The following is a 57,671-nucleotide window of genomic DNA, read 5'->3' as shown; positions in this document are numbered from 1 at the left end:
GGAAGTTGATGCGATTGTTTCTACTATTGGCTTCCCTTTGGTTGGCGGGCCTGCTGGTTCGATGGAGGCTGGAAGGCAGGTGGAAGTTGCTAAGCGGATTTTAACTGCTAAAAATGTACCTTATTTTGTGTCCGCACCTCTGCTGATTCAGGATATCCATTCTTGGACTCGTCAGGGGATTGGAGGTTTGCAAAGTGTGGTATTGTATGCTTTGCCTGAGTTGGATGGTGCGATCGATCCTGTTCCCCTGGGCGGTTTGGTGGGTGAGGATATTTATCTGGTGCCCGATCGGGCCAAACGCCTGACAAGTAGAATTAACAATTGGGTGAAACTAGGTCGAACTCCGCCATCTGAAAGGAAAATTGCGATTATTCTCTACGGGTTTCCTCCCGGTTACGGGGCGGCGGGTACGGCGGCTTTATTAAATGTACCGAAATCGCTGCTAAATTTCCTGCACAAACTTCAAGCAGCAGGTTATACAGTTGGAGAAATTCCGGCTGACGGTGAGGAGTTAATTCGCAGGGTGAAAGAGGCGGATGATGCAACCGCAGATACAGGCGGATTAACGCGGATGAACGCAGATACGGAGGGAATTTACGGCAATACTGTTAATGTTAAAACTCTGGAGAAATGGCTGGGCTACTTGTCAACAAGCCGCATCGAAAAACAGTGGAAATCTTTAACGGGTACGGGTATTAAGACAGACGGCGACGAGTTCCAAATCGGTGGCATTCAACTGGGGAACGTTTGGATAGGTTTGCAGCCGCCGCTGGGAATTTCTGGCGATCCGATGCGCTTGATGTTCGATCGCGATTTGACGCCTCACCCTCAATACGCTGCTTTTTACAAGTGGCTGCAAAATGATTATCAAGCTGATGCTGTGGTTCACTTCGGAATGCACGGCACTGTGGAATGGTTGCCGGGTTCTCCTCTGGGAAATACTGGCTATTCTTGGTCGGATATTCTGTTGGGAAGTTTGCCGAATCTTTATATCTACGCCGCGAACAATCCCTCGGAATCGATGTTAGCTAAACGTCGCGGTTACGGCGTTTTAATTTCTCACAACGTGCCGCCCTACGGCCGCGCGGGCTTGTACAAGGAATTGATGGCTTTGCGGGATTTGATTGCGGAATATCGGGAAGATACGGCAAAGAATTATGTGCTGAAAGAAGCGATTTGCCAGAAGATTTTAGATAGCGGTTTGGAGGCGGACTGTCCGTTTGAGGATGCTCAAAAATTGGGGATTGCTTTTAGTTTTGAGAATGTGGGAATGTTCAGTGCTGATGCTTTTAACCGCTATTTGGTGAAGCTGTACGAGTATTTGCAGGTGGTGGAATGTCGCTTGTTTTCTTCGGGTTTGCACGTTCTCGGGGAACCCCCTAATTCTGAGGAAATGACCTCTTATCTTGAGGCTTACTTTGGGGAGAGGTTATCACAGGAACAGGTGCAAAAACTGGTTTTTGAAGAAAATGAACCGCAGAGGCGCAGAGGGCGCAGAGAGGAAGAGAAAGAGGGGTTTGGTGGGGTTTTTGAGGAGGGTTTGTTGGTGCGGAATTTGTTGTTGCAAACGACGGATGAGTTAACTAATCTTTTGCGGGGTTTGAATGGGGAATATATTCTGCCGGCACCGGGTGGGGATTTGTTGCGGGATGGGGCTGGAGTGTTGCCAACTGGCAGGAACATTCATGCTTTAGACCCTTATCGGATGCCTTCTCCTGCTGCTTATGAAAGGGGCCGCGAAATTGCTCGAAAAATTATTGATAAGCACCTTAAGGAACAGGGAAATTATCCTGAGACGGTGGCAGTGATGCTGTGGGGTTTGGATGCGATTAAAACGCGGGGCGAATCTATTGGAATTCTGCTAGAATTGGTGGGGGCTGAACCTCTAAAAGAAGGTACTGGCCGCATTGTTCGCTATGAATTAAAACCCTTAGCTGATGTCGGTCATCCCCGGATTGATGTGTTGGGAAATCTTTCGGGTATTTTCCGAGATAGCTTTGTCAATATTATTGAATTGTTGGATGATTTGTTCGTGCGGGCGGCGGATGCGGATGAACCGGAGTCGGAGAATTTTATTCGCAAACACGCTTTAATTTTGCAGGCAAAAGGTGTGCAGAATTATTCCGCAAGGTTGTTTTCTAATCCGGCTGGGGATTTTGGTTCTTTGGTTAACGATAGGGTTGTTGATGGTAGTTGGGAATCGGGGGATGAGTTGGGGAAAACTTGGGAAAGTCGCAATGTTTTTAGTTACGGGAGGAAGGATAAGGGGGAAGCGAGGCCGGAGGTTTTGACTCAGTTGTTGCAAGGGTGCGATCGCATAATTCAAGAAATTGATTCTGTTGAATACGGTTTGACTGATATTCAAGAGTATTATGCGAATACTGGCGGTTTGAAGAAAGCCGCAGAAAAGCAGCGCGGCAAAAAAGTCAATACCAGTTTTGTCGAAAGTTTTTCTAAGGATACAACTCCTCGCAATTTAGAAGATTTGCTGCGCTTGGAATATCGAACTAAGTTGCTAAATCCTAAGTGGGCTAACGCGATGGCAAATCAAGGTTCTGGCGGCGCTTATGAAATTTCGCAGCGGATGACGGCGTTAATTGGTTGGGGCGGAACGGCTGATTTTACTGATAGTTGGGTTTACGATCAGGCTGCTGATACTTATGCTTTGGATGAAGAGATGGCGAAAAAGTTGCGGGAGGCAAATCCTGAAGCTTTTCGCAATATTGTCGGCAGAATGTTGGAGGCTAACGGGCGGGGTTTTTGGCTGCCGGATGCGGATAAGTTGCAGCAGTTGCGCGAGTTGTATGAGTTAACAGATGAGAAGATTGAAGGGGTGACAGTGTAGTTTTTTTAGTCTAAATATTTAGGGGCAGGCTAGAAGCCCACCCCACAATAGTTTCAAAATTTGTCAGGTGCAAGCATTGGAATTAATATTACCCACAGCCAGGACACGGCAGTGCCGTGTCCCTACCATTAATCGCGGTAGGGACACGGCACTGCCGTGTCCTCTATATCATGTCTGAATGCAACCGGAAACGATATTAGAGGCGCGACTATTAAATACCCCGATCGCCCTGCGGTTTTGCTATAGGAACTGACGGTTTATTGTTTGGAGAATTAAAAGCTCGATCGACCATATCTCCAAAGGGAACAAACTGCGGTGCAGATGATTGAGTTCCTGTTCTGAACGTTGTAACTGGCCCGCCGCCGTCTTGGGCAAAATTAATCAATCTCGTTAAAGCATCACCGGGATTTTTAGCATTGCGCTTGTCTAGGGTGAACAGCAGATTTTGAGAGTTGCAGCGCCCCCGTCCGTTCACGTAACAAACTACGGGCAAGTTATTAACAATTCCTGTGGTTAACTGCAAGTTGGCCAATCTTCCGCCATTCTCGGCAACAGCTTTGGTCAATCTATTGGAAACAATTTGGCAGCGCTGCCAAGGTGTATATTCGCGGCCGAACTCGGTAGATTTCCAAAGAATCATCGGATCGGTCGTGACATTTCCCCGCCGCGCAATTGTGACAAAATTCCGACCGGAAGTAACGCACTGAAATGTTGTTTTAGTGTTATTCAAAGAGTTGCTGGCTGGAGCTGCTTGCACTTGGCTTGCAAAGGCGACAGTACCGGCGAAAACTAAAGCGGATGCTAATAAGGGTGCAGTGAATTTCATAATAACTCCTGCCGCTAAGGCAGCTAAATTTATGTAGGAAGTCATAGTTGTAGGGACAGGGCAGTGTCGTGTCCCTACCTATTTAAATTCTGCTGGTTGGCTGTTGCACCCGGATATTTTTCAAAGATTAAATTAGGTTATTGCACCTCATATCTGTAGGTACAGGCACTGCTGTGTCCTTGTTTCAAAACTTGGGAACGCGGCTGTAGAGACACGGCACTCTCCTTTCCTTGTTCCAAAACTTCCAGGCCACGGCGGCACAAGTTTCCTAGATAGTCTTTTTAGCTACATTCTGCAAAGCCAGGAGAGTCAACAATGGTAAGTAAAACTACAAGGACAGCTCCGAAATTGGCTGGCAAATAAATTTTTATGAAACCTCGAATCATTGTTTGCGGGTTGGGCCACACGGGACACAAGATTTTTTGTTTGTTGAGACAGCAAGGAGCAATTGTTGTTGGTATTAGCGATCGCCCAATTCGCGGCGAAACTTCTGATGTGGTTGTCGGTAATTTGCAAGCAGCTTCTACCTTGTTGGCGGCGGGCATTCAAAACGCTCACACTTTAGTAATTGCAGCAGACGATGATGCTGTCAATTTGGCAATTTTGATGCAAGCGAGGATTCTCAATCCTCAGATTCGCATCATCAACAGATTGTTCAATACTAGCTTGGGCGACAGGATTGACCACACTTTGCCCGATCACACTTCCATGAGCGTTTCATCATTGGCGGCTCCGGTTTTTGCGTTTGCGGCTCTCGGAAACCAGGCGATCGGGCAGTTGCGTTTGTTCGATCGCACTTGGCCGATTCACGAAGAATATATCGATGAAACACATCCTTGGAAAAATCGCAAACTCAGCGATTTGTGGGAGGATCGATCGCGAATGTTGATTTATTATCTCCCGGCTGCTAACAAAACTGATTTAGTATCGGCGGTGCTTGCCGATCGGCAGTGTCAGCAGGGCGATCGGCTAATTGTTGCCACTCAGCCGACTATCCACAGCCCCCAAAAAACTTTAACTCAAAAACTGCTCAAAACATTAACTAGCCTGCGCCGATTTCAGCAGCACAGCCAAGCAGCAGTAATTGTTGTACTGACACTCCTGTCAATGATCGCCGTTGCTACTGCTACCTATATTTGTGTTGACGATAATATCTCAATTGTTGATTCTCTCTATTTTTCCGTAGGGATGATTACCGGAGCCGGAGGCCATGAAAAAGTAGCCGAACAAGCTCCCGAAAGCATTAAACTATTTACAATTGTCATGATGTTAGTTGGAGCCGGCATCGTCGGCATCTGCTACGCACTGCTCAACGATTATGTATTGGGAACTCGCTTTACCGAATATTGGGATGTGGCGCGAGTGCCGCAGCGCAATCATTACATTATTTGCGGACTCGGAGGAATGGGTATCCAAATTGCTAAAGAACTGTACACTAACGGTTACGATATTGTGGCGATCGAGCAAGACCCTAACAGCCGATTTCTAAGCACGGCTCGCTCAATGAAAATTCCGGTCATTCAGGGAAGTGCTAGTTTGCCCGCAACTCTGGAAGCTGCTAATGTTAAAGAAGCAGCAGCACTTTTGGCGGTAACTAGCAGCGATATGTCTAATGTCGAAATTGCCTTGAGCGCTAAAGGATTGGCGCCAAAACTATCAGTTATTGTCCGCAATCAAGACCCACATTTTGCTTTGATGGTGCAGCAAGTTTTTGAGTTTGAAGGAGTTTTGAACCCGACGGAATTGGCTGCCCCTGCTTTCGCAGCGGCGGCGATTGGAGGCAGAATTTTAGGGAACGGAGTGACGGCTGACAGTCTATGGGTTTGCTTGGGCACATTAATTACCCCAAAACATCCTTTCTGCGGCCACCGCATTCAAGATGCCGCTAAGTCTGCTGATTTTGTGCCTCTGTATGTGGAAACTAATTGTCAAACTATTCACGGCTGGGATTTACTGAATTTTTGTTTGAGCACGGGGGATGTTTTGTATTTGACGATGCCGGCGAATCGGTTGGAGCAACTGTGGAGAACGACCTCGGAATTAATTAAAACTTAATGGTTTGACCCGGGGATTTATGTTGCCGATCGCTCAATTGCAACTACCAACCTGATAAAATTGAACCTGTAGAGTAAATTGGACTTACGGCTAATCCTCAGAAACCAGGTTTCTTCCTAGATTTCTCCCGGGTTGAGCGCAAGTTCTAGTATAAATAACCAACAGAGTCTCAATTAGTTGCGATATAGAATGAGAAAATTTTTAGGATTAGTTGTGTTTGGGATGATCGTGGCGATCGCCTCTGTAGCTGTCGCCGCTCAACCTTTGTTTCTCGCTTATCCTCCCGCCAACCACAAAACTACAGCCGATCGCATCTTTTTAATCGGTACAGCGCCCGCACCGGGACAAGTGTTAGTAAATGGCAACCAAATTTCGCGCACCGCATCCGGCCATTTCGCCCCGACTTTTCCGCTGCAACTCGGCGAAAATGTCTTTACCTTGCGTTACGAAAATCAGGAAGTCAAAATTAAGGTGACGCGCGAGTCGAATCAGCCGGAAGCCCCTGTAGGATTGGCTTTTGCTAAAGATTCCCTGACGCCGAAAGTTGATGTGGCGAGTTTGCCGGGGGAATATATTTGCTTTGGGGCGATCGCACCTGCGAATGCTCAAGTTTCGGTAAAATTGGCGGGCATTACTATTCCTTTAAAAGCGCGATCGCAAGTCGAACTACCCGACAACGCATCTGTACTTTTAGACGCAAATTCCCCGATCAAAAAAGGCGGCAGCCAACAGTATCAAGGCTGTGCTAAAACCCCTGAGAACGCCCTCTCATCTAAGGGAAAAACAGTTGATTTAGGCGTGCCATCGTTTGAGCTAACAATGAACGATCGAACTATCAGCCAACAGGGTACTGGCAAGATTTCTATTCTTTCTCCGGCTGACTTAGAAATAGCCGAAGTAACAGCAGATCCTGGTGTCGCCAGAACTGGAGCGAGTACAGATTTTTCTCGGATGACACCGCTGCCGAAGGGAACGCGAGCAATAATTATCGGGCGCGAGGGAGAATGGCTCAGACTCGATTACGGTGCTTGGATTAAAGCCTCGGAAGTGCGAATTGTCCAGGATTCAGTGCCTCCGCGATCGATTATTCGCAGCGCCAGTTCGCGTCAAGTTTCCGGCTGGACAGAGGTGTTATTTCCCTTAGAAACACCCGTCCCAGTCACCGTGCAGGAAGGAGAACGCACCTTCACTTTAACCCTGTACAATACCACCGCTCAAACTGACATTATTCGCGTCACTGATGACCCGGTAATTTCGCGTTTGGAATGGCAACAAATCTCGCCACTGCAAGTACAATACACTTTTAATCTCAAATCTACCCAGCAGTGGGGTTACAAGTTGAGATACGATGGCACAACTTTAGTGCTCTCTTTAAAACACCCGCCGGCAAATACAAGCATGATGCCGATTTCGACACAAAAACCGCTGTCTGGAATTAAGATTCTCATCGATCCGGGACACGGCGGGCCGGAGGATGGAGGTGCTGTGAGTCCAGTGGGGATTAGAGAAAAAACAGTAGCTTTAACTGTGTCGAAATTGGTGCGAGAGGAATTGGTAAATCGGGGCGCGAACGTGCTAATGACGCGGGTAGAAGATGTCGATTTGGATTTGCCGCCGAGGGTGGAAATGATTCAAAAAGAAGAACCTGCGATCGCAATTTCAATTCACTACAATGCTTTGCCGGATAACGGCGATGCCATTAAGACTAAAGGCGTCGGCGCTTTCTGGTTTCACCCGCAAGCGCACAGTTTGGCAATGTTTTTGCACAATTATTTAGTTGCCAAGTTGAACCGTCCGAGCTATGGTGTATTCTGGAACAACCTAGCTATGACTCGTCCTGCGGTTACTCCATCTGTTTTAATGGAAGTGGGATTTCTGATCAATCCCGAAGAGTTTGAATGGATTGGGAATCCGACAGAACAAAAGAAATTAGCCGAGGCGATCGCTCAAGGTGTTACCGAATGGTTTGCCTCTGTCAAATAACAGTTAGTAGTAACGACTGAAGTCCTTTTCAAAAAATTCATAGTCAGGACTTCAGTTCGGTCAATCCAAGGAAATGAAATAATGCTAATTTTTACTCAATCAAAAGCCTTTTTTATTGCAGCCGTCGTTGCAAGTTTTAGCTTCTCACTTTACAGCTTTCCTGTTTTCGGCAAGCAGCAAAGTCTTGCTCCCGCAAAAGCAGAAGCTTTAAAAAAGCAAACTCATTGCTCGTTTATTACAGGTGAAGGCGGCGCGGTTAATATTCGCAAAGGCCCAGGCAATAAGTACCCGGTTGTTGCTAAATTGAAAAGGGGAGACGGAGTTAGGGCTGTCAGCAGACAAGGTAATTGGGTGAAAATTGCGGCCAGATTTTCGGGTAATCCTCCTAATGAAACTTTTACAATCCTTGACGGTTGGGTGAGCAATCAATTTATTAATGGCTGTTCCGAAGACCAATTTGACAGGTGGCGGCAATAGAAAATTTGGTTGGTAGTAAGGACTTCATTCCTGAGTTTTGATAATGGCTAAAGTCCTCACTACAAAGCCAAGCGGGAGATTTTTCAAATTGGTACAAAAAAGACGATCGCCCTGATTCATTGTTGCATTCTCAACCAGCTAAACACCTGTTCGGCGGTGATATTCATGGGAATCATTTCGGGCACGGGAAGGACATCGCTACCTTCGCAGAATTGCGGTTGTTGGTTGGGCAAGAACGCTAAAATCGATCGATCGTCTGGATCGATTAGCCACCCCAACTGACAATTATGTTGAAGACAGTGAATAATTTTTCTAGTTACGCGATTTGAGCTTTGCTCTGGCGACAGGATTTCGATCGCCCAATACGGTGCAATTAGCACATCATCTACTGGTTCGCCACTGTCATCAAATTGAATCTGTTCCCACAATAGTACCGCAATATCTGGAACAATCGATCGACCGCCAAACGTACACCGCAACTCTGGAAAAGCGTAAGCTATCTTGGGTTCCTCTACCACTTCATTAATGACACGCAGGAATTGCCCCTGGAGACGAGAATGTTTAGTTTTCGGCATAGGTTTTTGGAGAATTTCCCCCTCAATGTATTCGCTAGCAGGTTTAGTTTCTGGCAGTTTCAAAAATTCTTCCAGGGTGAAGCGCCTAGTTGCGACTGTCATAAATAAATTCCTCAATTCTACCTATCTTCAGTGTAATTCAAAAATTATTTATTTTGCATAACAATGGTGTTACCTAGCCTAATTTTCCGGAACAATCTGCTGTTTGAATTCAAACAAATTAGGATTGGTAGGGTCATAAAAAGCCCGCAACCAATGCACGTTTGGAGAACCAAAAGTTTCAACTCTAGTAAAATTTTTCATTCTCGGTAGTTGAGTCTCATCGGTAAAATAGGGTAAAGGTTTATCGATGCGGAAATAGTGAGTATCGCCGTGGACGAATACAACCTGCCCTGGGAAATTGCCTGTTTCTGTTTCCAGAGTTGCTATAAAATCGTTGTAGCCACTTCTTCTTTTGTCCGTCGAATCGAGTTCAAATCCCGGATTGGCCTGTGCAACTAACACAATTCCTTTGCTGTTGCTGCGTTTGGCTAAAGCAAAACATTCTTTGATCCAGGCTAAGTTAGCTGAATTGCGATCGGCATATTCTGCATCTCCTTCGGGAGTGCGGCCAAAATTGTTGTTGCTTCCCGGCATATTAATCGCCAAAAACACAACTCCATGATAAATCCAGCGAACATTTTCGCGGAATTTAGCAAACTGCGGGTTTTCGCTTTGACGGGTGAGAGTTAAGGTGCGCTTTCCCAAACTTTGATTACCCTGGTTGAAGATTTCCCGCAGTTTAGCGAGTCTTTCTACTGGATCGTAACTGCCGTTATTTGAACGGTGGCAATCCGTCCATTCATTGTCACCATAGGCAAGAATAAACGGTATCTCAAAATTGTCAAATAAGTGCTTGCGACTGACAAAAGTTGCATCATCGCAGACACTAGAACCGTTTTTAATGTCGCCGTCGTGGACTACAAACCCTGCGGGCGATCGATTGATATCTGCAATCAAACTCGGAAATTTTGCTTCCTGTTCGGCACTGTAGGGCAAATCGCCAATTAAGGCAAATTCAAAAGGTCTATCGCCCGAAGTTTGAGCGTAAGTCAAAACACCCAAACCCGTAATTGATACAAAAACAATAAAGGCAATAATTAGATATTTATTAGTCATTTATTTAGTTCCAACTAATTTAGTTATCAGGACTTACGTAGAACCATAAAAAATAGATGCTGCGATTGCTTCACTACCGTTCGCAATGACAGACTTATGTTATTTCCTTAAGTCCTGGTCATGATAACATATAAGCCGACAAATCACTCTCAGAAATCATGAATTTTCGTCGGTTGCTCTCGCTAATTGCCATGCTTTCGATCGCAGGCTGCAATATCCAAACGCCACAAACTAACACACAGCCTAAAGAAAGTCGATCGCAAATTGCAGCCCCTGTTCCCGCCCAACCCAAGTCTGAGATCAAAGAAGCAAAACTAATTGCTGTCGGCGACATCATGATGCACAGTACCCAAACGCGATCGGGCTACGACGCAAAAAAGAAAACATACAATTTTGACAGTTTCTTCGCACCAGTTAAAAGTATCCTATCAACAGGCGATTGGGTGATCGGAAATCTCGAAACACCTTTAGCGGGGGAAGATGCGGGCGGATATACGGGATATCCGCTATTTAACGCACCGGCTCAATTAGCGGATGCGACTAAAAAAGCCGGGTTTAATATCTTGACAACCGCGAACAATCATGCTTTAGACCGTGGAGAAAAAGGAGTAATTAGGACGATCGCCAATCTGCGCGATCGCAAAATTGCCTCAACAGGAACAGCCACATCAGCCGCCGAGGCTTCACGCACTTTAATCACCACCAAAAACAACATTTCACTAGCCCTTCTAGCCTACACCTACGGCACAAACGGCATTCCCATACCCAAAGGCAAAGATTATTTAGTTTCCCTAATTGACGAAAAAAAGATAGTCAAAGACATTGCCAAAGCCCGAACCAAAGGAGCCGATGTCATCGCAATTTCCCTGCACTTCGGCGATGAATATCAGCGACAGCCAAACACCCAACAAAAACAATTAGTTGAAAACCTATTAAAAGCTGGTGCAGACATCATTCTCGGCAGCCATCCCCACGTCGTCCAACCTTACAAAATATTTAAATTCCCCGGAAAAAATGGGAAAACCCGCAAAGCAGTAGCAATTTATTCAATGGGAAACTTCATTTCCGGTCAAACCAAAAATTATACAGACTTAGGCGTGATTTTTCAAGTAAATATTCGCAAAAAAATTAATGAAAAAACTACTGAAATTACTGGAATAATACCTATTCCTACTTGGGTACATCGCTATCCTCTAAACAATCAAATGAAATATCGAATTTTGGCTTTAGAACAAACAGTAACTAAGAAAAAAGACTCACTCTTAGCAAATTCACAGTATCCAGTTTTAAAAACATACTTGCAAAAGATGAACAATCATCTTAACTCTTTGAAGAGTCAGAAAAACTCAAAGTAATTGGGCATGGGAAATTGGGCTTTGGCGATCGTAATTGGAGGTAGAGCCGAGCGTCGATTTTTATTCCCAGGCAGTGCCCGTTGGTAAGGTAACAACTTAAGCTGGGGAAACAATCATGTATCCAACGGAAGAGGGTGTAGTGGAGTAGAGCGACTTTTCTTTTTATGATTATATTCTTCCCATACGCCAAGATAATCTGATGGTTGATATCTGCCGAATATCTCAGCGAAAATGTTAGGCAATTTTCGATAAGGAGAAACACCCAGATCTTTAAGCATGATGTCAATATATTGTTGAAAGCGAGTGTTGACTGCACAGGATCGCGAAGGTTTAAAGTGCATATTTGCGCGTTTCCACTGGCGGATATATTCAATACTTTTTTCCATATTTTCGCTGGAAGGTAACTCAAGTTCACCGCGCAAGTAAGCACACAGCCATTGTGCAGCGATCTCGACTGCTGGCACGTGCAGAAATCCATGATTGAACCCGGCAAAGGCAATGCCAGGAATGCGAGGATGAAGCAAGTGGCGATATAACTGCACGCCATCGGGTTCGGTTTCCAACATTTTTCGATATTTATCAGGCAAAAATGGAAAAATCGGCGTTTGCGAACCCAAAGATAGAACGACTAAATCGCATGGAATCTCGCCACCATTTTTCAACTTTACTGCTTCTGGCGAAAAACCAGATAATTCTGCACGGTGGGGCGAGATTTTTCCTTCTGCAATAAACGGATAGTAATCCTCAGGCGCAAGCCCTGTGGCTGAACCTAAATCAGCCAATAGTTTGTGGTCTGGTTGTACAGCTTTGATGCGACCCTGGGCAGCTTGGCTTTTTCCAGAAACATTTCGCTGAACTTGAAAGCGGAAGATGGATGCAACCAAATCCCAAAAACCGGAAACAATGAAGCCAAGGCGATTGTGCAGGAAACGTTCAATGGCGGTTGGATATGCCCAACTTGGGAGCATCACTGTTCCAAAACGGCTGAATAATGCGTAGGTACAATGTACGCCCAAAATCCATTCTGGCACATGCCAGCGCGGTGTACGAAATACATGATTTACTTGCGCGCCTTGTTTTGCTGCCAAAGTCGCCATGTCTAAGGCGCTCTTTCCGAAGCCAACGATTACAACTCGTTGATTATCGAATATATCAAGCGTGTGGACATCCCGTTCAGTGATGATTTTCCCGCCGAAATCTTCGATACCTGGTAATGCAGGTTGATACTTTCTTTCTGTAAAGAGTCCAACTGAGATAACAACGTATCCAAATAATTCTTCGTGAACCCCCTCCTGGTTTTTATATCTTAATAGCCAGCCCTCTTCTGTTTCTTTTAGTTCGATAACTTCATGATTTAACCGCACATCAAGCTTTAGATGGTTGACCGCTTGCCCCCAATAATTCAGGATTTGTTCTCCGGTGGGATGTAAATCAGGCGTGAATGGCCAAGGAAAATCTGATAAATGATACTGTTCCCTGATATTTTGCAGGTGTATGTTTGCGTATGTAACTGCCCATACTCCGCCTATCTTTTCGGATTTCTCAAAAACAACTGCTTGGAAGCCATTTTTCTTGAGAATTTGGGCTGTCGTAATTCCTGATATTCCCGCGCCAATAATGGCAATTGGCATACCGTTTTTGTATTGCATATATTTGAGTCTCCTGATTGGGTAGGGTTATTAGAGTAATTCTCCTGACGGAGTGACAAAAAACTGGAAAGCCTTGCACTCAGAAGGGTTTAAATTGATTGCTCTCAAAAAGACAGAGGCGTTGTCACCCCGTCAGATCCGCGACCTTAACCCCAACTGCTGATAGTAGCTTAGTTGGTTATAGACGCTTGGGGGAGAGGAATCTTTGCAGTCTGGCTGCTACAACCTCAGTTGAGGCGAGCTGGCACAGTCCGATCGCCCCAAGGGTGTAACTAATAACTGCTTAATTAACCAAGCGATCGCTCGTTCAACATCAGCAACCTGCTCGACATCGGGAATCGGCTGCCGCTGCACCATCACCACCGGAATTCCGAGTTCCCTAGCCGCAACAACTTTAGCATAAGTAGCACCGCCGCCGCTGTTTTTACTAACAATTGTATCAATCTGATATTCTAACAGCAATTTCCGCTCGTCTTCCAATGTAAAAGGCCCCCTTGCTAATAACAATTTACCGTTAGGAACAGGAGTATTTAGTGCCGGAGGATCGATCGCCCGCATCAAAAACCAAATAGCATCCAAACCCGCAAACGCAGCCAATTCCTGCCTGCCAATGGTGAGAAACACCCGCTGAGACTGCCCTAATAAAGCCCTTGCAGCCTCCGAGTGGCTGGCAACTTCAATCCAGCGATCGCCCTCCACCATCTCCCAAGCTGGACGCACCAGCATCAAATAGGGCACATTGCATTCAGCAGCAGCAACAGCAGCATTGGCAGAAATCTGAGCCGCAAACGGATGAGTAGCATCAATTAACAAGTCGATCGGGCGATCGTGCAAAAACTCGGCCAGCCCAGCCGCCCCACCAAACCCTCCAATTCGCACCGTACCGGTTTTTGGGGTAAAAGGTTGCTGAGTGCGTCCTGCTAGCGAAGATACGACCTCGATTTCAGCGATTTGAGACGCTCTTGCCGCCAGTTCAGCAGCATCCCCCGTCCCGCCCAAAATTAGCAACCGTTTTTTCACCAAATTACCCCTAACTTATACCATTTTAGATTTTAGATTTTAGATTAAAGAATTGTAAATGACTGATGTAATAAGGGTTTGCAGGTTGCCTACAGTCACATCCTTTTTTCAAACGGGTACTATCCAAGCAACGCCCGCAATTTCGGTTAATAATATGTTTAGTAAAGTTTAAACTGCTAACCACAATGATTCGCTCATTTTTGACTTTTTTTACAGTATTAATTGTAACCGGGTTAGTTTGGTTGGGAAATATCGCGCCCGTTGCTGCACAAGTACAACCAACAGATATCGCCGATCCTCAACAGGAATTGGGAGAACTCGTTCAAAAAGCTTTTGAAGCTACAAATGAAGGCAAATTTCCCGCCGCTGAAAGTTTTTGGACTCAAATCATTGACAAATTTCCCTCACAAGCTGCCGCTTGGAGCAACCGAGGGAATTCTAGAGTCAGCCAAAACAAGCTGCAAGCAGCTATTTCCGACTACGAAAAAGCGATCGAACTAGCTCCCGATGCCCCCGATCCCTACCTAAACCGCGGCACCGCCTTAGAAGGTTTAGGACGCTGGGAAGAAGCGATCGCCGATTACAATCATGTGTTAGAATTAGACCCCAAAGATCCAGCAGCCTACAACAACCGAGGCAACGCCAAAGCCGGTTTAGGAAAATGGGAACCAGCAATTGCCGACTACAGCAAAGCCTTTGAATTAGCCCCCGAATACGCCTTTGCCCGCGCCAATCATGCCCTCGCACTTTATCAAAACGGGCAAACGAAGGAAGCAATTCGCAACATGAAAAACATTGTCCGCAGATACCCCCAATTTGCCGACATGAGAGCCGCCCTCACCGCCTGTCTTTGGGAAGCCGGAAAGCGCGGCGAAGCTGAGAGCAATTGGGTAGCCGCAGTCGGCCTCGATCCCCGCTACAAAGACCTCGATTGGGTTGCCCATACCCGCCGCTGGCCGCCAGTTGCAGTCAGCGCCTTAGACAAGTTCTTGCACTTGAAATAATCTTAAAACGCCAATCATAAATTGCGAGCATCCCGATGATTGTAGAGTATATTTCCTCAAAGGGATGCTCCCAAGAAGTGCGCAATTTCATCCGAAGTAGTAAAGAAATTGTTGACTAACTACAGATTGTATTTAGGTGGCAAAAGTACGTTTGTTTGTCAATAGGATAAGGTGCGGAATGCTATAGCAAAAGTACATTTGTTTGTCAATAGGATAAGGTGCGGAATGCGCACCCTACAGACTGACTTGCCTACTTAACTAATTCGAAAATCCGCGCCGCCGTCAACTCCTCGACATTCCTGAAAACCGCTGCTGCACCGGCAGTTTTCAGCGCCGCAGCATAAGCATCGCACCGCACAGAATCATCCAAAACGTGAGGTGGCAAAATTCCCGTCCCCAGCCAAATCCGGTTTGGTTGCACTTCCCGCGCCTTCACAACCGTGTAAATATCGGCAACAGTATCTCCCGCGTAAATTACGGGCAAATTTTTTTCTAAACCGTGCAGGTTTTCCAACTGTTCAATTGCCGCGAAAAGTCCAGCCGGATCGGGTTTTCCCGGTGCATCTTCCATTGCCACCAATACAGGATTCTGTAAGCCGAGTTTCCCTGACAAAACATAAGCAGCTTCATCCCGCATCGCCCCGCTGAAAAAGCCCCAAACAATGTCCCCAACTGTTAAATTTTCCAGGTAAGCCGGACTTAACAGCAGCGGTTCGTCACAAATGTAACCAGTCCAATTTTTCTCATCGGGCCCGCGATAGCGACTTTGGAAGAAAGCCACTAATTCGTCATAGTTGAGAGCGAGCTCGCTGCGGTTCCGCCCCATCCCCTCAAAATAACGGCAAACTAACTCGAAAGACGTTTGCCAGTCATTATTCCACACTCCCTCAGACTTCAGAGAGTCGATATCGAGAGAATTCGGGCGAAAAGCACCCGCCGTGAAATGTTCCACCGCATCCGCGATCGCCCGCCGGTAGGAACCGGACACATCCCGCACCACACCGTCAATGTCGAAGACTAAAATAACTTTGTTCACAACTTAACTATCCTTGTACCTAGGGCGAGTGAGAACCCAAATTTTATCTGTTCCCAGCCCCTGAGCGGTGCTAAAACCAGCCGCGCCACAAAACTTTTAATGGCCGATGACCCATTATCGAACAGAGTGTGCTACGCTTAGCGATTGTAGAAATTTTTAACAAGTTCGATCGGAACCCTGGAGGTTTGCTTGTCCAAGTTCATCTTAAAAGTTCTCTGGCTAGAAGAGAATGTTGCCCTCGCCGTTGACCAAGTTGTCGGCAAAGGAACTAGCCCGCTGACATCCTACTTTTTCTGGCCTCGCAAAGATGCGTGGGAAGACCTCAAAAACGAACTCGAAGCCAAACACTGGATTGCTGATAACGATCGCGTCGAAATCCTCAACCAAGCCACAGAAGTAATTAACTACTGGCAAGAGGAAGGCAGACGGCGCCCGATGACTGAAGCTCAGTCAAGGTTCCCGCAAGTGACTTTTACCGGCAGCAACTAAGCCCAGCTTTAATTTGCTACCCATATAAATTGCCTGTTATGGCTGACGAGGGGAAGGAGAGAGGGGAGAAGGCGAGAGGATTTGACGCTTTTTCCACCTCGCCGTGAAACATACAATTTAAATGCGCTACAGCTTATCTTGATACTAACTCCGATTTTCAGAGCTACTCGGGTTTTGGGCTTGGTCAATTTGAGATTTTAGATTTGAGATTTATCCAAAATCAAGCTTTCAAATCGGATTTTCTACAATCTAAAAAGACTAAGCAACCAAACCAAATAAATCTAAAATCGGCTTTTTTATACTTTTAAATTGTACAGTTAGCTCTCAAAAGACTTCCCTATGACTAATGACTAATGACTAATGACTAATGACTAATAACTAATAACTAATGACTTCTTCGCGGAATTTATGGGCGCCGAAAGTACGATCGACCAAACCGAACAGCTACCGCTGGTAGTAAATCCCGACATTCTCCAGCAAGCTATCCTCTACAAAATTAATACTCGCATAAACGCTCGCGGAGAATTAGTTTTCCCCTGCATACCGGGAATGCTAAACCACTATCTCAAGTCGATAGAAAAGCTATTTAGCACTCTCGACAGACCCCTGCCCGAAGACCGCAAAGACGAACTCAGCAAGCTGTTAGCCACCAAGTTAGAACAAGGCTACCGCACCTCCACAGCATCAATGCTGATCCTGCAATACGAATCAGTACAGCCGCCGCAAACCGGTTTAGCCTGCAAAGTGATTGTTACTACCTCAACAGTTGGAGAACAGTACAAAAGCTGGGTAGACACCAGAGAACCTCCGCTTTTCGGTTCTCATCCAGACGCAAAATTGATGGCAACGGCTGCTAAATTGGGTACACCCGATCGAGTACGGATTTTGGACGTGGGGGCTGGTACCGGCCGCAATACCTTGCCGCTGGCGAGATTGGGCTATTCTGTGGATGCGATCGAACTAACTCCCGCTTTTGCAGAACAATTGAAAGCGGCAGTAACAGCCGAAAACCTTCCCGTGACAGTGACTGAAGGCGATGTTCTCGACCCCTTAATGCGGATGAAACCGGCCCGCTATCAGCTTGCAGTTGCCGCCGAAGTCATCTCACATTTTCGAGACAGCGATCAAGTACGGCTTTTCCTAGCTAAAATGTGCGATTCCCTGTGTCCCGGAGGTCTGTTGCTGTTCAGCACGTTTTTAACAGTCGGCGACTACCAGCCGGATGCCCTGGTGCGACAAGTTGCCCAACTCTCCTGGTCTACTTTATTTACCCCCCAAGAACTCGCCACCGCAATGGAAGGGTTGCCCTTAGTCCAAATATCCGACGAATTGGTGTTTGAGTACGAACGCCACCACCTGCCGGAAGGAGCCTGGCCGCCGACGCCCTGGTTTCCCACTTGGGCCACCGGTCGAGATGTCTTCCCGATGGCAAACGGACGCCCGCCAATGGAATTGCGCTGGATTTTGTGTCGCCGAAGTTAAAAAAAATCAGTCATTTCTAGACGGACACAGCAATCACAACCTTAGAACGGCGGTAACAGTTGCATCAGCTCTTTTTTTTCCAAGTCATAAAGCCGGCTCGCTGTCAAATGTTACGACGCCGTCACACAAAAATTTACAAAAATATATATTAAAATGTAAAGATAGCGAAGTTCGATCGCCCCTGGGTGAGAAACCCCGTGTCTGATTAGATCCAACGCTTGCAAACCTTTTATTTCTTGCGAAAAATAGGGTTGCTCACGGCAATCGGGTTTGAATAAAAGTCGATCGCCCTCTCAATCGGTGCAACTAGAGTTAAGATGAATCAAGAAAACCTACTCCCCCAGATAGATGACATTTTAGGGGAAAAGAACTAACTAATAGATTAGCTCGCTAGTCAGCGATGCTCCTGAGAAACAAATATGCTTTTAACACGTCCACTACAAGCGTTTGGAGCAATCTTCGAGCACAAACCTTCAACAAATAGATCATTGATCGAACAAAAAAGCAGTAATAATTCTTGGGACCAGAATATTGATCCCGCTGTAAACGAACAAATTGACTGGTATATCCAAATGGAAATGCTAATGAGTAACGCTAAATCTTCCTGCACCGATGAAGAGATTACTGCTTGGCTGCGCGGATTGCTGACAATTGCTTGGGCAGACGGCAACTTTGACGAAGACGAGCAAAAAATGATTGCGAATCTAACTCAGGATGAACTACATCCGGTATCTTTTGAAGCAAGTTTTGAACCTATTGCCCCAGAGGAACTAGCTGCTGTTTTAGGGAAAAGCACAGCCAACGGCGAGAATTTTTTGAGGACAGCAGTAATGGTAGCCTTGGCAGACGGTACATACTCACTCAGCGAAGACGAGGTAATCCACAACTTTTGCACAGCTTTGGGTCACAAGGTCGAGGCGATAGAAGCTCTCCGACAAACGATACAACAGAGCAAGTCCGATCCGCAGGGGCCCAGCAGCCAAATAGTCTTTGATGCGAATGTCGCCCCAGTCGCCGGAACACCGCTTTCATCTCGACTACCTCAACCTCACCAAAAAAATGTTCTGCAACCCGTCAAAGACTGGCTTGACGCCTGGGAAGTTCACGATCCGAGAGTTGCACACTTTGTCTGCAAAATGATTCCGCCGCAGTGTCCGTTTGAGCGAGATGTCGTGTTATTCGGACGCAAAATCGTGCACATTCCGGCGATGTGCAAGATAAACCCGCTTTACGAACAGTTGGTGGGGATGCGCTTTCGAGCTCTCTGCTATTTGGCAGATGAATGTAAGGAAGATGTCTCGATATATTGTTAGTAGTCAGTGGTCAGTAGTCAGTAGTCATTAGTCATTAGTCATTAGTCATTAGCCATTCTTGTGAAATCTTGGATTAATGACTGTAACTATTAACCAATGACTACTAATTAGTCCAAGACGCAAAAACCTGGTTTTTCTACAAAAAAACATCGTTACAGCGATCCGCCCCAGTAGAAAAACCAGGTTTATTCAGTTTTTGTGGGTAAGTCCTGCTAATATTAAATCCGCTTTGATAATACCAATTCAAAAAAAGTTTTGCTACAATCCTCAATCTTATACAAATTATTAAAAGTCGCAGACCCAAGAGCCGGACACGGCAGTGCCGTTTCCCTACAGATACTCGGGTAAAATCTCTCGGTATGCACTACTTTTCAGAATTGGTATAACTATATTTTTCCTGCGACTATAAGTCGCGACTACACTTGCTTGGAGTCCGCCTCTGCACACTCAAGGAAAAGAGGAATATTGTACTTGGATCTGGTATCATAGCTAATGACTACTGACTACTGACTACTGACTGCTGACTATTGACTACTGACTAAATTATGCAATTTATCGATCGAGCAGATATTCAAGTCGCAGCCGGCAAAGGCGGCGACGGTATGGTAGCTTTTCGCAGAGAAAAGTATGTACCGGCGGGCGGGCCGAGCGGCGGCACCGGCGGGAGGGGCGGTTCTGTGTTTATGGTGGCGGTGGAAAGCCTGCAAACGCTGCTGGATTTTCAGTACAACCGGATTTTTAAAGCCGAAGACGGGAAGCGCGGCGCGCCGAAGAATATGACGGGGGCTTCTGGGGACGATCGCACGATCGAAGTTCCCTGCGGTACAGTTGTTTACGACGCGGAAACTCAGGCAATCTTGGCAGATTTAGTGACGCCCGGACAGACATTTTGCGTTGCCAAAGGTGGCAAAGGCGGTTTGGGAAACAAGTGTTTTCTGACCAATTCTAACCGCGCTCCCGATTATGCGATGCCGGGTAAAGAAGGAGAACACAAGTTTTTGCGTTTGGAATTGAAGCTATTAGCTGAAGTGGGAATTCTGGGGATGCCGAATGCTGGCAAATCCACCTTAATTTCAGCTTTGTCTGCCGCTCGCCCCAAAATAGCAGATTATCCGTTTACAACTTTAGTCCCGAATTTGGGTGTAGTCAGAAAACCCACCGGCGACGGTACTGTTTTTGCTGATATCCCGGGATTAATTGAGGGGGCTCACGAGGGCGCGGGTTTGGGTTACGAGTTTTTGCGGCACATTGAGCGGACTCGGTTGTTGCTGCACTTGATTGATGTTACGGATGAAGATCCGATCGCCAATTACGTCACAATTCAGGAAGAATTAAAGGCTTACAGGCGTGGTTTAGCCGATAAACCGCAGATTTTGGCTTTTAATAAGGTAGATGCGATCGACCTTGAAAGCGAAGAAATCGGTAATTTAATCAGCCGACTTAAAGAAATTAGCGGCGCTCCTGTTTTGTTGATTTCCGCCGTTAGTAGAGTTGGATTGGATGAATTGATGCAGCAAGTTTGGCAGAAACTCGACGAGATGAACGAGAAAGAGGCTGCGGAAGAGTTAGCAGTCGCGAGTGTTTAATCGCTTTCCCGTTTCTGGAATTTCCGTGAATGGGTAGGTGTTTTTTTGAGTGGGTCAAATCTTTCGGCTGTATGGCTTGTGCGGCAAGGGTTTGAGGTTCTCATGTAGGGCCAGCGTTACAGCGAGTTAATCTGCTTCCCCTTGCTCGGCACAGTTGAGAGTGCTGATGTTTTCAGCAACGCTAACTCCTGCTTGATTATGAGTTATTCTAGAAAAAACAACCAGCTTGCTCAATAAGATGAAAGCTCAAGAAGTGCTTAATCGTTACGCAGAGGGCAGGAGAGACTTCCGTGGTGCAGACCTACGAGGCTTGTCTTTTAAAGGTAAAGACTTATCAGGTGCAGATTTTTCTACAACTGATACCAGGGTAACTGATATTAGGGGAACTAATTTTAGTCAAGCTAATCTCACTGGGGCTAAGTTTGTAAGAGCTAAAGCTGGATTGCAAACACATCAAGCAATTTTTCTGTTAGGATTCGCATTCCTAACAACATCCCTACTAGGATTTGCTTCTGGACTAGGAGGTTTTTTCGTATCAGTCCTCTTGAATCGTGAAAATATAAAACAATATGTTGTTCCAGGTACGTTAGCCATCATATTGCTGGCAGTGATATTTATTGCGATCGTTCGCCAACGATATGCAGTAGCTAAAACAACTGCGGGATATAGAAATCTATCTAAAGAGACTAAGGAGGCTGATGATAGAACCGTTTCTTTATCTTTAGCTTCAGGTTTTTTGTCTACCGTTCTTCTTGCCTTTGCAGTAGCGATAGTTCCTTCTGTTAATCCGGCTGTAGTTGTAGCTTTAATAATATTTGGAGGTTTTCTTCTGGTCATAGCTATCTTCTTAGCTATAGCTATGGCTGGTGCTCTTTCTGTTGCAGGGCCTTCAGCAGTAGTCATAGTTTTCATGGGGGCAATAGGTGTATCTGGTGCTGTAGCCAGGGTTTTAGTGATAAATGGAATTCTCAATGCCAATGAAGCTATTTATATAGTCATAGTCGGTGCTATTATTGTAGGATTAACTGCTCTTTATATTGGATGGAACGCTATAGAAGGAGCTATGGCGTTTTTCTGGATCAGACTAATTGCCCTTAACTTTGCTGCTATAGGAGGCACTAGCTTTCGCGGAGCTAATTTAACTAATGCTAATTTAACTTACGCTATACTGAAAAACACAGATTTTAGAGAAGCTAATTTAACTCATACCTGCTTTCTTTATTCAAAAAAACTTGACCAAGCTCGACAAGAGAACCCTCTTCATGCAATATTATCTAACCCACCAATTCGAGATCTACTTGTTAGCGGAAAAGGTCAAAGTAAGTCCTATATTGGTGCAAATTTAAGCGGAGCTTATCTAATAAAAGCAGACTTGACAGACGCAAATTTGACAGACGCAAATATAATTGGTGCTAATTTACAAGATGCTAAACTAGCACACTCTACTTTGACGAGAGCAAATCTCAGTAATACTAACTTACAGAAGGCTGATTTAACGAGAGCAAATTTGACAGAAGCAAATATAATTGGTGCTAATTTACAAGATGCTAAACTATCATACTCTACTTTGACAAGAGCAAATCTCAGTAATACTAACTTACAGAAGGCTGATTTAACGAGAGCAACATTAGTACAAACCCAGTTAGACAAAACAGATTTTACAGGTGCTATTCTTACCGGAGCCTGCATCGAAGATTGGGGTATGACAAGGAATACTAAGTTAGATTATGTAAAGTGCGATTTTGTCTACATGAGGCTGCCCACAGATGAAAAACTCGAGGCAGTTCGGAAACCAGATAATAGTAAAGAAATGTTTGCAGATGGTGACTTTGGTGATTTTATAAAGCCAATTGTTGATACTCTTGACCTATACCATACTGAAGATGTTGACCCGCGTGCGATCGCAATTGCATTAAGAAACCTGGCAGAAAATGCTCCCGATGCTCAAATGGAGATGAGAGCAATGGAGAAGCGAGGAAATAATTTTCTGATTCGTCTTGCGACATCCCCAGAAGCTAACCGTTCTCAATTAAATGAAAAATATTTTAAGTATTACAATGAAACTAAACAATTAAGCGAAATAGAAAAAGCCACCTTATCGGGAAAAAATGAGGACACAAAAATAATTGAAAATAGTATATATGTTGTCTACAATAAAAACACATTGAATGTAGAAACTTATATCAATCAAGGAGATACTATGTCAGACAAAAGCGGCGGTTTACATATCGGCAGTATTGGCGGTGATGCGGCTGGTCTAGCTGGTGGCGACATTAATGGCGTAGCTGGAAAAGAGATGAGCGGGGTAGCTGGTGGCAATATCAGCGGTACTGTAACAGCCAGTATTGGTCAACTTGTCAAGTCAGAAGTCCCAGAAGCTGCTAAGCTTGCTGACTTGTTGCAGCAATTACAATCGGCGATCGAATCTGATACTAATTTATCAGAACAGGACAAAGCTAAAGCGTTAAGACAGGTAAAATCCCTAGCAGAAGCTGGTCAAAATCCCAAGGATGAGGACAAGAAAGGCTTGGCCGATGATGCCATCACCGTTCTGAAAAGTATCCTAACCGGAGTCCCTGCTGTTGCGGGTTGCGTAGCTGCTTTTCAACAGTTGCTGCCACTAATTACATCAGTGTTTGGCTTGCCCTAGCCCGAATAGTCTTGATGTAGCATGAAACTTTTGATGTTTCGCTAACAGTTCGATCGCCCAATCGCCTCAAATCATTCTAAGATTGGCGATCGCAACTGTCCCAAGCATTGCTAAATTCGGTTTGAGTTGCGAATTCGCCCATTGTAATCGACTGTCACCCTCCCATCTTGGGAAACCGTAACCACCGTTTCTACAGTATAGACAGAGGTACCGGGTTTGTACCCTTGAAAAGTAAAAGTCCAAGTTCCATCGCCATTGTCAACAAACGGCGATTCCTCAGAAGTACCGTGCATAGAAGCTTCAGCTCGATAGTTGCCTAAACCCCCATTAGCAATTTCTGCTGCTTGACGGGCTAAGTTTTTTGCCCGATTGAGTTCGATATTATTGTTAATCACTGTCACGCCGTCGGTTTCAGATTCAGGAACAGGATTAGCATTACTCAAAGTGGGGGAGACTCCAACGGCTAAAGTTGAGAGCGCTACCAAACAAGCAAGGCGGATGTTTAGTTTCATAATACAAACTGATTTATAGTTTGATAAAGTCTACAACACTTGCCCGAAAAAACCCGGTTGAATTTTCAATTTTTAATTTTCACTTGTGAATCGGCGGGCGTTTCCTCACCGTTCAAATAGCGGTAACTCATCCGAGAAATATCCCGAATCAATGTTTGAGCTGGCTTCTCCGTTTCCGGTGAATGCTTCACCATCACCGCCACCAAATAACGCTTACCGTTCGGCAAATCCACCATCCCCGCATCTGCAAGCATTGTTTCAATGTTGCCGGTTTTGTGAGCAATAATTGAACCTTCGCCTAAACCTTTCGGCAGCAAAGAAGCATTTTGAGTTTGGCGCATGATTTGCAAAATGCGATCGCGCGATTTCACCGATACCAAATTCCCCCGATCGATCTGGGCTATAATATTAATCAAATCCTGCGGACTGGTAGTATTAGTTCCCTCCAAATCCGGCAAATTATTGCGGAGAACCGTCGCCCTCAAACCCCAACTTGCAAAATGCTGATTCAAAACATCAGCACCTCCCAACAACTCAATCATCATATTTGTCGCCGTATTGTCGCTGACAACAATCATCTTTTGGGCAACTTCCAAAGCCGAATACTTCTTGCCTGGAGTGTCGTCTTGCATCTCCCCAGAACCGCCCACAATGTTTTCGGGCTTCAGCGTCAGCACCTGATCTAACTTCACTTTCCCCTCATCTACTGCTTGGAAAAAAGCTACTAAAATTGGTACTTTAATCGTGCTAGCTGAAGCAAAAGCAGTATCGCCGTTAAAATTTAGGTAGCTTCCAGTATCTAAATCGACTAGAAATACTCCGGCTGTCAAACTAGGATTTTCTGTTGCTAAAACCTGAACTTGCGTTTTCAAAGCGGCTAATTCTTGATTGAGTTGCAGCACTTCTCCGGTCACCGGTGCAGCAGATGCGCTGTCGCCTGCATCTGGGTTTTTTTGCCCTGTGGTGGTTTGTTCTTCTGCTGCTACAGACGATCGGCTCACAGCATTCACCACAGACAGCAGCGTCCCGCAAATCACCGCAATCCCAACTCCCAAAATCAGCAAGCGAGTAGCGTACACCAACGGTGGCACGCTCCGAGGTGCAGAGCGTTTGCCCGGTCTCTGGCTCGCTTGCGGACGCGGTTTCGACACAGGGGCTTTTTTGGTATTTGGCCGCGATCGCGTGTCTGGAATGCGAGCAGGAGGCTCCAGGGGCCGGCTTTCACGCGACTCCGGGGGAGTTGCAGTCCAAAGCTCCCTGTTGGGATTGCTGGCGATCGAACTGACAGTTTCCAGATTCGGGTCCGGAAAATCGAACATATCGACAGCAGCGAGGCCTTTTTTGCGTGGTTGGCGAGTCTTCGACTGCGGGATTTTGCTGGTTCTGGGTTTTCTCGGGTTAATGGCAGATCTGGGATCGGATAAAAAGTCTTGTGCAGTCAATTCTTCCGAAGGTGCCGGAGAATTGGCTCTAATTCTGCTGCCGCGGCTTGGTTGCGGTGGCAAAGTCGAAGGTTCTGGCGATCGTTCTCGAATTTCGGAATTGCCGTTTTGCGGTTGCGGAGGGCGGCGGCGACCCGAGTTGCCAGACTGACTTGCTTTGCCGGACTTAGGCTGCTTTGAGCCGGAGTTGGGAGAGGATATCGAGGATATCACCGATAATATCGATCCTTTGGAAAACCGCTCTGCCACGTCTTACTCCTTCATCACTACTGTAAAGTTCAAGTTTAAGATTTTTCAGCTTGCCAGCCAATCGATTTGGGATTTTAGATTTTAGATTTTAGATTTACCCCAAACGCTGCATGGTCTCAGAAACAGGGTTTATTACCCAGAAATTACCCCACAGCTTAGGTTTTTAGTCAAGAAACCCTGTTATGAAGGTGACAAGTAGGTGCAGGACTGTTCTCTGTGAAAAAAATCCTCAATCTCACATCCCCAATTATCAGCATTTCCCCTAGCGATCCGTTGGATTTTTTGGCAACGCCCCATCCAGAGTATCAGAAACTGTCTCTCGCGGGTAAGTTTTGATTGCCCATTCTGTTTGGCGGAGGACGCCCCGCAGCATGGCGACTTCATCAACTGTCGGATACGCCCTGTTGTACAAACGCCGAAATTTTTCCATCCGACTTGCTGCTGTGTGCTGCTGCAAATATCCAATTTCGAGTAACAGCGTTTCTAGTTGCTGGTAATATCCCTCTAAATTTTCCAAGGGAGCACTGGTGAGGGGAGGAGAGGAATTTTCTGTCTGGCTGGTTGCAAGTTGTTCTTGGTAACAAGTTGATAAATTATCTGTTGCATCGGGTATTGAAGAGGCAGAGCCTCTGGATATGCGTTCCCCGGCTGAGCCTGGGAACGAGGCATTTTCTTCTTCCTCCTTCTCTCTTCCTCCTTTTCTCTTCTTTCTTCCGACTGCCATCGGACTTCTTCCGACTTCCCGATACAGTTCGTAGCAGCAGATAGCGACTGCTTGGGCGAGATTTAGGGAAGTGTAGGCGTCACTGGAGGGAATGCGGATCAGGCGCTGAGCGCGGTTTAATTCGGCATTGGTCAAGCCGCAGTCTTCTCGGCCAAAAATTAGGGCGCTGGGGGCTTCTAGGAGCCAAGGCAAGGCGTCTGCGGGCTGTTCTAGCTGTGTTGGCAACGATCGACTATCGTCTCCTGTAGTCGCGATCGCTCTGACACACCCAACCAAAGCAGCCGGCAAACTATCAACTACTTTGGCAGTTTCCAATATATCGGCGGCGCGAACTGCCATCAGTCGGGCCTCTTCCCCTAAATAATCGCACTGGGGATTTACCAAAATTAATTGGTGCAAACCCATATTTTTCATGACGCGGGCCACAGAACCGACATTCAATGGGCCTGCGGGTTCTACTAAGACTATTCGGATTTTGGCGTCGGCCGTTTCGAGCATTTTTATTTGGGGAGGTGTTAGGCAGAAATTGGTTGTTTTGTTTGTTTTGATTAAAATTTAATCATTAATGTAATGTCCAAATTAGCATGGCAAAGCAGCGATCGAAATCTGATTTACCGACAAAAATGTGCCCTGTGTGCGATCGACCTTTTACTTGGCGCAAAAAATGGGCGGACTGCTGGGATGATGTCAAATACTGCTCCGAACGTTGTCGTCGCCGCCGTTTGGCCGCTCAAGATTAAGAATTTAGGGTAATTTGCTCGATCGAGGCTAAGATTGCAAAGGAAAAATTTTAGGTTAAAAAATATGGCATCGCAACAAGTGCAACCAAAGCTAGTTATTCACGGCGGTGCCGGCAGTTCTCTACACAGTAAAGGCGGAATTGAGGCGGTGCGGAAATCGCTTTACGATGTTTTGGAGGAAGTTTATCCGCTGCTGAAAGACGGTGCAAGTGCCGTAGATGCAGTGGTGCGGGGCTGCCAATTGTTGGAAGATGACCCGCGATTCAATGCCGGTACTGGTTCTGTGGTGCAGTCTGACGGTCAAATTCGGATGAGTGCTTCGCTGATGGACGGTTTGATGCAGCGTTTCAGCGGGGCGATTAATGTTTCTCGCGTTCAACATCCGATCGAACTTGCTCAATTTTTGCAGCATTCGGACGATCGAGTTCTCTCTGATTTTGGTTCGGCGGAATTGCTGCGAGAACTTCAATTGCCGATTTACGATCCGATGACGGATTTGCGCTTGCACGAGTGGATGCAGGAACGCCAAGGCAATTTTAGCAAAGCAATGGCTGACGTGGTGGCGGAACCGGCGGGTATGGGTACGATCGGAGTTGTAGCTTTGGATGTTCACGGACGCTTGGCTGCTGGGACTTCGACTGGTGGCAAGGGTTTTGAGCGCATCGGGCGGGTTAGCGACTCGGCGATGCCGGCGGGAAATTACGCGACTGGAAATGCGGCGGTAAGCTGTACGGGGATTGGCGAGCACATTATGGATGAGTGTTTGGCCCCGCGGATTGTGATTCGGGTAACGGATGGTTTGAGTTTGAAAGCTGCTTTTGAGCGTTCTTTTGCTGAAGCTGACGATCGTCAACGGGATTTTGGCGCAATTGGAATTGATGCTAGCGGTGCGATCGCTTTTGGCAAAACTAGCGAGGTGATTTTGGGTGCTTTTCACAACGGTATGGAAATGGGCGATACTTTGGAAATGAGCAAGGGAACGCTGATTTTTATTGCTTAAAAAGGGTTCTGGATCGGAATCACCGATCCCCGACTTTTCCAAAAAGTCGGGGATGTCGATCGGCGTTAGTTTTACTCATTCCTTTCTCACTTCTAGCAATATGGCGACATTTTCTGCAATCAGTGCTGAAAATGCGATCGTCCTATCCTTCATCCTAATCTGAAAAAAGAGATTCCAAGTCGCGGTATCCATTCACTAGGCGAACTACATCAATTCCCTCTTCTCTTGGGTAATTACAAACGATGTAATCATCGACAATAAATCCTCGCAAGCTGGGAGATAGCTGGCTATAATTTTACCCATATTAGGAAAATCCGCCGTGACTTTACATCGTTCTCGCATCCTATCAAAAAGCTTACTGGCAGCACTGTAATTATTGCCAGAAATATACTCGCAAATCTCATCTAAATCTTGAACTGCATCATCTGAGAAAGAATAGCTGCTCATAATCCAGACTCAGAAATTGAGCGAATTTTTTCCTGCAATCTGGCAAAAAATACTTCACCATCAGTCACTTTTCCTTGAGCAATTTGCTCAGTGCCGCTAGCAATTTTTTGTCTGAGTTCTGCCAGACGCAGGTGTTTCAGTGCACGATTTCTTTCTTCTAGCAGTTGCAATGCTTCGCTAATTAGTTCCTGAACGCTGTCATAGTTGCCACCTTGTAATTGCCAGAGCACGTAATTTTCCTGTTCTGGTGTTAGGGTAACATTCATTGTTTGGGCCCCTCTAAAAAACTTTAAATCAATTATACTGCAATAATTAATAGTGACCTTTTGTAAAGGATAAAGAAAAATCCGCGTCAGTGAATGTATAAGGCGGTAAGTAAATCATCAAACCCTATTTGTTGTGTCCCACCTGTGGGTGAGACGAGATTGTGAAAAACGGCACAACCCGATGGGGCAAGCAGAATTACAAATGTCGTGAACGTGGTCGTCAGTTTGTCGAATATCACCAATGAAAACCGAAGTCGAAGTGACAACAAAGCCATGATTGACCGTTTGTTGTTGGAGAAGAACCCTTTGGCTGGGATTGCCGGTTTGATGCAAGTTTCTGAAGCTTGGTTGCAACGCTACGTCAATGCTTTCGATCGACCCGTCCTTCAGCAAGTCGAAGTGACGAAACCTCAACCACGACTGAGGGTACAAATCGATGTCTGCGGTATATCGACAATGGGCGGTCTGTGACACGGATTTCTGGTCGCCCGATCTAGTTGCTTTACCTAGCAAGCGTCCGAAAAGCAGTGGGCAAGGAGACTGGAAAGACCAGCTATATTGAACGGTTTAACAACACACGTGGAGACAACGAGTGTCGCCCTTGGCGAGCAAAATATTGTCATTTTCTCGCTCGTTGGAAAACCACATTGGTGGGATTGGGGATTTTATCGATCGTCACAACGCATCGTTACGGGCTGCTGCTGCTGCCTAAAAACCTCGACTTTTCTTCATCCTTTACGAAATACCATTACCCAGAAATTAAAGTTGGGCCACTATCCTACAAACATTATTGTTGCGCGTCTTGTACAGCTTTTTTATTAATGCTTGAAGATTCATATCAAGTCCGTAGGCGATCGCTGTCCTCTTTACATTGACCCTAAAAAATGACAGTTGATTTGGTTAAGTGTTGTTTTTTGAAAGTGTTATATCTGAGTGCGATCGCAACTCTTCTTCTAGCTGACTTTGAGTAGAGCGTTTCTCATGACGATTAGTCCGTTGCGCTACATTAATGGCGTGTCTTCGCATCTCTATTACCTGAGCAATTTCACGCGATAAGGTAGGTTGTCGTTCGATCAGGGAATTGACTGCATCTGCGTCGATCGCCATCACCTCCATATCCTCCACCGCCGTAATCGATACCGGGCTTGGTTCCCGACTGAACAGCGCCATTACTCCAAAGAACTCGCCCCGCGACAGCTTGACAATCTCCAGTTCTTCACCTGCATCATTCAAGACTGTCATTACCGCCTCCCCCGCAATAATGATGTACATAGAGAAAACGCGGTTGCCTTGCCGGATAGCGGTTTCTCCTGTGCCAAAATGCTCTACTATTGTTCCCTTCGTCAGTTCATCTAAACTACTTGGCTCCTTAGTAATTGGGATCAAAGCAGGAATGGAGGAAAATCCTTGACTCAACTTGCTTGCGGTACTCTCTGTCTTGCTAGCGGCAGACTCCACGGCACGTTCGTATTGGTAGTGATGGAGTGTGAGATTGTTGCGCCGTGCTGCATACCAAATGCGTGTCATAAATTCGTTTTGCGCTGACCCAAGCTGTTGATAATCTTTGACGAAGAATCCTACTTTATAGGTAATCACAAAGTCATCGTAAGATATCGTTTGAGCATCGGGCTCGGGTTCTGCTAAGATTCCCGGAACAGATAAGGCGGTATTGAAAAGGACTTGCCTCACGACATTGGGAGGATTGTCGTAGGAGAAGCCAACTGTAATGCTTCCAACATAAATCCGATCGGGTGCGGTGTAATTACAAATCACTTCCTTTCCCAATATCTGATGCGGAACGATGAATACTTGGCGATCCTCCGTCAGCAAGCGAACTGCCCGCCAGTTCATGTCAATCACCTGACCTTCAGCGTCCCCCACCTTGAGCCAATCCCCGATATTAAACGGACGCTCAAATAACAGCATAATTCCCGTCAAGATGCTGCCCAACGGGTCTTGCAGTGCTAAACCCAGAACGATCGAAGTAACACCCAATGCAGTGGCAAGCCCTGCCAAGTCAGCCCCCCAAACTTGTGACAGGACGATCGCCCCGCCGATCAGAATGGACACAACCCGGCAAAGGTCAACCAGTAGTTTGGGCATCCGTCCCCGCCAAGTGTCCGCTTCTGCCTGCTCGAACAACAATGCGTTAATCAGAGAGAGAGCCGCGTTGATCACACATATCCAAAACAGCGTTTGGATAACTTTAACCAGCGTTGCTTGCGGATCTAACCTGAAGACTTCTCGAACAAAAATCATTAACGCAAAAGATGGCAAGACGAGGTTTTTCACCGTCCGCAGGGTGGATGCCAGGGGATTTTTCTGCCGTTTTAATCGCTGAATCACCTCTCCAAAGAGAATCACGAGCAGTGGAAACCCAATGCCTAAAACGATTACCCAGATCAACCAAGGTTCTTGCCAGTTCAAGTTACCCATCTGAAAACATCTCCAAGTACACACGGTTTACTCGATTCCTTCACTCTCGTTTTGTGGTTTGACGAGGGCTTCATCTCGCAATTTTGTTGCCTCATCGTCAGAGGAGTTCAAAGTAGCGATCGCTCCCTCACCCGATCGATCTGGCAATTTCGCCAACACAGCACCGTTGCCCCCAACAGTTGTCGCAGTTTGAGCCGCGTAAGAATTATTTGATTGTTCCGAGCGATCGTCAGTGGCTAGGCGGTTGTATCGCAGTTCCCAAGCGATCAGCGGTGGCTTGTCTATTTCCGCGACGATTTCAACTTGCTCGAACTCGTAGAGGTCAGACAAGCGCTCGCGGACATATTCGGAAACCAAAATGCTTCCGGGCGGACAAGCAGCCTTTAGCCGGTGGGCAATGTTGACCGTCTCGCCCCAAACGTCATAGACGTAACGGCTCTTGCCCACAATACCTGAAATCAAATCCCCCATATTGATCCCAATTCGCAGATCCAAGTTCAAGCCGCGTTCGTAGTTGAAGCGACGCACGTGGGCCAGCATTTCCAAGGCACAATCGATCGCCCGCTTGTCGCTATCGAGGCGAGAAACAGATAGTCCGCAGACTGCCATGTATCCATCGCCCATTGTTTTAATTTTCTCTAGACCGTGTTTGTCTGCCAGGTCATCGAAGGCATCGACCAACTCATCCAGCAGCAAAACTACCTGTTCAGGACTTAATGATTCAAACAGCTTGCTAAAGCGGTGCAGATCCGTAAACAAAATGCTGACACCGGAAAAGGGGTCAGCGATGACACCCTCTCCCTGTTTGATCCGCTTGGCAATCTTAGCAGGCAGCAGCAGGTCAATCAGACCTTGGTTCTCAGCGTTTTGCTGTTCGACCTGTCGGATGTGGCTTCGCAGCGCGTAAACCCTCTCGTTGAACGACCTTTCCAAATCGCCAAATTCATCCCGCGTTCCCGATTCCACCATCGAATTTCCGTCGCCAGCCTCGATCTTTTTCGTGCTGGCGATCATGCGATCGATCGGCGAGACAAACAGCCTTGCCAACCACATCGCCACTAGGGTGACAATAACCACGATCACAGCGGCTGCAACTATTACCTCTCGTTGAAATGTGCCGATCGGAGCGAAGGCTTCACTGATATCTATTTCTGCGGCGATCGCCCATCGCAACCCATCGACTTCTACCGGTGCATAGGCACCCAGCACGTCGCTGCCCCGATAATCCTTGTTGCGCAGCAGCACGGATTTGCCAAACAATGCCTGGTTCACACCCTCAACATTGGCAGGCAAAAACAGAATCGTCGTGTCAATGTCGCGGATTTTTTTGACGCTTGATTCAGGCAACCCGCTCTCGGAGAGCGATTTTATAAACTTCTCTCGATCTTCTATCAAGAATCGCGATTTCGATCGCATCAGTTTATCTTGCCCCACCAGATAAGTTTCCCCGGTGTCGCCCAATCCATTCTCCTTCCATTTGCCGTAGCCATTAACCACGTCGCTGAGCCGATCTGCTGGAAGCTGGAACGCCAACACGCCAATCATCTGGGCTCCATCAAAAATGGGGGAGGCGATAAAAGCCGATGGCACATTGTAAGAATAGATGTAAGGTTGGAAATCAACGATTTTGACGAAAGCCGTGCTATTAGAGCTGCGAGAATCTTTAAACGCCTGGACAAAGTTACTATCAGCAACCGGCCCTTTAAGCAGGTTAGAGCCGAAGTCACCCTCGTTAGAAAGCAGGTAAACGACATTCCCACTCAAATCAAGCAGGTACATATCGTAGTAACCGAAGCGTTCGGCGATGTTGGCGAACTTGGGGTTGTAGCGAAGGTTAACGCGGGTGTAGCTACTGCCATCTTTTGGGTCATCTAGCTTGCTCTTCTCACCAATTGGATAGGGGTTATTGGCAAGGTAGTGATACTGGAGGTAACGGGCGGCAGGGCTTTTAGGTAGGAAGGTTTCGGGAACCGGCGGAGCCTCCATCGTCTTTTTGAGCCGTGGAACATACTCATTGCGGTAGAACTGATCGATCTTGTCATCATACGCCTTGGGTACGTTCACCGTAGCGAGTTCATCAAAAGCCTGCTTGTACTCCTTCATGGCATTGATGAACATATCATCATCACTGAGCGTCTGGGTGTGCTGAACCAGAAATTTAAAATATCGCTCGACTTCCTGACCTCTGATACCCCGGAGACTCGTTAACTGGTTAAATACCCGCTGTTCGAGGAGCTTTTGCCCAGCACTGGAGCAAATAAAGGTACTTGCCAACATCGAGCAAAGGCTGACTACCAGCAGCATGATGATGAGCTTGGTACGGACACTGAATCGATTGAGCTGATTTAGCGATTTCATAAAAATACTTTTGCTAGTTCCAGTATCAGAGACTGAAAACAACTTGTATTCCAGTTGCTTTTTGGGTCTTGTAAGTGATCCCCTAGTATACCTTTTCTTGAATCATAAGACTAAATGGCACGATCGCTTAAAGTTTATCTTGTGGCGATTGCTGTCCGATCTTTCAACTATCGCATTTAATTTTTCGGCTAAATATGCCTGACACGCTTCTTAAGTTTCTGGGATAAATTAATCGCCGTCTAACAATCCCAAAAATAGACGCTATGTATCCAGCTCAAGTAAGTTGGGTTGCACTTACGCTGGGTAGTAAAATTTTGTAAAGGATATACAAAAATCAGCGTCAGTGAAGGTACAAGGCGGTAAGTAAATCATCAAACCCTATTTGTCATGTTTCAACTGTGGGTCAGACGAGATTGTGAAAAACGGCACAACCCGACGGGGCAAGCACAATTACAAATGTCGTGAACGTGGTCGTCAGTTTGTCGAAGATCCGCAATGGAAACCGAAGTTGAAATGACAACAAAGCCATGATTGACCGTTTGTTGTTGGAGAAGAGGCCCTGGGCTGCGATTGCCAGTTTGATGCAAGTTTCTCAAGCTTAGTTGCAACGCTACGTCAATGCTTTCGAGCGACCTGTCCTTCAGCAAGTCAAAGTGATGACGAAACCTCAACAACGACTGAGGGTACAAATCGATGAATTATGGTCGTTTGTGGACGATCGAGGCAATCTACAGTGGGTGTGGTTAGCGATCGATCTCCGAACTCTCGAAATCGTGGGTTGCCACATCGGGAAGCGCGCTGGGGACTCGGCGAAAGCGTTCTGGGATTCCTGGTCTGCGGTAGAGCGACCATGGGCGGTCTGTGACACGGATTTCTGGTCGCCCGATGTAGTTCCTTTACCTAGCAAGCGTCCGAAAAGCTGTGGGCAAGGAGACTGGAAAGACCAGCTATATTGAACGGTTTAACAACACACGTGGAGACAACGAGTGTCACCCTTGGCGAGCAAAATATTGTCATTTTTTCGCTCGTGGGAAAGCTACATTGGTGGGATTGGGGATTTTATCGATCGTCACAACGCATCGTTACGGGCTGCTGCTACTGCTTCCTAAAAACCTCGACTTTTATCCATCCTTTACGAAATACCACTACCAAATGTACCTCTTTGATAAGACTTGTGGCAAAATGACCATTAAACGATGGGGTTTGTCGCTTAATGATGTTACCGAATGCTCAACTCGCGAGATTCGTGCGGTAGAATTAGACGAAATAGCAGATAGCGAGGGAAATCGTAGCTAATATGTTGATTTGTGGATGTTGGGGGGCGATCGCATATGTTTAAGAAGCCATTCACTAACAGAACAATACAAAATGGCTGACTTGATTCGCAGCTATATCTCTACCCGCGATCGTCGCACGCTTAGCAATATATTTGCCGTGCAAGTCCGTGAACTGTAGCTATCCCGTAGGGAATCGCCCAAATCAATAACTAACGATAATTAGGTAGGCACAAATAAATTTTACAATGTAACAGAATGTAAACCTGGTTTCACCTTTGCGATTACTTTCCTTCGGCTCGCGAAAGCTAATGTTTGACTCGCAATAACATAATTAATAACTTTTTAAGATTCATCTACTTTAAATCACGGAAAGCTATCTCAAACCCAGCCGCAAGTAAACTCGCGACATTTGTTGTTCCCGAGATATTTTAGTGCTAATCTATTAGCAAAATAAAAGGGGTCACGGCAAAGGACGACTTCAAATAATATATAAGTTAACAATTCGGCGGCTCGGGGTCAGGAAGTCGATCTGTAGCATCATTTTTGGAATCAAAAGGTGAGATAAATGAAAATAATTAAGCAAACAGCAACTGAATTAAGAATTCAGACTCAAAGCATATTTGATTTTTGGCTCCCTAGTTGTTTATTAATGACATTGGGACTGATATCGCTGACTTTTGACTATCATGCAGCAACCCTGAGCTGCCAGCGATTGCAGGCCAAACAAGGAAATTGCCAGATTGTGCGATCGAATTTACTGGGGTCGAACATCAAAGAAATTCAGGTTACTTCTTTGCGGGGAGCTAAAGTTCAAAGATGCGGCTATAAAAGCAGAGTTGTACTTTTGACCTCTGTTGGCAATGTTCCTTTCACTGCTAACTCCACTAACTGGGGGAACCAAGACGCTGTTGCTTCTGACATCAATTTTTTTGTTAAAAATGCAAAGCATCCATTGCTGCGCTTAAGCCAAGACGAGCGCTGGTTGGGATGGACAGGAGGCATATTTTTGCTGGCAGCACTCGCAGCGATAGTCTTGAGAAATAATGAAACCTACAGTTTCGATGGAACTTTTAAAACCTTGACTGTTAAACAGCGGGGTTTGTTGGCACGTAAAGTAATTCAATACTCTCTGTGCGAGATTTATGGCGTGGAAGTCGATCGAACAAAAGATCGGGATAATGACACTTGGTACGAAGTCAGACTTTTAGTTTGTGGAGGAGCGCGCATATCCCTGCCCCACACTATGAGTCCCTACGAGCAAGAAAAAATCGCTAAAGCGATTAACAACTATCTGCACCAGCAAAAATAACAAAACATAGCCGAAGGCGAGAAACCGGATTTCTCAAGCTTGCGGACTTACACATAAACCGGGTTTTTTACCAAAATCTTTGGTATAGCGCCATCGCTCGTGTTATAAAAACCCGGTTTCTTTGGTATCGACTGCGCAAGTCCCGATGCGGGTGGAAACTCATCATCAAAAAAGTGAACGATTGTTCACTTTTTAGGTTCTTTTAACTTCCAACCTGGTTTGACAACTTGCCGGGAACGGGCAATTACTAAACAGTCATTCGACACATCTTCCGTCACCACAGAACCCGCCGCTACAGTAACATCTTCGCCCAAAGTTATCGGTGCAACCAGCACGCTGTTAGAACCGATTTTAGTTCGATCGCCTATTTGAGTTTTGTGCTTGTTTTTTCCATCGTAATTTGCCGTAATTGTCCCAGCACCGATGTTGACTTTTTCTCCCAAAGTCGCGTCGCCTAAATAAGACAAGTGAGCGACATTACTTCGATCGCCGATTTGAGTATTTTTCAATTCTACAAAATTGCCGACGCGGCAGTTGGCCCCAATTTCTGCGTGTCCCCGCAAGTGTGCGTAAGGGCCAATTCGCGAATTTTTCGCCACAATACTGTCAGAAACCACCGAATAAAGCACAGTCACATTTTCCCCAATTTGACTGTTTTCGATCAAACTGCCGGGGCCGATGCGACTCCCAGAGGCGATGGAAGTGTTTCCCCGCAAGTGAGTTTGCGGTTCAATTACCACATCCGGCTGCAACTCTACAGTATCGTCGATCGTAATGCTGTTGGGATCGAGCAGCGTCACTCCCGCCGTCATCCACTTGTCCTTTACCCGCGTTTGCAAAATATCGCAAGCTGTGGCTAAATGTTTGCGATCGTTAATTCCCAATATTTCTTGATAATCTTCGACATCCACCGCCATCACCGGAGCGAGGAAATTTACCGTATCAGTTAGGTAATATTCTTTTTGGTCATTGTCTGCCTTCAACTCTGGCAAAATTTTCTCTAGATCCGGCCAGTGAAAGCAGTAAACACCTGCATTAATTCGGTGGTTTTGCTTTTGAGCTTGTGTGCAGTCGCGGTCTTCGACAATTTGCTGGACTAAATTTTGATTGTCGGTAAATACTCGCCCGTACCCTTGAGGATTCGGCAAATTAGCTGTCAATAAAGTAGCAGAGTTTTGGTGCTGTTTGTGAATTGCCATCAATTGTTTGATAGTTTCTGCCCTCAGCAAAGGTACATCCCCATTTAAGACCAGCAAATCTCCTTTAAAGCCCTCTAAGTGAGGTAGCAATTGTTGGATGGCGTGACCTGTTCCCAATTGTTCGGTTTGTTCGACAAATTCTAGGGGAGGAGATTGAGGATTGTCCGGTATTTCTTTACCACCCATCAAAGCTTCTTTCACGAGTTCGCCTCGATAACCGACGATGACAATTCGCCGGGAAATTTGAATTTCTTGACAACTTTGGAGGACTCGCTCAACTAGCGTTCGACCGCCCAATTCGTGTAGAACTTTGGGCAAGTCTGATTTCATGCGCGTGCCGCGTCCAGCAGCTAAAATTGCTATTGCTACCATTGTGCGATCGACTTTTTTGCTATAAAAACTTGAATATTGACTAACTGATGATATCACTCGCTGTCCGTCGAGGGCACTGCGATCGCACAATTTTTTAATCTCAAATCTCGAATCCGGGCGATCGAGGTTTTTTCTAGCCGGATGTCGGTTTGAGGGGCGATGCTTGCGGTTCGGCTTAACGCCGTTGCGGTATCTGGACTTGCGCGGCCGGTATCAATTACCAGGTTAAAGCAGCGGTATTGGGCGGCCGGGCGGGAGGACTGAAGTGCTTACTAGAAACCTGAGTTCGTTTCCTAGTAAGGAATGCAAGTCTTTTCCCAAGGGATGGGAGGGGGAGCGAAAGTGATAATTTCCATCTTTGGGCTTGGATTTGCCGCGATACATTATACTATTTGTTGAATTTCAGTTAGGGTGTTTTCAACTTTAAAAAAACTATTTCTGACTTTTTCATTCCTTCTGCCTTCTACCTTCTGCACTATCAGGTGTCCAGCTATGACAGAGCTTAATTTTCAGGAACTTGCCAAGCAGGGAAATCTCGCCACTGCGATCGCATCTTGGCTCAACAGCCAGTTGCAATCTGAAGGCATAACAGCCTCCGCGAATCTCGACGGCGACTGTTTGGATGTAATTCTTGAGGCCGAGCAGGTACCGATAGAAGATACGTTAGTTGATTTTGTCCGCACCGAGCTGACGAATTTGCAGCCGGATTCGATTCGCAAAGTGAAGGTTGAGGGCCGAGAAAGAGGTCAGATAGCTGCTGCTTGGAGTCAAGAGTTTAGTTTGGAGAACAGCAACTTTGAAGGACACAGCTTTGGGGAAGAATCGGCGCCAAATACTGGGGTTGCTAATATAGAGGATCGCATAGAAATGGAGAGTAATATTGAAGAGGAGAAACAGCCGGAACTTGCTGCATTTGAGAACCGGCTGCGATCGACTTTCATTGTAGTTGGGCTGGTGACGGGTATGTTGGCGATCGCCGTGGTGGCGTTTGTCGGTAAGATTTTGAACCAGCCTGCTGCAACTGCGGGGAATAATCCCGATGAAACAGCAGATTTAGCAACTGCACCAGATACTTTTCGAGAAGCCGTTAACAGCGCACTCAAAGCAGCAGAATTGGGGCGATCGGCAAAAACCAAGGAAGATTGGACGACAGTGACCGATCGCTGGCAAGAAGCGGTCTCATTAATGAGAAGAGTACCGGTGTCTAGCCCCAACCATCAACTAGCTCAAGCAAAAGTGATCGAGTATCAGAAATATCTGCTTTACGCTCAAGAAGCAGCAGTAAATCCCCCTCCGCCAACTCCAACTCCGACACCAGCCGAAAAAGTACCTTTGGATAAAGCAACTCCTAAAAAATCCAATTCGCAAAAAGAAACTTCGGATAAAGCAACTCCTAAAAAATCCAATTCAGAAAAAAGAGCTTCGGAGAAAGCAACTTCTAAGAAATCTCCTCCCGACCAAGCAGAACCAGAGAAAAAATCTCCTTCCCGATAGATGTTAAAACAGAGATTTGAAAAACTATGACTGACAACACTTTAATCGTTTCTCCTGAATGGTTAGCCACCAATACCGACAATCCGCAAGTTGTAATTATTGACTGTCGGTTTGCCCTCGCCGACCCTGAATTGGGACAAAAACAATATCAAGAAAGTCACATTCCCGGAGCTTTCTATTTAGATTTAAACCGCGACCTCGCGAGTTCAGTTGGCAAACACGGCGGCAGACATCCGCTGCCAAATATTGAAGAATTAGCTGATAAATTGAGCGCGATCGGCATTAATTCAGCAGAAACTTTAGTCGTCGCTTATGACGATTCGCGGCTGGCTTTTGCGGCTCGTTTGTGGTGGCTGCTGCGATATATGGGACACAGCAAAGTCGCTTTGTTAGACGGCGGTTTCAGCGCCTGGAAAGCGGCGGGATATCCGGTAACAAATACTTTGCCAGAACCCCGCGAGGGTAACTTTGTTGCCCAATTGCAGCAGGATTTGGCGGTAAATATTGACGCCGTGAAAGAGCGCAAAGACTTGCCGGGAAAGGTTTTGGTTGATTCGCGAGAAAGCGAGAGATATGAAGGTTTGCGGGAGCCGATCGACCCAATTGCAGGTCACATTCCGGGTGCGGTTAACTATCCTTGGCAAGGGGTGACGGATGAAACTGGAAAAGTGCGATCGACCTCCGAACAAAAACAGCGGTGGGTGGAAGTAGAAAAAGCGGACGAAGTTATTGTTTACTGCGGTTCTGGGGTGACAGCTTGCGTCAATTTACTGTCTTTAGAAATCGCCGAAATTCCCGATGCTAAACTTTATGTCGGTAGCTGGAGCGACTGGTGTTCTTATACCAATTCTGAAAATTAGCATCTGTAGGGACACGGCAATGCCGTGTCCCTACTTTTAATAATTGGTATAAGATTGATGATTGTAGGAAATCAAAGAATACCCTAAAAATCAAAATAAATATAAGGCAAACCGCCTTCGGGAGCCAACACCCAAACCGCATACAAACAAAGCGGTACTAACACCAATTTCATCGGCCAATTTAACTCCAATTTCAAACCCCGACTCAACGCATAATTCCCCAGCATTGCCGCAGCTAAAGCCGCCAACATCCAAGTTAAATGCACTCTTTCCAAACCCAAAGCTTCCACATAAACTTTCTCTGCAAACTGCACGTCAGCAGTGTGTCCCCACAAATGCGAAATCGCCCATCCAGAATCCTTTAAATCCGGAAGGCGGAAAAATATCCAACTACCAAAAACCATCGCCTGAGTCAACAGCCAACCGATCGCAATCCCGATCGGATTTTCCCACAAAAACTCAATCCGCAACCGCTTAAACACCACATCAGTCAGCCGGTGAACCGCCAAAGCCAAACCGTGCAAACCTCCCCACACAATAAATCCCCAAGCCGCCCCGTGCCAAATTCCCGCAATTAACATGACGATCGACAAATTCAGACAAGTTCGCCACAAACCGACTCGCGAACCCCCCAAAGGAAAATACAAATAATTGCGCAACCAATCGCCTAAAGTCATGTGCCAGCGCCGCCAAAAATCGGCTATGCTGGCACTAAAATAAGGGAAATCAAAATTGGGTGGCAAATACCAACCCAGCAGCAAAGCTGTACCGCGCGCCATGTCAACATAGCCGCTAAAATCGAGATAAAGTTGCAGCCCGTAAGCAAAAATCGCCAGCCACAAATCCTCGCTACCCGCCCGCTGCAAATTGGTAAAACTTAAATCGACATAAATTCCCAAGTTATCTGCGAAAAGACCTTTTTTTACTGCACCGAAGGCGATCGTCCAAAGTGCCTCAGAAAGGCGATCTGGCGTCGGAAATTTCTGGGTTTTCAGTTGATAGATCAAGTTGTGATACCGAGTAATCGGACCGGAAATCAGTTTTGGAAAAAACAACTTGTAAGCAGCAAAGTGCAGCAGCGAAGTAGCAGCAGGTGCGCCTCGGTACACGTCAATCAAATAAGCAATGCACTCAAAGCAAAAGAAACTCAATCCCAGGGGTGCGATGACGTGACTTTTCACCCAGTCAGCACCGTCGAGAGCAAAAGGCCAATTTAACAAAGTGCCGATCGAACTCAATAAAAAAGGCACATACTTAAAGCCCAGAAGCAGCAAAACATTCAGGCAAATTCCTATCCACAGCAGCAACAAACGGCGGCGGTTCCAAGATTCATTAGCAATGCGCCAATCCAGAGGTTCCCCAATCGCCATCGCCAAGCAGTAATTAAACAGAATGCCGACTAACAGCAGAGGAATATACCAAATTTGCAGCGAAGCGTAAAAAATCAGACTACCGGCCAGCATGATGAACAGCCGCCCCCACCGTACCGGAACCAACCAGTAAGCCGCAAATAAAACTAGCAGAAACAGGGCATATTGAAGGGAGATGAAAGTCATACCATTTTAGATTTTAGATTTTAGATTTTAGATTTTAGAATTGGCAATGGCTGATTTTGTATGGGTTTGGATCGCGGGCCTGCTGTTGCATTATTTTTTTAAATCGAGACTTTGCTAAGAACGAGATTTATCATGGATTTTAGCCGATCGCCGACACGAAAACAGGCACTCGGCAAGTCCCTACTGTATAGTCGGCAACTGAGAACTGCTACATTTTACAGCACAAACGTTAAATGGTGTTGCAAATTAAATAAATCTTGCCTGCTATAAATTAACTCTCTTACGAACAATATAAAATACGGTGAAAAAAATATAATTAGGTTCGCAGGATCGGACTTCAGTCCTCAAAAGCTACAATGCCTGATATCGTTTCCCTTTGCATCGGAATAATATTTTTCACCGTGCATTGCTAGCATCCCGCACAGCCAAGGAGTGATGTAACCGAAAATGTTTTGAAGTCATCGCGATAGCAGGTATTTGACAAGTAGCCTGATCCCATTTCAACTCTTCCCAAACCTCAAATCCAGTCACATCCGGCATCATAATGTTGATAAAAATTGCGATCGGTTCCTCAACAAGCAACCGATCGCAATTTTTCAGCACCGTTGGCGGCCTCGATCGCAGTACAATGAATTTGTGGCAACAAGTTTTTCAGCAAATACCGAAAAACTATCTTCATCCTCCACAATCAAAACTTTTGCTGCTGAATCCGGGACTGGCGATCGAGAATCTGCAATCGCCAGCGGTATTTCATCTCCCTTACCAACGGACATTTCCCAAGAGTTTTCTTCATCTCCAGCATAGACGATCGGCAGTTTGACCAAAAAAGTCGAACCCACTCCCGGCGAACTGGTGATTTCAATACTTCCTCCCAGAAATTCTGCCAGTTTTTTGCACAGAGACAATCCCAATCCGGTGCCTTTGACCCCCTTCTGCAAGGGATTTTCGAGTTGGACAAATTCTTCAAAAATCCGCATTTGGTCGGCTGGAGAAATGCCAATGCCCGTATCTGACACTGAAAAAGTAACTGTTCCCCCGTCTCCTATTTCCGCAGCAACTCGAACTTCGCCTGCTTCGGTAAATTTGAGGGCATTAGAAATCAGATTGCGCAAAATCTGAGAAACTTTTCCCTCGTCGGTTGTGAGGGTTGGAAGTTCTAGAGGCGCTTCAAAAATCAGAGCAACATCCGAGTTTTGGGGCAGCAGGGGGCGCATCATTCCCCGCAGGGCGCTGAACAAATCTTCGACTTCAAAATCAGCCACGCGAACAGTTAGTTTTCCCGCTTCCACTTTGGCTAAATCTAACGAGTCGTTGACAAGTTCTGCGAGAGACTCGGCGGATTTGCGAATGTAATTTACTTGCTTGTCCTGTTCGGCTGAAAGTTCTCCGTCAAGGCGATGTAACAATATTTCTGAAAGGCTCAGAATTGCCGTTAGCGGAGTGCGAAACTCGTGGCTCATATTGGAGAGAAAGCTGGTTTTGAGTTCGCTGGCGCGCCGGAGAGATTCGGCCTTGTCGTTCAATTCGGCGTAAAGTGCGAGGACTCCGCGATTGGTATCTTCTAGTTGTTGATTTAATTGTACGAGTTCTTCTTGACGCTGGCGGAGTTCGTCTAATGTGCGCAGTAACTCTTGATTTTGCTGCTGAATTTCGGCATAGGGATCTTCTGGGATTTGGCGCGCTAGTTTGTCAACTAATTGATTTAGTTCGATCGCACTCAGCGCAGGCATCTGTTTGGAAAACTGCTTCACTAATTGTACGGCAGTTCCGCGATCGGGCGCAGAGTCGATTTGCACTTCGTCCATCAACCGTTTCGCTGCGGCTAAACCGAGTCCCGCGCCGGTTTGCGATCGAAAATTGGGGCCCAACACACTCGCTAAATCAGCAATTCCCGGCCCCGTGTCAGAAATCCGAGTCCGAAAAAATTGGGGCGATTCCCCTTCCACAATGAATTCTACTTTGCCGCCGCCTGCATATTTGAAAGCATTGCGGGCAATTTCGGAAACTGCTGTGGCGATGCGGGTTTGTACTTGGGAATCGAATCCCAGCCCTTTAGCAATTTGGCGAGCTCTTTGGCGTACTTGTACGATGTCTTGTTCAAAGCGGACTTCCGTCGTCAGGATTGGGTAACTCACGCTGATTCTCTCACCTTGGCTACTATAACTGTCATGTCATCGCGAGTGCGTTTGAAGTCCCGGTAGAGCACGGCTGCGATTAAAGCAGGATGTCTGGAGGCTAAACCCGGGTAGCGGTTTAAATTCCACTGCGCCGCCAAACCGTCGGAGTGCATGATGAGTAGGGACTGCTGCGACCAAGGATAGACAAATTCTGCTACTTTTCGCATCATATGTCCAACTGTGCCATTGTAGGAAACCATGCTGCGGGTTTGGTTATCTGTGACCACTACACCGCTGATGTTGCCAATTCCGGCAAAACAAACTGTTTGTTGGGTACGATCTATTTGGGCGATCGCCGCAGCCGCTCCTCTGGTATTTTTTAAAGCAGCGTGCGCCTTCTCTAAAATTGCTTTCGGCCCCAGTTTAGCGTTTTCCTTAAATACCCGCACTGCTTCCCGCGAGGATTCCTGGGCCAAATCCCCATAGCCTAGCCCGTCAGCAACTAAAATCAGGTTTTTGTCCAGATGATTTTCCGTCGCCCAGGAATCCCCGCAAATTTCCTCTCCTGCTTTCGGTAAGTGGACGACCCCCAATTCCAAGTAATTGCTGTTTTGGGAGGCTTCCCGGCTATTTTGGGTAGGTTCCAGCCGCGCTAATAAGGCTGTCCCCAGTTTCGGTACAGAATGAATATCAAAAAAGGTAGAGAGGCGTTTAATAGCCCCCAGTCCGGTTCCCGGGGTTCCCGCTGTAGAAAAACCGTCCCGCAGACACAGCGCGACATTTGCCATTCCCTGCCCCCGGTCTAGCGCTACTATTTCAATGCTACATCCTGCCGCTGTTTTTAATGTTCGCAGCAAAAGTTCTCCTTCGCGGCCGTGTTTGACCAGGTTTTTTGCTGCTTCGGTGGTAACAATTGCCACTTTACCGCGATCGGTCTCGTTAAATTCTAGTTCGGCCGCGAGGGCGACTGCGATTCGCCGCGCTTCTCCAACTTGACTTTCTTCTGTGACGGGCAGGGCTATCGCATCTCTCATTATTTTGTAGTTCTCATCTTAAGCTGGCGCGCATTGAACAACGAAAAATTCAGCAGTCATTAGTGACCTCACAAACCCGGTTTCTCCTAACCAAACGCAAAAATCGTAGAACAGAAACCTGATTTCTAGCCCTCCATGCGTCAGCATTCAGCAGTCATTAGTGACCTCACGAACCCAGTTTCTTCCTAGATTTCTCCTCACCAAACGCAAAACTTGTAGAAACCGGGCTTCTAGCCCAATCTCCCCCACTCTTCCTCACCGCCAGCGGACGATCGCAATTTTAGTCCCCTTACCCACTTTGGAAACAATCTCAAATTCGTGCATCAACCGCTTAGAACCACTGAGCCCCAAACCCAAACCCTGATTAGAAGTATAACCGTCAGTCATTGCCAATTCTAGGTCTGGAATTCCCGGGCCCTTGTCTTCAAATGTCAGCCGCAGCCCTTTGCGGGTACCTAATTGGAGCGTTTCGAGAGTTACAGTTCCCCCTTTACCGTAGTCTACAGTATTGCGGGCGAGTTCGCTGGCTGCGGTAACGATTTTTGTTTGGTCTACTAAACCGAATCCCATTGCTATAGCCCAAGCTCGCACTTGCTGTCGGACGTGGACTATATCGGATGACGATCGGATTTCTAGTGTCTCACGTTTTGACATGGCGGCTACTGTACCAAAATAGAACTTCTCCACAAAACATAGGACTTACGCTCATCAACTTAGTTTCTCCTTAGAAATCTTAAGTTTGTCAACAATGTATCTACAAACAAACCAGATTTCATTACTGCATATGCCTAAGTCATGGGACAATTTATCGACTGCTTACGATTTCTAGTCAGGAGACAAAGCCAAGGATTTTCTCAACAAAATCATGCCCTTTTCAACGCTTAAAGCTGTGCGAACTCCTGTCAGGGAAAGCCCCAATTCAACGAGGGTAATCGCAACCGCTGGCTGCATCCCGACCACAACTGTTTCAGCATCTAAAATTCGCGACATGGTGGCGATATTGTTGAGAATGCGACCGATGAAAGAATCTACGATTTCCAGGGAAGAGATTTCTATTAAAACACCTTTGACCCCTGTTTTGACGATGCGGTTTGTCAGGTCATCTTGCAGCGTCATTGCCAAGCGGTCGTGCATATCTACTTGAATTGTTACTAGCAGAAATTCTCCCATTTGTAGAATCGGTATCCGTTCCATGATTTACCTATATTTTAGCTTTGAATTAAAATTTTATGCCCCAACGCAATATTTTTTATCTTTCCTCTTTAATATTTTTTATAGTTAAACCTTGGCGATGCAAAGCGACTTTAAAAGCATCAGCCAAAGTAGCTTTTGTCAGAATATCTTGCAAGTCAACTCCCAAATGAACTATGGTTTGAGCTATTTGCGGGCGAATGCCGCTGATGATGCACTCAGTACCCATTAAACGGGCGGCGGCGACAGTTTTTAATAAATGTTGAGCGACTAAAGTGTCAACAGTCGGCACGCCTGTAATATCTAAAATCGCAAATTCTGAGCCGGTTTCCATGATTTCCTGCAACAGAGTTTCCATGACTATTTGAGTGCGGGCGCTGTCGAGAGTCCCGATCATGGGTAATGCGAGAATTCCTTGCCAAAGTTTGACTACGGGTGTTGACAATTCGAGCATTTCTTGCTGCTGGCGTTCGATGACTTCTTCGCGAGCTTTGAGAAAGATTTCTGTCACCCACAGGCCGAGCTGGTCTAATAAACTGGTGGAAAGCCAAAGTTGTTCGACAAGTGCGTCGCGGTTTTGTGTGAGTTCGTGACAAAGCCGATCGAACAATGGCTTTTTGAAGCATAAAATGAAACTCGCTATCTCTGAGGGAGTAAAGCCTCTCTGAACGCGCGATCGCGAAACTTCTGCTAGCAGCAGCCGCATATTTTCCCATTCGGGTGTCTGGATGTCGCTCAAGTTACCGTGTCCCACTGCAATGTGGAGCAATTGCAGGAACTCTTGACACTCGGAGCGCAATTCTTTGGCTCTCATCAAGTCGTCCCGCCGCAGGCCGGTATTTTGCAGTTCTTTGAGCCAGTCTGCTAGTAGCTCTGATTTGTGTCTTTCTAGGATTTCCGCGATCGTGTTATTGCTTGTGAGTTCCATTAAAATTATCTCCTGCTTAGCAATTGGGATGAAGTTGTACGAACGATCGCACTTGAGTATTTCTTGATGGGGCAACTTCTGAGTTTAGCTCACTGTTTGCTGTTTGCGATCGAGGGTTAAGTACCTAATTGCAAAATGCGTTTGACGATCGCACTGGTAGAACTCGGAACTTCTATTTTGATTAAGGAAATCTTACCGCCTCCAGCGATAACTGCCGGTGCTTCCGGCAGAGTTTCGAGTTGATAGTCGCCTCCTTTAACGTATATATCAGGCTTCAGGATATTTATCAGTTTAGTTGCTGTAATCTCGGAAAAAATTACTACGGCATCTACTGGTTTGAGGGCGGCCAAAACTTCGGCTCGCTGATTTTCCGGTACGATCGGGCGAGGTGGCAATCCCTGCTCCTGCGGTTTGATAGCTTGCACGCTGGCGTCGCTATTCAAGCCCACCACGAGCGATCGCCCCAAATTTTTTGCCGCCTGCAAATAGCGGACGTGGCCAGCGTGTAGGATATCGAAGCACCCGTTAGTAAACACCATCGGACGCCAGTTGTCCGGATCGGATGCGATCGAGCTTTCAAGTTCTCTCAACCTGTAAACACCAGAAATCATTGCACTCATTACCAGCAAATTTGAACAGCCATCAATTATCATACCAAAAAATGTGCTATTTTGAACTTTTCCTATTGAACAATTAATCACTAAATCTGCCAATAATTAGTAGTTGGCGATTAGTAATTTGCAATTAGTAATTAGTGACTCTCAAGCAAGAAGGAAGAAGTAAAAATTGCCTTCGGCTTCGCGAGTGGCTAAACAAAAGGAAAAAGGAAAAAACACCTACTCGTGTATCTGTGACAGCCGTATCGTGCTGCTGGTAATTGTAGGTTAAAAAGGTTGGGAAACAATTATTTATTCCACCCCTCTCTTATATCAATTAGTATAAGACAGGGGATTTAGTTCCACGGCCTCTGGCAGGCGATCGGGTAGTGGGAGCCCTAGGGGGTGAAACCCAACAAAACGCGCTCCTGCTGTGTCTATTATTTCTGACACCGCCGTGCGAGCGAAAGCTAGTTAAAAGCTGGAACCCAAGCGTGCAGAGCTCATCTTTACGCTGCATTCGTCAGACTATAAAAGAAGCCAGCAGTTGCTTGCAGCAGTTTCTGGGCGCTATCTTGACCAAGCTTTACAGCCACCCCAGAAGCGTGCCGCCTCCTGTGCCCAACTCTGCATACCTGTGCAGAAACTCGACCCTTTGCGGTCGCAACCGCAGCCTGTGAAAACCCAGAGGAAAGTCGAGGTGGGTACCCGAAGCACCTATTTTGGTGGAAAATAGCTTAACTCGTTCAACACAATCCACTCAACTACCCCCTTGAATCTAACGGTGTAGAATTATCTCACAGGAATTATGAAAGCAAGTAATAGCCGTCAATTTTCTTCAGTAGCTGCTCGAACTCTAAAAGTAGTCGGGATTATCTTGATTCTCTCTGCTTTGCTTGACTGCATCGTTCTGTCGCTGCCGGGAGAAACTTCGGACCTTCTCAATCGAGCCTGGCAGTTGGCCGCAGCAACTCAGATAGTTGACAGGGGCATTATTCCTTTGATGGGTATCGCCCTGCTGATGACTGGCTTTTGGGTTGACAGCAGCAGTGGAGTCTCTATTGAGAGACGCAAGGTTTGGCTGGACTTGCGATTCTGGGCGCTGTTGATTTCCAGCTTGTTAGGTCTAGTTTACCTATTTCTGGTTCCCGTTCACCTCAACAATACTCGTTTGGAACTCAAAGATGCTCTGGCTCAAGTCGATAGAGAAGCGGGACAAGCGGAAGGTCAACTTGAGGCGCAAATTAAAAGCGATCAGTTTAAAGCTCAGGTAGAACAGCTCAAAAGCCAGCGGCGCACCCAGATAGCCGCGCTGCTGCAAGACGACGGGAAGCTGAAACAAGCACTTAAGAGTCCAGAGGTTCCCAAGGAATTGAAAGCTGTGCTTCAGGAGTCGAAAAATGACCCGAAAGCCCTCGACAAGTTCCTGGAACAGCAAGCTCAAGAACTGCCAACTCAAGCTCGCAACGAGATTCGCACCCGCAAGCAACAAAAAGAGAAAGAATTAAGAACTCGATCGAGAAATTCGAGTTTGCAGACTGGAATCAGCAGTTTGTTGTTAGCGATCGGCTACATTACTGTTGGTTGGACGGGATTGAGAAGTATGGGAATTCTGCGGTTCGGCCGCCGCAAAATTTGACCGGCGCTGGCAGGGATCGCGCTGGTCGAGACATCCCTGAGAAATAGTTTGTTTACCCAATAGTTTGCCATTACTGAAAGCTGGGAATGTTCTCAATTTATATTCTGACTTACAACGAAGAGATTGATATCGCCGCTTGCATTGAATCGGCACTGCTTTGTGACGATATCATTGTAGTTGATTCTTTCAGCACCGATCGCACCCTTGAAATTGTTCAGAACTATGCCGTGCAAACAGTGCAGCACCGCTTTGAAACTCACGGGCGCCAGCGGACTTGGATGCTCCAAGAAGTCCCGTGCAAGTACGAATGGGTTTACATCCTCGAAGCTGACGAGCGGATGACGCCTGCACTGTTTGCTGAATGCTTAAAGGCGATCGAAAGTCAAGAATATATCGGCTATTACGTAGCTGAAAAAGTAATATTTATGGAGCGCTGGATTCGCCGCAGCACTCAATATCCCCGCTATCAAATGCGCCTGTTTCGCAAAGACCGAGTGTGGTTTACTGACTACGGTCACACTGAACGGGAAGTCTGCAACGGGCCTACTCACTTTTTGAAGGAAACCTACCCTCACTATACTTGCAGCAAAGGTCTTTCCCGCTGGATTGAAAAGCACAACCGCTACTCCACTGACGAGGCGGCTGAAACTCTCCGCCAATTAGAAGCCGGTCAAGTAAATTGGTGGGATTTATTGTTTGGCGCGTCGGAGGTGGAAAGGCGCCGCGCTTTGAAAGATTTTTCTTTGCGCTTGCCTTTGCGGCCTGTGGTGCGCTTTTTCTATATGTATATTTTACTCGGCGGATTTCTTGACGGCCAAGCGGGATTGGCTTGGTGCACGCTGCAAGCTTTTTATGAATATCTAATTTTGCTGAAAGTTTGGGAAATGAAGCATCTACCACTGCCAAAGTTAGAGGTAGTGGCAGAACAATCTATTTCGGAAGTAGTAACTGTTGATTCGCCTAAAGTTTCTTATAATCTTGGCGCTTCCGATACTCGAAATTAAAAATTGGTAATGGGTAATTGGTAATGGGTAATTGGGAATTGGTATGACATCCGTTCAATCCGAAGCAAGCGAATCCGTTGCCGAACTTCCTTGTTTCGCCACAACAACAAAATAGAAAAAAACCCGGTTTCTTGGATAAACCGGGTTTCTGAATACCCTCAAAGTTTTACGATTAAGAAAGTTTTGATTGTTAACTCAAAACTCTCACCACTCAAAACTCAAAACTATTGAGAGTTAAGCATCGCTGTTTTTGCCCGATCGATCTTTAAAATCAACACACCCAAAGGCGGCAAACACAAGTCGATCGAATAAGGACTGTTGTGGAACCACCACTCATCAGTCCACTTGCCTCCCAAATTCCCCATATTGCTGCCGCCGTACTCCCGCGCGTCGCTGTTAAACAACTCCGTATAGAAACCCGGTTCCGGCACTCCTACCCGATAGTGAGAGTGGGGCTGTGGTGTAAAATTGCACACCGTCACCACAAACTCGTCCCCATCCTTCTCGCGGCGCACAAAGGCCACGACGCTGTGCCGGTTGTCGGTACAATCAATCCACTCAAACCCATCCTCAGCAAAATCTTGACTGTAAAGTGCCGTTTCGCTGCGGTACAAATTGTTCAAATCCTTAAAAAACAGCTTCAACTTTTGGTGCGGATCGAATTGCAGCAACTGCCACTGCAAATCCCCCCAAACGTTCCACTCGTGCCACTGGCCGAACTCCATCCCCATAAAGATCGTTTTCTTTCCGGGATGAGCAAACATAAAAGTAAACAAACACCGCACGTTTGCAAACTTTTGCCATTCATCCCCTGGCATTTTCCCGATTATATGAGCCTTGCCGTGGACTACCTCATCGTGGGACAAAGCCAGCATGAAATTCTCGCTGTGGTTGTACCACATACTGAAAGTTATGTTGTTCTGGTGGAACTGGCGGAACCACGGGTCCATGTGGAAATAGTCGAGCATATCGTGCATCCAACCCATGTTCCACTTTAGGTTGAAGCCCAAGCCGCCTACATAGGTCGGCCAAGATACCATCGGCCAAGAGGTAGATTCTTCGGCGATCGACAGCGCACCCGGGAAATAGCTAAAAATGACGTGATTAGCCTGCCGCAGAAAATCCGCCGCCTCGATATTTTCCCGGCCCCCGTACTGGTTGGTCAACCATTCTCCGGGTTCGCGACAGTAATCCAAGTAAAGCATCGAGGCCACCGCATCTACGCGAATCCCGTCGATGTGGTACTTGTCAAACCAGAACAGAGCGTTTGATACTAGGAAATTCCGCACTTCGTTGCGGCCGTAGTTAAATACTAGGGTTCCCCACTCTTTGTGTTCCCCTTTACGGGGGTCGGCGTGTTCGTACAAGTGAGTTCCGTCAAAGAAAGCCAAACCGTGTCCGTCTTTGGGGAAATGTCCCGGCACCCAGTCCACCAGTACGCCAATGCCGTTGGCGTGGCACTGGTCAACAAAATACATGAAATCTTCAGGTTTGCCGTACCGGGAAGTTGGGGCGAAATAACCGGTTACTTGATAGCCCCAAGAACCGTCGAAAGGATGTTCGGCGATGGGCAGCATTTCGATGTGGGTGAATCCCAAATCTTTGACGTAGGGTATCAGCCGATCGGCTAATTCCCGGTAAGTCAGAAAGCGCGCCCCGGGATTCAGTTCCGAAACCTGCACGGCTGGTTCTATTTCCCCATTTGGTAGCACGGCGGGTTCGTCAGTAGCAGCGTGCAGCCAAGAACCGATGTGGCATTCGTAAACCGAAACCGGCTGGGTAAGTTGGTCTGTGTGCCGCCGCTGTTCGATCCAAGCGCTGTCGTGCCAAGTGTAGGTGCTTAAGTCGGTGACAATTGATGCTGTTTTCGGCCGCACTTCTTGCTGGAAACCGTAAGGATCGGACTTTTCGTAGGGATGTCCGTCTTGGTTTTTCACTTCGTATTTGTAGGAAGTTCCCACTTCTAGTCCCGGAATAAATAATTCCCAGATGCCGTTTTGCGATTTCCGCATTTGATGTTTGCGGCCGTCCCAATAGTTGAAATCTCCTAAAACAGAGACATTGCGAGCATTCGGAGCCCAAACGGCAAAATATACTCCTGTGATGCCGCCTACTTCGGTGAGGTGCGCCCCGAGTTTTTCGTAAATCCGGTGGTGGTTGCCTTCTGAGAATAAGTGAAGGTCAAATTCTGTGAGTTTGGGCGATCGAAAGGCGTAGGGGTCGTAAATAAAGCGATCGTGTTCTCCTTCTTTGACCCGCAGTTGATAGTTTGCTAGTTCTGGGGTTTCGATCGTACATTCAAAAAAGTGAGGGTGATGCTCTGATTTCATCGGGTATTCGGCCCTGGCCTCCGGCAACACTACCGATACCGCATCCGCATTCGGCAGATAAGCTCGGACGGCCCAGACTTTTTTGCCATTTTCTTCGATCGCGTGCGGGCCTAGCACTTCAAATGGATCGTGGTGCTGATTCCAAACAATCCGGTCAATCTGTTCAAAGGGGACGGTCGCGGGCATAAAACTACTTACCTCAATCTTTTGACTAAATGGCTTTCAAGACCTAGAGCGGCGCTGAACTTTACATTTCGATACATTTTTGATCGCTAATCGTACCACTGATTAGCATGATTTTGCCTGCCGCGGCTCCAGCGAGCGCGCTGGAGCCGCGGCAGGCAATGTTATTACCTTGCCTGCGGCCCAGCTAGGGTTTTACTGCTAACTTCTAAGTATAGAAATATTAAAACAAATTGAAAAATTTATATTATCTCCCAAATACCCTTGACTTTTTCTAAACTATGTGATAAGGAATATTTTTCATACTCTTGTCGATTTGCGACTGCCGGAGGGTCAAGGAGAGTAAGTGTTGGGGAGCAGCTAATCATTTATCTGAAATTTTCAGGCAGGGACGATCGCCCGATCGGTAGACTTTCACATCCCGGAGGCTGGGTTTCCCCACAAAGTGCGTGAATTTGGGGAAGGCGAGAAACAGCCAAGGATGCTCAACTGGGTATTGAGGAATCAAAGCTAAAGGACTCAGCAGGGCAGCAGCAATATCTGCCACGCTCAAGGAATCTCCTACCAAATAGACACCATCCTGCCAGCCACGGTGGAATCAATCTCAAGCAGCACTCAGGCGCAACGGGAGCGAGTTTTGCCCAGGCAGGCTTTATGCCGAACTGGGGGCGCGCCAATTAAATCACTAACTGGCTCAAAACAGACGGGTCGATTTGCTTGCCCGTACCAGTGCGAAACTCGTAGTAAACAAATCGAGTAGCAATGCCGATGCTTTCATCGAGCCAGTCTTCGACCGTCCCAGCCTCAGCTTGCTTTTCTCTCGTCTGCAGGCAACAGCGGGGGGGAAGGAAAGCGAGACTCGATCGACTGCAAAATTTGCGTCGAGTCTGCGATCGCCTCCGGTTGACCTTCGATTTGAGGCAGCAGCAGTGGCACTGTCTTCCAACCTCCCGTCAGAGGCTTGACTTTCAAAACGTGCAGGCCGGTAGTCAAATTTTAAAACAGAATGCCCTTGTAACCCAGTGCTAAGCCGACTTTGCGGCAGTAAGGGGACGTACTGAACTTTAGTAAAAGCATCAGAATTACAACTAACACCCAACTTGAGACCTAGACCTGTGAGATGAAAAAATGCGAGGAGCGAACGATTTTTCACCTGGAGGCTAGGCTCGTTGGGCAAACACTCTCGGATCGCCCTAGTTAGGGAGACTTTTTAGGAGCAGGGCTAGTAGTTGCACCAGCCCCTGGAGTAGCCTTGGGAGTTTCCTTCACAGCAGGAGAAGAAGCAGGAGGAGTAGTAGTAGTAGTGCCGCCCGGAGTGGGGCTGGTGGGGCTGGTGGCATCACCTCCGCAGGCGCCGAGGGCGGCTGCCAAGCCCACTACCAAAGTCAAACGAATTAATCCCTTGTTCATAAAAACTCCTTAACATTGAAAACCCATCGCAAGGAAGGGAATAGTGTACTTGAGAAACAATGCTGGCACGAATAGCTCAACGATTCGCTCGTTGATTACAATACTGCATTTATTAATAAATTTCACATGGATTACCGCTATCCGGCAAAGATTTCTTTTTTTTTTGCAAATCCTGAAGTCAAAGAGACCAGTGGTAGGATGGGTTGGTTGGCTTGTGAGGTATCTTTGGTAAGGATAACCGATCGAACGCAGATGGTCACAACTGGCGATCGTCGAGACAAAAAATTCTTAACCTCAATCAAGCTGAAGCTACCCCACTTTAGGTATTGGTGAACTCTATGACCGCTGCTATCAGATCCCCTGATTCTCCCCGCTCCCGATCGACCCGCAAGCCCGCTGCTGGCGCAGCCAAAAGCAAAGTTACTTCTATTGCCAAAGCTAGGCGGGCGAAGACAGGACCGGTATTGCCCAACTACTCGCCAGCCGACGAACAGGCTCAGGCTCGGCCGTCCGCATCGGTGCTGAAAGTTCTGCCAACTCGCCAGCAGCAGCCAGTGTGGTTGCGATCGCTCCTGCAGGCACAGCGCGCCTCCTCAGTGGCAGCAGTTATGCTTTTGGGCGGTGCTCTGAGTCTCTACGGCTTGACTGTTTACGGCGAGCAGCGCTGGAGTCAGGATTATCAAAAACTGGAAAGTCTGCGCCTCCAAGAACAGCAGTTGAGTGCTGCTAGTGAAGTCTTGAAACACCAACTTGCTAAAGAAGCCCAAAATCCAGAAACCGGTTTGGCTCCGCAGAGTCCTGGGGACACGATTTTCTTGCAGCCGGCCCCTGAAACCCGATCGCCCCTTGTGGCGGCACCAAACTCTGAGCCCGCTCTCAAAAATCGAGCCGGTGTGGAAACACCGCTGGGCTATTAAGCCTGTGTCAAAGCGGATAGTGCCCGAGGGCCTGAGTGTCCGAGGGCCCGAGAATTTAAGGATATAATTTCCTTTTTGGCTTTTTTTCAAGTTGCGCTCGATTTGCTTTTTCCCACCAGAAGTTAAAAATTAAAACTAATTAACACGACTTCAAAAACAAGAATGCAACTCTAGGTTTGATCCCAACCCTGATAGCGATCGCTCATTCCCAAGTCTTTAATTCTCTCTTCTAAAACCTAAATAAATTCTAAATTCTCAAATGATTTAACTTGCTATTGAATTTTTAATGCCATGAGCTACGACCCTCGTTTTGACCGCTACAGATCGCCGAACTTCAAACGCCCCAAACCTTCGGGCGATTCCCTACGGGATAGCTTCGCTTCACGCGCCGGGTGGGAAAAACAAGCCAAACCTAGAGCGAACGGCAGTTTCGGCAGATCGCCACAACAGACTGCTCCACCTTGGGGGCGGCCGGTGGAGCGTTTAAAACCCAGGAAGTTCCGTTTGTGGGCCGTGTGGGCGGTGTTGATGCTGGGGGGGCTGGGGCTGGCTGTGAATTTGTTTTATTTGCAGGTGACGCGAGCTCCGGCGCTGCGCAAACAAGCGGAGCAGCAGCAAACTCTCAAAACGAAGCCGTTTGTGCCGAGACGCCCGATAGTTGACCGCGCCGGGAATGTTTTGGCGATCGACAGACAGGTGTACACGCTCTACGCTCACCCGAAGTTGTTCAACCACTCGAAGGCGGAAATTGCTGCTAAGTTGGCTCCGATGCTGGCGATCGAACTGAGTCCGGGCACTACGTCGGAAACTGAATTGCTGCGCAGGTTTAATCTTGGTGAAAGCGGTATTACAATTGCGGATTCTCTGGCTCAAGAGGTTGCCGATCGCATCGCTCAGATGCAAATTAAAGACAGTCCGGTGGATGGTCTGGAGTTGCTGCGGCAGCAGCAGCGTTTTTACCCGCAGCAGGAGTTGGCGGCGGATATCCTCGGTTATGTGGACGGGGAACGGAAGGGACAAGCCGGGGTGGAATACAGCCAGCAGAATTTGCTGGAACGATCGATGCCGTCGATTCAGTTTAGCAGGTCGAGCAATGGGAATTGGGTTCCCGATCGGCTGACGGCGGGATTTGTGCAGCTTGATGATTTGAAATTGCAACTGACGATCGACAGTCGCTTGCAGCGGGTAGCCCGAGTTGCTCTCAAGGAAAAAATGAAGCAATACGAAGCCAAGCGGGGCACGGTGATTGTGATGGATGCCCGTAACGGGGAATTGCTGTCTGTGGTAGCGGAACCTTCTTATGACCCGAATCAATATTTTAATTTCGATTTGTCGCGCTATAAAAATTGGGCTGTAACTGATGTTTATGAGCCTGGTTCGACTTTTAAAGCAATTAATGTGGCGATCGCTCTGGAAGCGGGTGCTGTGAAACCTAATAGTGTGTTTAAGGACGAAGGTCGGATTTATATGGATGGCTGGACTATCCAAAATTCCGATTACAAATTCGCAGGCGCGCGCGGCCCTTCCACTGTTACTGAGATTTTGAAACATTCTAGTAATGTGGGGATGGTGCACGTAATGAGAAGTATGAAAGCTTCTCTTTACTATCAAGCTTTAGAAAAACTCGGACTCGGACAAACTGCGGGAACTGATTTGCCTTTTGAAGTAACCAGTCAGCTTAAAAATCGAGAGCAATTTATTAACTCTCCGGTGGAAGTTGCTACTACGGCTTTCGGGCAGGGTTTTTCGATTACTCCGATGCAGTTGGTGCAGCTTAACGGAGCTTTGGCTAACGGTGGCAAGTTGGTGACTCCTCACGTTGTGCAGGGACTTTTTGATAGGGAAGGTGAAGCTTATTGGAAGCTTCCGAGGGCTGCTACAAAGCAAATTTTTTCGCCTGAAACTACTAAGCAGGTGTTAGAAATGATGGAAACTGTGGTTGATGGCGGTACGGGGAAAGCTGCACAAATTCCCGGGTATCGGATAGCTGGGAAAACGGGGACGGCTCAAAAAGCTAATTCTGGTGGGGGTTATTCTAAGGACGCGATTATTACTAGCTTTGTGGGGATAATGCCAGCGGAGGCTCCTCGGTATGTGGTGCTGGCGGTGATTGATGAGCCTAAGGAGGGTTCTTCGGGGGGTACGGTGGCGGCGCCGATTGTGGAGTCGGTGATGGAGGCGCTGATTTCTATTGAGAAGATTGCGCCGAGTAAGAAGTAGTTGATTATATCGTATGCTGCATCAGGAATTGACGATCGAATATAACGATCGACAACAAGGATATTGAGGACGCGGCAATGCCGTTTCCCTACCCCAAATTTATCGATTAATTATTGTAGGGACACGGCAGTGCCGTGTCCTGATTTCTATCGATAACACGACAACGGAGGACACGGCAATGCCGTTTCCCTACCCCAAATTTATCGCTCGCCCCCGAGGATATAACCATCGAAAACACGACAACGGAGGACACGGCAATGCCGTTTCCCTACCCCAAAATAATCGATTAATTATTGTAGGGACACGGCAGTGCCGTGTCCTGATTTCTATCGATAACACGACAACGGAGGACACGGCA

Annotated in this window: 51 protein-coding genes (1 of these 51 running past the window's edge); 25 read left to right on the top strand and 26 right to left on the bottom strand. The window is 46.8% G+C overall.

Annotated elements, in window-relative coordinates; translation table 11 throughout:
- On the top strand, window positions 1-2,845 hold the 3' portion of the coding sequence (locus tag QUA78_RS11615) for a cobaltochelatase subunit CobN (RefSeq protein ID WP_333300697.1). It extends 1,103 nt beyond the left edge of the window; only the last 2,845 of its 3,948 coding nucleotides appear in the window; its start codon lies off the left edge, out of view; its stop codon occupies window positions 2,843-2,845.
- A gap of 211 nt (window positions 2,846-3,056) precedes the next feature.
- Here QUA78_RS11615 and QUA78_RS11610 read toward each other — a convergent pair whose 3' ends face one another.
- The gene (locus tag QUA78_RS11610) at window positions 3,057-3,671 is read right to left on the bottom strand and encodes a COP23 domain-containing protein (RefSeq protein WP_333300696.1); all 615 of its coding nucleotides are present in this window, start codon (window positions 3,669-3,671) and stop codon (window positions 3,057-3,059) included.
- A gap of 369 nt (window positions 3,672-4,040) precedes the next feature.
- Here QUA78_RS11610 and QUA78_RS11605 point away from each other — a divergent pair, with 369 nt between their 5' ends.
- The 3 genes from QUA78_RS11605 to QUA78_RS11595 all read left to right on the top strand — a co-directional run bounded on the left by QUA78_RS11605 (window position 4,041) and on the right by QUA78_RS11595 (window position 8,186).
- Window positions 4,041-5,726, top strand: a complete 1,686-nt coding sequence (locus QUA78_RS11605; protein WP_333300694.1) for an NAD-binding protein — start codon at window positions 4,041-4,043, stop codon at window positions 5,724-5,726.
- Between the two features lie 189 nt (window positions 5,727-5,915).
- Window positions 5,916-7,709 (top strand): N-acetylmuramoyl-L-alanine amidase, encoded by a 1,794-nt coding sequence (locus QUA78_RS11600; RefSeq protein WP_333300692.1) that lies wholly within the window; start codon window positions 5,916-5,918, stop codon window positions 7,707-7,709.
- 81 nt (window positions 7,710-7,790) lie between these two features.
- Complete coding sequence (locus QUA78_RS11595) at window positions 7,791-8,186, top strand: SH3 domain-containing protein (protein ID WP_333300690.1); 396 nt, start codon at window positions 7,791-7,793, stop codon at window positions 8,184-8,186.
- 116 nt (window positions 8,187-8,302) lie between these two features.
- On the opposite strand, the gene QUA78_RS11590 is transcribed toward QUA78_RS11595, so the two are convergent.
- Together QUA78_RS11590 and QUA78_RS11585 are read right to left on the bottom strand one after the other, a co-directional pair.
- The gene (locus tag QUA78_RS11590) at window positions 8,303-8,863 is read right to left on the bottom strand and encodes a Uma2 family endonuclease (RefSeq protein ID WP_333300689.1); all 561 of its coding nucleotides are present in this window, start codon (window positions 8,861-8,863) and stop codon (window positions 8,303-8,305) included.
- A 78-nt stretch (window positions 8,864-8,941) separates the two neighbouring features.
- Window positions 8,942-9,919, bottom strand: a complete 978-nt coding sequence (locus QUA78_RS11585) for a hypothetical protein (RefSeq protein WP_333300687.1) — start codon at window positions 9,917-9,919, stop codon at window positions 8,942-8,944.
- Between the two features lie 158 nt (window positions 9,920-10,077).
- Here QUA78_RS11585 and QUA78_RS11580 point away from each other — a divergent pair, with 158 nt between their 5' ends.
- Window positions 10,078-11,274, top strand: coding sequence for a CapA family protein (locus QUA78_RS11580; RefSeq protein WP_333300686.1), 1,197 nt, complete (start codon window positions 10,078-10,080; stop codon window positions 11,272-11,274).
- A 113-nt stretch (window positions 11,275-11,387) separates the two neighbouring features.
- Here QUA78_RS11580 and QUA78_RS11575 read toward each other — a convergent pair whose 3' ends face one another.
- Together QUA78_RS11575 and QUA78_RS11570 are read right to left on the bottom strand one after the other, a co-directional pair.
- The gene (locus QUA78_RS11575; protein ID WP_333300684.1) at window positions 11,388-12,923 is read right to left on the bottom strand and encodes an NAD(P)/FAD-dependent oxidoreductase; all 1,536 of its coding nucleotides are present in this window, start codon (window positions 12,921-12,923) and stop codon (window positions 11,388-11,390) included.
- A gap of 219 nt (window positions 12,924-13,142) precedes the next feature.
- A complete protein-coding gene (locus tag QUA78_RS11570) occupies window positions 13,143-13,943 on the bottom strand; it encodes a cobalt-precorrin-6A reductase (protein ID WP_333300682.1) in 801 nt (266 codons plus the stop codon).
- A gap of 185 nt (window positions 13,944-14,128) precedes the next feature.
- On the opposite strand from QUA78_RS11570, the gene QUA78_RS11565 reads away from it, so the two are divergent.
- On the top strand, window positions 14,129-14,947 hold the full coding sequence (locus tag QUA78_RS11565) for a tetratricopeptide repeat protein (RefSeq protein ID WP_333300681.1): 819 nt from the start codon (window positions 14,129-14,131) through the stop codon (window positions 14,945-14,947).
- A 250-nt stretch (window positions 14,948-15,197) separates the two neighbouring features.
- Here QUA78_RS11565 and QUA78_RS11560 read toward each other — a convergent pair whose 3' ends face one another.
- Window positions 15,198-15,983 (bottom strand): TIGR01548 family HAD-type hydrolase, encoded by a 786-nt coding sequence (locus QUA78_RS11560; RefSeq protein WP_333300679.1) that lies wholly within the window; start codon window positions 15,981-15,983, stop codon window positions 15,198-15,200.
- Window positions 15,984-16,160: 177 nt separating this feature from the next.
- Between QUA78_RS11560 and QUA78_RS11555 the strand changes: the two genes are divergently transcribed.
- The 5 genes from QUA78_RS11555 (at window position 16,161) to QUA78_RS11535 (ending at window position 23,503) form a co-directional block, all read left to right on the top strand.
- On the top strand, window positions 16,161-16,472 hold the full coding sequence (locus QUA78_RS11555) for a 30S ribosomal protein PSRP-3 (RefSeq protein ID WP_278187374.1): 312 nt from the start codon (window positions 16,161-16,163) through the stop codon (window positions 16,470-16,472).
- 408 nt (window positions 16,473-16,880) lie between these two features.
- Window positions 16,881-17,954, top strand: a complete 1,074-nt coding sequence (locus tag QUA78_RS11550) for a class I SAM-dependent methyltransferase (RefSeq protein ID WP_333300677.1) — start codon at window positions 16,881-16,883, stop codon at window positions 17,952-17,954.
- A 578-nt stretch (window positions 17,955-18,532) separates the two neighbouring features.
- Window positions 18,533-19,267 carry a Mo-dependent nitrogenase C-terminal domain-containing protein gene (locus QUA78_RS11545; protein ID WP_333300716.1) on the top strand — a complete coding sequence of 245 codons (735 nt, stop codon included), beginning with the start codon at window positions 18,533-18,535 and terminating at the stop codon, window positions 19,265-19,267.
- A 545-nt stretch (window positions 19,268-19,812) separates the two neighbouring features.
- A complete protein-coding gene (gene obgE, locus QUA78_RS11540) occupies window positions 19,813-20,853 on the top strand; it encodes a GTPase ObgE (protein WP_333300675.1) in 1,041 nt (346 codons plus the stop codon).
- A gap of 238 nt (window positions 20,854-21,091) precedes the next feature.
- Window positions 21,092-23,503, top strand: a complete 2,412-nt coding sequence (locus QUA78_RS11535; RefSeq protein ID WP_333300674.1) for a pentapeptide repeat-containing protein — start codon at window positions 21,092-21,094, stop codon at window positions 23,501-23,503.
- Between the two features lie 110 nt (window positions 23,504-23,613).
- On the opposite strand, the gene QUA78_RS11530 is transcribed toward QUA78_RS11535, so the two are convergent.
- The 3 genes from QUA78_RS11530 to QUA78_RS11520 all read right to left on the bottom strand — a co-directional run bounded on the left by QUA78_RS11530 (window position 23,614) and on the right by QUA78_RS11520 (window position 26,928).
- Window positions 23,614-24,015, bottom strand: a complete 402-nt coding sequence (locus QUA78_RS11530; protein WP_333300672.1) for a hypothetical protein — start codon at window positions 24,013-24,015, stop codon at window positions 23,614-23,616.
- A gap of 65 nt (window positions 24,016-24,080) precedes the next feature.
- Window positions 24,081-25,670, bottom strand: a complete 1,590-nt coding sequence (locus QUA78_RS11525) for a serine hydrolase (RefSeq protein ID WP_333300670.1) — start codon at window positions 25,668-25,670, stop codon at window positions 24,081-24,083.
- Between the two features lie 298 nt (window positions 25,671-25,968).
- Complete coding sequence (locus QUA78_RS11520; protein WP_333300668.1) at window positions 25,969-26,928, bottom strand: RNA methyltransferase; 960 nt, start codon at window positions 26,926-26,928, stop codon at window positions 25,969-25,971.
- An 86-nt stretch (window positions 26,929-27,014) separates the two neighbouring features.
- On the opposite strand from QUA78_RS11520, the gene QUA78_RS11515 reads away from it, so the two are divergent.
- A complete protein-coding gene (locus tag QUA78_RS11515; RefSeq protein WP_333300666.1) occupies window positions 27,015-27,170 on the top strand; it encodes a DUF2256 domain-containing protein in 156 nt (51 codons plus the stop codon).
- Window positions 27,171-27,234: 64 nt separating this feature from the next.
- Window positions 27,235-28,170, top strand: a complete 936-nt coding sequence (locus QUA78_RS11510) for an isoaspartyl peptidase/L-asparaginase (RefSeq protein WP_333300664.1) — start codon at window positions 27,235-27,237, stop codon at window positions 28,168-28,170.
- A gap of 204 nt (window positions 28,171-28,374) precedes the next feature.
- Here the strand turns inward: QUA78_RS11510 and QUA78_RS11505 are convergent, their stop codons facing one another.
- Window positions 28,375-28,617 (bottom strand): type II toxin-antitoxin system RelE/ParE family toxin, encoded by a 243-nt coding sequence (locus QUA78_RS11505; RefSeq protein ID WP_333300663.1) that lies wholly within the window; start codon window positions 28,615-28,617, stop codon window positions 28,375-28,377.
- A complete protein-coding gene (locus tag QUA78_RS11500; protein ID WP_333300661.1) occupies window positions 28,614-28,883 on the bottom strand; it encodes a type II toxin-antitoxin system ParD family antitoxin in 270 nt (89 codons plus the stop codon). The genes QUA78_RS11505 and QUA78_RS11500 overlap by 4 nt, the downstream gene beginning before the upstream one ends.
- A gap of 161 nt (window positions 28,884-29,044) precedes the next feature.
- Here QUA78_RS11500 and QUA78_RS32840 point away from each other — a divergent pair, with 161 nt between their 5' ends.
- Window positions 29,045-29,128, top strand: a complete 84-nt coding sequence (locus tag QUA78_RS32840; protein ID WP_445302338.1) for an IS1/IS1595 family N-terminal zinc-binding domain-containing protein — start codon at window positions 29,045-29,047, stop codon at window positions 29,126-29,128.
- Window positions 29,091-29,354, top strand: a complete 264-nt coding sequence (locus tag QUA78_RS32835; RefSeq protein WP_445302337.1) for a hypothetical protein — start codon at window positions 29,091-29,093, stop codon at window positions 29,352-29,354. Before QUA78_RS32840 ends, QUA78_RS32835 begins: the two co-directional genes overlap by 38 nt.
- A 429-nt stretch (window positions 29,355-29,783) precedes the next feature.
- On the opposite strand, the gene QUA78_RS11490 is transcribed toward QUA78_RS32835, so the two are convergent.
- Window positions 29,784-31,319, bottom strand: a complete 1,536-nt coding sequence (locus QUA78_RS11490) for a mechanosensitive ion channel family protein (protein WP_333300659.1) — start codon at window positions 31,317-31,319, stop codon at window positions 29,784-29,786.
- 27 nt (window positions 31,320-31,346) lie between these two features.
- Window positions 31,347-33,677, bottom strand: coding sequence for an adenylate/guanylate cyclase domain-containing protein (locus tag QUA78_RS11485; RefSeq protein ID WP_333300658.1), 2,331 nt, complete (start codon window positions 33,675-33,677; stop codon window positions 31,347-31,349).
- A gap of 415 nt (window positions 33,678-34,092) precedes the next feature.
- Here QUA78_RS11485 and QUA78_RS32830 point away from each other — a divergent pair, with 415 nt between their 5' ends.
- The 4 genes from QUA78_RS32830 (at window position 34,093) to QUA78_RS11470 (ending at window position 36,263) form a co-directional block, all read left to right on the top strand.
- Entirely contained in the window at window positions 34,093-34,194 is a 102-nt protein-coding gene (locus QUA78_RS32830) for an IS1/IS1595 family N-terminal zinc-binding domain-containing protein (protein WP_445302336.1), read from the top strand.
- A gap of 139 nt (window positions 34,195-34,333) precedes the next feature.
- On the top strand, window positions 34,334-34,633 hold the full coding sequence (locus QUA78_RS11480; protein WP_333300656.1) for a hypothetical protein: 300 nt from the start codon (window positions 34,334-34,336) through the stop codon (window positions 34,631-34,633).
- Window positions 34,599-34,973, top strand: coding sequence for a hypothetical protein (locus QUA78_RS11475; RefSeq protein ID WP_333300655.1), 375 nt, complete (start codon window positions 34,599-34,601; stop codon window positions 34,971-34,973). Before QUA78_RS11480 ends, QUA78_RS11475 begins: the two co-directional genes overlap by 35 nt.
- Window positions 34,974-35,519: 546 nt before the next feature.
- Window positions 35,520-36,263 (top strand): hypothetical protein, encoded by a 744-nt coding sequence (locus QUA78_RS11470; protein WP_333300653.1) that lies wholly within the window; start codon window positions 35,520-35,522, stop codon window positions 36,261-36,263.
- Window positions 36,264-36,448: 185 nt separating this feature from the next.
- Here QUA78_RS11470 and glmU read toward each other — a convergent pair whose 3' ends face one another.
- Window positions 36,449-37,834, bottom strand: a complete 1,386-nt coding sequence (gene glmU / locus QUA78_RS11465; RefSeq protein WP_333300715.1) for a bifunctional UDP-N-acetylglucosamine diphosphorylase/glucosamine-1-phosphate N-acetyltransferase GlmU — start codon at window positions 37,832-37,834, stop codon at window positions 36,449-36,451.
- A 492-nt stretch (window positions 37,835-38,326) separates the two neighbouring features.
- On the opposite strand from glmU, the gene QUA78_RS11460 reads away from it, so the two are divergent.
- Both QUA78_RS11460 and QUA78_RS11455 read left to right on the top strand, forming a co-directional pair.
- Window positions 38,327-39,328, top strand: coding sequence for a hypothetical protein (locus QUA78_RS11460; RefSeq protein ID WP_333300652.1), 1,002 nt, complete (start codon window positions 38,327-38,329; stop codon window positions 39,326-39,328).
- A gap of 26 nt (window positions 39,329-39,354) precedes the next feature.
- Window positions 39,355-40,188, top strand: coding sequence for a sulfurtransferase (locus QUA78_RS11455; RefSeq protein WP_333300650.1), 834 nt, complete (start codon window positions 39,355-39,357; stop codon window positions 40,186-40,188).
- Window positions 40,189-40,271: 83 nt separating this feature from the next.
- Here QUA78_RS11455 and QUA78_RS11450 read toward each other — a convergent pair whose 3' ends face one another.
- The 8 genes from QUA78_RS11450 to rfaE2 all read right to left on the bottom strand — a co-directional run bounded on the left by QUA78_RS11450 (window position 40,272) and on the right by rfaE2 (window position 47,625).
- The gene (locus QUA78_RS11450) at window positions 40,272-41,744 is read right to left on the bottom strand and encodes an MBOAT family protein (protein ID WP_333300648.1); all 1,473 of its coding nucleotides are present in this window, start codon (window positions 41,742-41,744) and stop codon (window positions 40,272-40,274) included.
- Between the two features lie 396 nt (window positions 41,745-42,140).
- Window positions 42,141-42,347 (bottom strand): hypothetical protein, encoded by a 207-nt coding sequence (locus QUA78_RS11445; RefSeq protein WP_333300646.1) that lies wholly within the window; start codon window positions 42,345-42,347, stop codon window positions 42,141-42,143.
- On the bottom strand, window positions 42,341-43,879 hold the full coding sequence (locus tag QUA78_RS11440) for an ATP-binding protein (RefSeq protein WP_333398801.1): 1,539 nt from the start codon (window positions 43,877-43,879) through the stop codon (window positions 42,341-42,343). Before QUA78_RS11440 ends, QUA78_RS11445 begins: the two co-directional genes overlap by 7 nt.
- Window positions 43,876-44,895, bottom strand: coding sequence for an ATP-binding SpoIIE family protein phosphatase (locus QUA78_RS11435; protein WP_333398800.1), 1,020 nt, complete (start codon window positions 44,893-44,895; stop codon window positions 43,876-43,878). Before QUA78_RS11435 ends, QUA78_RS11440 begins: the two co-directional genes overlap by 4 nt.
- Before the next feature lie 255 nt (window positions 44,896-45,150).
- A complete protein-coding gene (locus QUA78_RS11430; protein ID WP_333306922.1) occupies window positions 45,151-45,549 on the bottom strand; it encodes an anti-sigma regulatory factor in 399 nt (132 codons plus the stop codon).
- 171 nt (window positions 45,550-45,720) lie between these two features.
- Window positions 45,721-46,089: an STAS domain-containing protein gene (locus QUA78_RS11425; RefSeq protein ID WP_333306920.1), complete on the bottom strand. Its 369-nt coding sequence runs from the start codon at window positions 46,087-46,089 to the stop codon at window positions 45,721-45,723.
- A gap of 55 nt (window positions 46,090-46,144) precedes the next feature.
- Window positions 46,145-47,014 carry an STAS domain-containing protein gene (locus tag QUA78_RS11420; RefSeq protein WP_333306918.1) on the bottom strand — a complete coding sequence of 290 codons (870 nt, stop codon included), beginning with the start codon at window positions 47,012-47,014 and terminating at the stop codon, window positions 46,145-46,147.
- Window positions 47,015-47,130: 116 nt separating this feature from the next.
- On the bottom strand, window positions 47,131-47,625 hold the full coding sequence (rfaE2, locus tag QUA78_RS11415) for a D-glycero-beta-D-manno-heptose 1-phosphate adenylyltransferase (RefSeq protein WP_333306926.1): 495 nt from the start codon (window positions 47,623-47,625) through the stop codon (window positions 47,131-47,133).
- Window positions 47,626-48,418: 793 nt separating this feature from the next.
- Here rfaE2 and hpsJ-B point away from each other — a divergent pair.
- Together hpsJ-B and QUA78_RS11405 are read left to right on the top strand one after the other, a co-directional pair.
- Window positions 48,419-49,249 carry a hormogonium polysaccharide biosynthesis protein HpsJ gene (gene hpsJ-B, locus QUA78_RS11410; RefSeq protein ID WP_333306915.1) on the top strand — a complete coding sequence of 277 codons (831 nt, stop codon included), beginning with the start codon at window positions 48,419-48,421 and terminating at the stop codon, window positions 49,247-49,249.
- 86 nt (window positions 49,250-49,335) lie between these two features.
- The gene (locus tag QUA78_RS11405) at window positions 49,336-50,253 is read left to right on the top strand and encodes a glycosyltransferase family 2 protein (protein WP_333398798.1); all 918 of its coding nucleotides are present in this window, start codon (window positions 49,336-49,338) and stop codon (window positions 50,251-50,253) included.
- Between the two features lie 224 nt (window positions 50,254-50,477).
- Here the strand turns inward: QUA78_RS11405 and glgB are convergent, their stop codons facing one another.
- The 4 genes from glgB to QUA78_RS11385 all read right to left on the bottom strand — a co-directional run bounded on the left by glgB (window position 50,478) and on the right by QUA78_RS11385 (window position 54,176).
- The gene (gene glgB / locus QUA78_RS11400) at window positions 50,478-52,769 is read right to left on the bottom strand and encodes a 1,4-alpha-glucan branching enzyme (protein WP_333306460.1); all 2,292 of its coding nucleotides are present in this window, start codon (window positions 52,767-52,769) and stop codon (window positions 50,478-50,480) included.
- 361 nt (window positions 52,770-53,130) lie between these two features.
- Window positions 53,131-53,334 carry a hypothetical protein gene (locus QUA78_RS11395; protein WP_333398796.1) on the bottom strand — a complete coding sequence of 68 codons (204 nt, stop codon included), beginning with the start codon at window positions 53,332-53,334 and terminating at the stop codon, window positions 53,131-53,133.
- Between the two features lie 236 nt (window positions 53,335-53,570).
- On the bottom strand, window positions 53,571-53,759 hold the full coding sequence (locus tag QUA78_RS11390; RefSeq protein WP_333306456.1) for a hypothetical protein: 189 nt from the start codon (window positions 53,757-53,759) through the stop codon (window positions 53,571-53,573).
- Between the two features lie 204 nt (window positions 53,760-53,963).
- The gene (locus tag QUA78_RS11385; protein ID WP_333306454.1) at window positions 53,964-54,176 is read right to left on the bottom strand and encodes a serine protease; all 213 of its coding nucleotides are present in this window, start codon (window positions 54,174-54,176) and stop codon (window positions 53,964-53,966) included.
- A gap of 338 nt (window positions 54,177-54,514) precedes the next feature.
- Between QUA78_RS11385 and QUA78_RS11380 the strand changes: the two genes are divergently transcribed.
- Both QUA78_RS11380 and QUA78_RS11375 read left to right on the top strand, forming a co-directional pair.
- Complete coding sequence (locus tag QUA78_RS11380) at window positions 54,515-55,093, top strand: hypothetical protein (RefSeq protein WP_333306452.1); 579 nt, start codon at window positions 54,515-54,517, stop codon at window positions 55,091-55,093.
- Between the two features lie 291 nt (window positions 55,094-55,384).
- Window positions 55,385-57,313 (top strand): penicillin-binding protein 2, encoded by a 1,929-nt coding sequence (locus QUA78_RS11375; protein WP_333306450.1) that lies wholly within the window; start codon window positions 55,385-55,387, stop codon window positions 57,311-57,313.
- The last annotated feature ends 358 nt before the right edge of the window (window positions 57,314-57,671 follow it).

The organism is Microcoleus sp. K4-B3 (assembly GCF_036704615.1).
GTDB lineage: Bacteria > Cyanobacteriota > Cyanobacteriia > Cyanobacteriales > Microcoleaceae > Microcoleus.
The sequence above is the reverse complement of the archived record's forward strand: the minus strand, read 5'-3'. Positions and strand labels throughout refer to the sequence as shown.

Excerpts from the sequence above, each read along its gene's own strand:
- QUA78_RS11470 (WP_333300653.1), top strand. The coding sequence starts at position 35,520 with ATGAAAATAATTAAGCAAACAGCAACTGAATTAAGAATTCAGACTCAA.
- QUA78_RS11380 (WP_333306452.1), top strand. The coding sequence starts at position 54,515 with ATGACCGCTGCTATCAGATCCCCTGATTCTCCCCGCTCCCGATCGACC.
- QUA78_RS11585 (WP_333300687.1), bottom strand. The coding sequence starts at position 9,919 with ATGACTAATAAATATCTAATTATTGCCTTTATTGTTTTTGTATCAATT.
- QUA78_RS11385 (WP_333306454.1), bottom strand. The coding sequence starts at position 54,176 with ATGAACAAGGGATTAATTCGTTTGACTTTGGTAGTGGGCTTGGCAGCC.
- QUA78_RS11485 (WP_333300658.1), bottom strand. The coding sequence starts at position 33,677 with ATGAAATCGCTAAATCAGCTCAATCGATTCAGTGTCCGTACCAAGCTC.
- obgE (WP_333300675.1), top strand. The coding sequence starts at position 19,813 with ATGCAATTTATCGATCGAGCAGATATTCAAGTCGCAGCCGGCAAAGGC.
- QUA78_RS11455 (WP_333300650.1), top strand. The coding sequence starts at position 39,355 with ATGACTGACAACACTTTAATCGTTTCTCCTGAATGGTTAGCCACCAAT.
- QUA78_RS11565 (WP_333300681.1), top strand. The coding sequence starts at position 14,129 with ATGATTCGCTCATTTTTGACTTTTTTTACAGTATTAATTGTAACCGGG.
- QUA78_RS11545 (WP_333300716.1), top strand. The coding sequence starts at position 18,533 with ATGCTAATGAGTAACGCTAAATCTTCCTGCACCGATGAAGAGATTACT.
- QUA78_RS11500 (WP_333300661.1), bottom strand. The coding sequence starts at position 28,883 with ATGAATGTTACCCTAACACCAGAACAGGAAAATTACGTGCTCTGGCAA.
- QUA78_RS11530 (WP_333300672.1), bottom strand. The coding sequence starts at position 24,015 with ATGAAACTAAACATCCGCCTTGCTTGTTTGGTAGCGCTCTCAACTTTA.
- QUA78_RS11405 (WP_333398798.1), top strand. The coding sequence starts at position 49,336 with ATGTTCTCAATTTATATTCTGACTTACAACGAAGAGATTGATATCGCC.
- QUA78_RS11505 (WP_333300663.1), bottom strand. The coding sequence starts at position 28,617 with ATGAGCAGCTATTCTTTCTCAGATGATGCAGTTCAAGATTTAGATGAG.
- QUA78_RS11580 (WP_333300686.1), top strand. The coding sequence starts at position 10,078 with ATGAATTTTCGTCGGTTGCTCTCGCTAATTGCCATGCTTTCGATCGCA.
- QUA78_RS11550 (WP_333300677.1), top strand. The coding sequence starts at position 16,881 with ATGGGCGCCGAAAGTACGATCGACCAAACCGAACAGCTACCGCTGGTA.
- QUA78_RS11460 (WP_333300652.1), top strand. The coding sequence starts at position 38,327 with ATGACAGAGCTTAATTTTCAGGAACTTGCCAAGCAGGGAAATCTCGCC.
- QUA78_RS11420 (WP_333306918.1), bottom strand. The coding sequence starts at position 47,014 with ATGGAACTCACAAGCAATAACACGATCGCGGAAATCCTAGAAAGACAC.
- QUA78_RS11535 (WP_333300674.1), top strand. The coding sequence starts at position 21,092 with ATGAAAGCTCAAGAAGTGCTTAATCGTTACGCAGAGGGCAGGAGAGAC.
- QUA78_RS11375 (WP_333306450.1), top strand. The coding sequence starts at position 55,385 with ATGAGCTACGACCCTCGTTTTGACCGCTACAGATCGCCGAACTTCAAA.
- QUA78_RS11575 (WP_333300684.1), bottom strand. The coding sequence starts at position 12,923 with ATGCAATACAAAAACGGTATGCCAATTGCCATTATTGGCGCGGGAATA.
- QUA78_RS11600 (WP_333300692.1), top strand. The coding sequence starts at position 5,916 with ATGAGAAAATTTTTAGGATTAGTTGTGTTTGGGATGATCGTGGCGATC.
- hpsJ-B (WP_333306915.1), top strand. The coding sequence starts at position 48,419 with ATGAAAGCAAGTAATAGCCGTCAATTTTCTTCAGTAGCTGCTCGAACT.
- rfaE2 (WP_333306926.1), bottom strand. The coding sequence starts at position 47,625 with ATGATTTCTGGTGTTTACAGGTTGAGAGAACTTGAAAGCTCGATCGCA.
- QUA78_RS11450 (WP_333300648.1), bottom strand. The coding sequence starts at position 41,744 with ATGACTTTCATCTCCCTTCAATATGCCCTGTTTCTGCTAGTTTTATTT.
- glmU (WP_333300715.1), bottom strand. The coding sequence starts at position 37,834 with ATGGTAGCAATAGCAATTTTAGCTGCTGGACGCGGCACGCGCATGAAA.
- QUA78_RS11425 (WP_333306920.1), bottom strand. The coding sequence starts at position 46,089 with ATGGAACGGATACCGATTCTACAAATGGGAGAATTTCTGCTAGTAACA.
- QUA78_RS11490 (WP_333300659.1), bottom strand. The coding sequence starts at position 31,319 with ATGGGTAACTTGAACTGGCAAGAACCTTGGTTGATCTGGGTAATCGTT.
- QUA78_RS11430 (WP_333306922.1), bottom strand. The coding sequence starts at position 45,549 with ATGTCAAAACGTGAGACACTAGAAATCCGATCGTCATCCGATATAGTC.
- QUA78_RS11610 (WP_333300696.1), bottom strand. The coding sequence starts at position 3,671 with ATGAAATTCACTGCACCCTTATTAGCATCCGCTTTAGTTTTCGCCGGT.
- QUA78_RS11520 (WP_333300668.1), bottom strand. The coding sequence starts at position 26,928 with ATGCTCGAAACGGCCGACGCCAAAATCCGAATAGTCTTAGTAGAACCC.
- QUA78_RS11435 (WP_333398800.1), bottom strand. The coding sequence starts at position 44,895 with ATGAGAGATGCGATAGCCCTGCCCGTCACAGAAGAAAGTCAAGTTGGA.
- QUA78_RS11480 (WP_333300656.1), top strand. The coding sequence starts at position 34,334 with ATGACGAAACCTCAACAACGACTGAGGGTACAAATCGATGAATTATGG.
- QUA78_RS11595 (WP_333300690.1), top strand. The coding sequence starts at position 7,791 with ATGCTAATTTTTACTCAATCAAAAGCCTTTTTTATTGCAGCCGTCGTT.
- QUA78_RS11515 (WP_333300666.1), top strand. The coding sequence starts at position 27,015 with ATGGCAAAGCAGCGATCGAAATCTGATTTACCGACAAAAATGTGCCCT.
- QUA78_RS11590 (WP_333300689.1), bottom strand. The coding sequence starts at position 8,863 with ATGACAGTCGCAACTAGGCGCTTCACCCTGGAAGAATTTTTGAAACTG.
- QUA78_RS11510 (WP_333300664.1), top strand. The coding sequence starts at position 27,235 with ATGGCATCGCAACAAGTGCAACCAAAGCTAGTTATTCACGGCGGTGCC.
- glgB (WP_333306460.1), bottom strand. The coding sequence starts at position 52,769 with ATGCCCGCGACCGTCCCCTTTGAACAGATTGACCGGATTGTTTGGAAT.
- QUA78_RS11605 (WP_333300694.1), top strand. The coding sequence starts at position 4,041 with ATGAAACCTCGAATCATTGTTTGCGGGTTGGGCCACACGGGACACAAG.